The sequence below is a fragment of the Alteribacter salitolerans genome, assembly GCF_016901055.1.
In the GTDB taxonomy this organism is placed as follows: domain Bacteria; phylum Bacillota; class Bacilli; order Bacillales; family Salisediminibacteriaceae; genus Alteribacter; species Alteribacter keqinensis.
Genome location: NZ_JAFEUX010000010.1, coordinates 1 through 57,671, shown reverse-complemented (window position 1 = coordinate 57,671; position 57,671 = coordinate 1). Strand labels below are relative to the sequence as shown.

The following is a 57,671-nucleotide window of genomic DNA, read 5'->3' as shown; positions in this document are numbered from 1 at the left end:
AATCAGATGGATTGCTGCAATCGTACCCAGGATGAACGCTGATGTCAGGTAACAAGTGATGATCACGTGAGCAACTTTAGTCGGTGTTGCAGGGTTGAACATGGCAACCAGCGGGTTAACATTTGTAAGTACACCATCCACAAGTTCAAAACCTTGAGGGATATTCATAAATCCGTTTACTGTTGTAATGAAAAATGCCGAAGCAGAAGCTCCGATAACAATAGGGATAACAAGGAGGAAGTGCTTCATCTTACTCTTAAAGCGGTCCCATGTGTACAAATAGATACCGAGGAAAATCGCTTCGAAAAAGAAAGCGAATATTTCCAGGAACAACGGCAGACCGATTGTATGTCCGGCTGCCTGCATGAAATTCGGCCACAGGAGACTTAACTGAAGTCCAATCGCTGTACCGGTTACGACCCCTACGGCAACGGTAACAACAAAGCCCCGTGCCCAGCGTCTGGCAAGTAATGTATAGTGAGGGTCATTACGCTTGATCCCCATCCACTCTGCAATGGCAATCATAAGTGGGACACCAACACCGATTGTGGCAAAGATAATATGGAAGCCAAGTGTCAGTGCAGTAAGAATTCGGCTGTATATGACCGGATCGTATTCAAATCCAAACATACAAGATCCCCTTTCATTCTAATAGGCATAAAAATAGCGGTCAGGGCAGACACATCTATCACTGTACCTATCATATTAAATGTGAAATAATAAACATATAAGTGATAACACCTAATTTAACGTGAATTTGTGAGCAAACTTTGAACAGCTTGTGACGATAAATGAACAATGCAAAATGAAGCGTTTTGATATTGGTTGATGGCTGAATGTTTTCCATTGCATGTTGTGAAACCGGGTAATCAATAATATAGATACCTGGATTTGTTTAAATGATGAGCAACTGCGTTTAAGACAAAAAAGAATATGGATGGAGCGAAACAGTATGCCATGGATTAAACCCGTAAAACAGACAGAAATAAAGAAGATGAAGGTATATGATCAACTCGAACCGCCGGTGTCCGTTTTTCACAGGCTGATGGCTCACACCCCGGATCTTTTAACCAACTTTACCCCATTACAGCAGGCAGTCAAACAAATCGGAGTAGGAGAAGAGTTAAGAGAGATAATTATCACCTATGTTTCAGCAAGAAACTGTTGTGATTACTGTACAAAAAGCCATAAAGAATTTTTAGTAAAGCTGACTGACGAAGATACTGCCGACAATCTTGTAGCAGATAACCTCGAAAAATTTGATACAAAGGTTAAAGCCGTTCTCATTTATGCCAAGAAGCTGACAGTTAACCGGAACGAGCTTAGAAAAAAAGAGATTGAAAACCTGAGAAAAGAAGGATTCTCAGAACAGGATATCGTGGAAATTAACCATTTAATTGCCTACACAAGCTATACAAATCAACTATCTATTGGTTTGGGGCTATAATACTTTATGAACAAATTGTTTCATAAAAGGGGAGGGGAGAAAACGTGCGCTTCATTATATCAGAGGAACATGACTTAATCCGCTTTGGATTGACGCAACTCTTAAAAGACTTATTTCCCGTGGAATACATTTTGGAAGCAAATGAAAAAGCTGAAGTGTTTGCTTTATTGGAAAAGTATCCTTTTGACTGGCTGTTCGTGAATCCCGAAACCTTAAAGTATGGAACAGCGGGGGAGGTTATTGAAAAAGCTCATAAAAAAGACTCTGAAATTAATGTAGTAATTCTCCTGGGAAAACACGGGTATGTAGATCCTTCCTTTCTTGATCGGTACAGTATTCTGGGAGTGATCCGGCACGATGAACCTCTTGTAGATTTAATGGCTGCCCTTGAGTCCATGAAGGAAGGGAGAACACATTATTCTTTTTTTTCTTCTTCCAAGAAGGGAAGTCGAAGGGTTACTCCGTCGATTTACCTGACCCAGAGAGAAGAAGAGGTGTTTTCACATTTGATAAAAGGCTTCTCTGTTGCCGAGACTGCTGAATCACTTGGAGTCAGTCACAAAACCGTTGAAAACCACCGTCATAACCTTCGCAAAAAACTTAACGCATCATCCCACCATGAACTCATGAACGAAGCGGTAAAGCTGGGATATCTTGAGTATAAGGATAGGTAATAGTGCTGTCAGTGAATGGGACAAAAGTGTTTTAGTCAACAAGAATCAAAACGAGTAAAATACGGTGCAAATAAATCGGTCCTGAAATATACGTCGCTTTCCGCAGGATGGCAGGTACCTCCTTGTGCTGTGCGAAACCACTGAAAAAGTCAAAGCGCGGTAATATTGTCACTAAATCAGGGCTCGAATGCCAACATAAATCAATTTTGATTCTTTAATGAGGTCATTATCGTTTTATAAGATTGGAGCGAATGCGCGCTACTCCTGCGGGAGGAGCGGGTTCCGGGGAGACCCCGGAAGCGCAAAGCGCTGAGAATCAAGCCGCCCGCGGAAAGTGCAATGAGCGGAAATCAACATAGCTTTTCTGACAGGTTATCTGAACATAAGCTCATCAACAAACAGCTTCGCAGACTGAGTGAATCTGCCTTCGGATAAGGAGGCAGGTTTTTTTACTCGGATCTCAAACCAACCCTCTTTATGGTCTAATAAAATCTGATACTGAACTTCAGAAGGAGCACTGTCTCCTTTTACCCAGTATGACTTCATCTCCCCTTGAGACAGAGTAATGTCTGCTTCATGGTTTTCTGTATATCCTTCAGATGCCAATTTATTTCTGAATACCGACTCAATGACTTCGGGATCTTCTTCAGGATGATGAATGATCTGAATGAAAGCATCCTCTCTTTCAACAGCTCCGTACATGCTGTAAAAAGTTACACGGTCACTTTCATTTGAACTCACTTCAAACTGTTCCTCAATATATGTTGAAAAGCCTATCTGTTCATTTATATAAAGGAGATATTCGAACGTTTCAGGCATACCCTCCAATTCATACTCATGAATAAAGGTATCATCCCTGGATGCATATTCTTGATTCTCCTCCACATGAACACGATCATCTGGTTCCTCATTTTCAAGGTCATCAGCAGGTACAGCAGGGGGCTCCTGGCTCACATTGTTTTCGCTCATGAGGTAAGAACCACCGAGGATGCCTCCCCCGATCACGAGCAAAAGGGTGGCTGCCACATTCAGAAAAGCCATTCTGTATTTCTTTGGTTTATTCATGGGAGCTTTTTTCACATTTTCATAAATCGTTTCAGGAGGCTTGGAAAGAGGCTGATTTTCATAACCTTTACTGAGCTCCTTCATTCCTTTTTCAAAACGGTCACTCATCTGTAAAACCTCCTTTTTTCATAGCTGCTTTCAATTTCTCTTTTCCTCGCTTCAGCCTGGTTTTAACAGAGTTTTCTTTCATCTCCATGATCAGCGAAATCTCTGATAACGGCCGGTCATGAAAGTAATAGAGGACAAGGGGTACCCGGTATTTCTCTTCTAACCGGGAAAGACATTCGTTCAGGGCCGCAGCATAATCACTCATTCCCTGCGGATAAAAAGATGTTATTTCCTTTTCATACTTTATAAGCTTCATACGATCACGTTTATTTTTGCGAAAGACATCTCTGCATACATTCAAGGTGATACTGTACAGCCATGTAGAAAACTTCCCGCGGGAATAAGTATCGAGAAAGCGATACACTTTAATAAACACTTCCTGGGTTATATCGGGAAGGTCACTTTCACTCACACCAATCTGGCGGGCAAATTTTTCTACCACAGGCTGATAATGAACAATTAATTCGTAGAAAGCTTCATCGTCTCCATTCAGAGATTGATGAATCCATCTTTTTTCTTCGTGATTTTCCATCTCTCTTTTGCCCCCCTCTCACCTGCAAATATAAAACGCTTCTTTTCACAAAAAAGTTTCAAGCGCATGTATGTTGCTTTTTGGTTCTGAAATTCTGGATGTTGCAATCCGGCAGAGCAAGGGGATATAACGACAACTTCAAACATGAACACCTATTTCACGCTTTGCAGATCATTTGAAAAAAATGGTTGACGAAAAGTTCAAAATAGTGCTACGATTATTACCGGATAAAGACCACATAACATGAAAGGAGGAGTACAAGATGACATTCACTAAAATGAACATCCAGGTAAAATTGAATAATTCTTGTTGTAACTCCACCTTTAGTTTATATGAGGCCGCCCTGCGTTAAAAAGAGACCTTTCTTTTTACATATAACCGCGCAGTTGCAACGTTTGACTTGTGACTGCGCTTTTTTATTTTTTCCGGCTTTAAAAGTACGGATAGGAGCACACGAGCGAGAGGCTTGTGTGCTTTTTTGGCTCTGTTTAAATTATGGTGTTGACTTCCCCTGGCCACCGATGAACCTCCGGCAGGTTTATGCCAGTGTTTTACAAAGATTATGAGCACACTTATTTCAAATAAAACGGCTGCTGCCGTTCATATAGATACTAATTTTAATGGAGGGATTTCAATGATTAAGATGGTAAAGCTCAGAAGGCTTCACACAAAAGAGCAGGAGACAGGTGGAGGTTAGCGATACAGTTGAATGCTCAGACAACAGAATAGGATGTGACGCGTAATGTTTTCAGTATTAAAGAAGTTATTATGGTTTTTTAAAGCAGAGTGGAAAAGGTATACTCTTGCTCTGTCCATATTGATATTTGTAAGTTTTCTTGAAGTCATCCCGCCGCGCCTGATTGGTATCGTCATTGATGATATTCATCAGGGAGTGATGACCAGAGATCGATTGATGCTTTTTATCGGTATTATGGCCGGGTTGATGATTGTGATCTACGGGTTCACTTATACGTGGATGAGACAGCTGTTCGGGGGCGCTTTCGTTATTGAACGGCTGTTAAGGTCCCGCCTCATGGGACACCTGATGAAAATGACACCGACATTCTATGAAAAAAATAAATCAGGTGACTTAATGGCAAGAGCCACAAACGACCTTAAAGCTATCTCCATGACAGCAGGGTTTGGTGTTCTGACACTGGTTGATGCCACCGTGTTTCTCGTCATTATCCTGTTTATGATGGGGTTTCTCGTCAGCTGGAAATTGACAATAGCAGCATTTCTCCCACTTCCGATTATGGCCTGGCTTATGAAACGGTACGGAAAAGTCATCCACGAACGTTTTACGAAGGCACAGAACTCTTTTGGGGAGCTGAATGATCAGGTTCTTGAGTCCATTGCTGGAGTAAGAGTAGTGAGGGCATTTGTAAAAGAGAACGATGATGAGGCACGGTTTAAGACCTCTACAGATGATGTTTTGAAAAAGAACATAGCTGTAGCACGAATTGACGCTCTCTTTGAGCCTACGATTAAAATTCTTGTCGGACTGAGTTACATGATCGGGCTTGGTTACGGCGCGTTCCTCGTTTTCAATAATGAAATCACCCTCGGGCAGCTTGTTTCTTTCAATATTTATTTAGGTATGCTTATCTGGCCGATGTTTGCTTTTGGAGAGTTAATGAACATTATGCAGCGGGGAAATGCCTCTCTTGACCGGTTGAACGAGACGTTTTCGTATGAAGCAGACGTTAAGGATCTGCCTCACACCATTTCGGTAGACGCTCCTGAAACAATTGCCATGGATAACGTAACGTTTTCCTATCCCAGCTCCAAGTCAGCCGTCCTTGACCGTATTTCATTGCAGGTTGAACGGGGCGAGACGATAGGAGTTGTAGGGAAAACAGGCTCTGGAAAAACGACGTTATTAAAGCAGCTTCTCCGTGAGTACCCGTCAGGAACAGGGAGCTTTACAATATCTGGTGTGGAAGTTGAGCGTATTGCACTTGATCAGACTAAAAGCTGGATCGGCTATGTACCCCAGGACCACTTTCTATTCTCTAAGACCATCAGAAAAAACGTCCGTTTTGGAAGGCCGGACGCCTCGGATTATGATTTTTACCGGGTGCTGGATCTGGCCTCTATCACGAAAGATATCGAGACGTTTCCAAAAGGGATTGAAACCATGGTGGGGGAAAAAGGTGTTTCCTTGTCGGGAGGGCAGAAGCAGAGGGTCTCTATTGCCAGAGCCCTGTTAAAAAATCCGGAAATTCTGATCCTTGATGACGCCTTATCGGCTGTAGATGCCAAAACTGAAGCCGCGATTATTACGAACATAAGAAATGAACGAAAAGGAAAAACCACTTTTATTACAGCTCATCGGATGTCAGCTGTGAGTCATGCAGACCAGATTCTGGTTATGGATTCCGCAAGAATTACCGAGCGGGGGACTCACGAGGAGCTTATGGCTTCAGGCGGCTGGTATAAAGAGCAGTATACTGCCCAGCAGATCAAAGAAAACATTGAAGAAGGAAGGGAGGTGCATAGCCAATGACACCAACAAAACGACTAATACGCTATGCCCTCGCATTTAAAAGGCCGATCTTATTCGCACTGTTTCTGCTTACGATAGCTGCAGCAGCAGAGCTTACTGGTCCGTTTATAGCAAAGCATATGATTGACAATCACATTATGGGGATTGAGCGACCGTGGTACGAAGTAAATGAAGGCGGGGAAGTGAGCTACGATAACCGTGAGTATATAAGAAGCGACCGGCACGGAGGCGGGACCGACCCGCGATCCGTCCTCCAGGTTCTCCAGGTTGGGTTAACCTATGTGGCAGCTGATGAACCTCTTGCTTTTGAAGGAGAGAGGAACCTTGAAGGAAACGTACTTACCGTTACCAGGGGAGACGAATCCGCTCAGTATACCGTTGACAGGTTAACAGCAGAAGAGGTTTATTCGTTTTTCCGTCCGGAAGTCAAGTACCTCCTTATGCTCATGGGAGGCTATTTCCTCCTTGTTTTAATAGCAGCATTTCTTCACTATCACCAGAGTTTTCTTCTGCAGCGGTCAGCGAACCAGATCATTCAGAAAATGAGAACAGATGTATTTAATAAAGTACAGCAGCTCCCTATCAAGTATTTCGACCGGCACCCTGCAGGGAAGATCGTTTCCCGTGTGACAAATGATACAGAAGCGATCAGGGAGCTTTATGTCAGGGTACTTGCGACATTCTTTACAAGTATTATTTATCTGACGGGGATTTACATTGCTCTGTTCCTCCTTGAGCCCCGACTTGCAACGGTTGCCCTTGTCCTGCTCCCAATCCTTGTTATATGGGCTATGCTGTACAGGAAGGTGGCCTCGAAGTATAACCATGTGATCCGGGAGCGGGTAAGTGATATTAACGGGAAAATAAATGAAAATATTCAGGGGATGCCCGTGATCCAGGCATTTGGAAGGGAAAAAGAAGTAAGTGATGAGTTTGAAAAATTAAATCACGAACACTTCAGCTACAACAATAAACTCCTATCCTTAAATGCCCTTACTTCGTTCAATCTTGTAAACTTATTTCGAAACATAGCCTTTGTGGGCCTTATCTGGTACTTCGGAGGCGCTTCGGTAGGTGTTGGGGCCGTCTTTTCTCTTGGTGTACTCTATGCTTTTGTCGATTACTTGAACCGCCTGTTTGAACCGGTTAACAATCTCGTCAATCAGCTGGCTCAGCTTGAAGAAGCCAGAGTTGCCGGAGAGCGGGTGTTTGAGCTTATGGACGAAGAAGGTACAGCGCTGTCCAAAGGGAGTGTTCCCCGTTTTAAAGGAGACATCAAATTTAACCATGTGTTTTTTGCCTACGAAGAAGATGAGTACGTATTAAAGGATATATCATTTTCGGCAAGACAGGGCGAAACAGTGGCGTTTGTCGGCCACACCGGCTCAGGAAAGAGCTCTATTATGAATGTCCTCTTCAGGTTTTATGATCATCAAAAAGGAAGCGTGACGGTTGATGGAACCGATATACACACCATCTCAAAGCAGGCACTCCGCGAGCACATGGCCATTGTACTTCAGGATCCGTTTTTATTTACCGGTACTATTGCCTCTAATGTGGGGCTGAACGACCCGGGTATTTCCCGTGGAGCGATACTGGATGCCCTTCATAAGGTAGGCGCAAAAGAGATGATCGATGATCTACCGAACGGGATTGATGAAGAAGTGAAAGAAAAAGGGAGTACACTTTCTTCCGGGCAGCGCCAGCTCATTTCATTTGCACGGGCGCTTGTTTTTAACCCGCCGATACTCATTCTTGATGAAGCAACTGCAAACATCGACACGGAAACAGAGGCTGTGATTCAGCAAGCCCTTGATGTGGTAAAAGAAGGACGGACAACATTTGTAATCGCACACAGGTTGTCAACAATTCGTAAAGCTGATCAGATCCTTGTTCTGAACAAAGGAGAAATTTCAGAACAAGGCAGCCACGATGAACTTATGACAATGGGTGGTATTTACCACCACATGTATCAGCTTCAGCAGGGGATTGAGAAAACAGCCGGATAGAGGGAGACCCGCGAAAGCGGGTCTTTTTTGCGATTGCAGGAGAACAAGGGAGAATGGTAGATAAATAATGAAAAATGGTTTATATGTTCACGTGAGGACAATCCTCCCTACATGGATGCGCAGCAGTCCGATCTTTTATTTATTCCGCCAAACCAACCCGGGTTCTGACAAATGCCTGGTTAAAAAATTCATGATACGTAAAAGCAGCTGTATCCCCGGTGGTGACCCGGCTGCCATCGATTGGCAGCATGTCTTTCTCATACCGGGCCAGGCCGGTTATCTCTCCCTCTGGGAGGTAAGTAGGACAGATGATAGTCCAATCGAGGTTTGTTTTACGGAAAGTATTGTATACACTCAGGTGATCCTGTGCAGCAATGGTTGTCTTTCTCTTCGATTCCTTTGATAGAAATCGGAATGTACCTGGTTCAGACCTGGATTGAAGGATCCCTGCTGTACCCACCGTAATGACCCTCTTTATTCCTTGTTCGGCCATTCCCTCACAAAGAATAGGGGTGAAGGCAGACAAAACGTTATTTTTATCTGTTGAAAGACAGGAAATAACCCCGTCCTGTCCCTGAAGTGCTTTATGTACGTCCCTTTTTTCAACGGCATTACCTTGAAACAGCCTCATGTTAGGAGGAAGTGGGGACGCAAGTTTTGCAGGTGAGCGTACGAAAAGGGTATAAAGGTGACTGCTCTCAGCAGCCAGTTTAATAAGGTGATTTCCAACTCTTCCGGTAGCTCCAAAGAGTAAAATATTCATAATGGTAACGTCCTCCTGATTTTTGCTCTATTATATCTTTCTCACAGTTGCAGTGCCAAGTAAACCGTCCATAGCGGCTGTGATGCTAACGAATTTTCAACATTGTTTTTTCACGTTATAATATGGATACAGACTGTTTGACTGGGAGAGTATATTATGTTTGAAATGATAGAAGGAATCAGTGCCATTTTGAGGGAACCGTTTATGAATGCAGCCAACCGTGCAGAGTCGATTCCCCTTTTATTTGCGTTACTTCTTGGTCTGGTGGGGGCTCTTGCTCCATGCCAGTTCTCAGGGAACCTGAGTGCGATCACTCTTTACGGATCAAAATCTGTAAATCACGGTGTTTCTTGGGCAGACTCTTTATTTTATACATTGGGAAAAGTCGTTGCATTTACCTTGATTGGAAGCATTGTCTGGATAGTGGGTCAGGAATTCCAAAGGGAGTTGACTCAGTATTTTCCATGGATCCGGCGTGTTCTAGGCCCGATGCTTATTGTAATCGGTATTTATATGCTTGGGTTGTTCACAATGAGGTGGACGGTGAGGCTGTGGAAAAAGCCAGGTCATCGATCCAGTGGAAAAAAGGGGAAATGGGGTGCGTTTATGCTCGGTTTCAGCTTTTCTCTCGGTTTCTGTCCGACAATGTTTTTGTTGTTTTTCATGCTGCTTATGCCTGTAACGTTTACGAGTGCCACAGGATTTGTTCTTCCTGCCGTATTTGCAGTAGGGACAGCCATCCCATTTCTTATTGTAATCGGGGTCATCTCCTACCTGGGAGCAGGTGGTGTTGTGATGAAAAAAGGAAGACGCCTCGGCCTTATTGTGCAGCGCACAGCAGGTGTAGTGATGATTGCCATCGGAATTCTGGACATCTCGATGTTTTGGTAAAAAACAAGTTGTTGATTCCTGCTCATTGCAAGCCGCCGCCAGGGCAAAGCCCTGAGGAGGCTCGGCGCGAGTCCGCGGAAAAGGAGTGTATTCCGTTCAACAAAGCCTGGAACATCGATGAGAGATTGAGAAATCCCCAACATTACATTTTCACAGTAGCTTTTAATTAGTTTCAGTAAAGAGGACGGCACATAACACCACCTTATGAGCCGCCCGTTTTTAATGCCATATGATGATTTCACAGATCCCGAAGTTCAAAGCCTACTCATTAAGGAGAAACCCTTCTTTAGCCAGGGCCTCAATCGCTTCTTCCAAAAGCTCAGGGCTCGGTGCTTCAAGAGTATGAAGGTGGACACCGTCGGTCAGTTCTGACAAATAGGAGGCATTATTCGCTTCAATCTTTGCAACGAATTTCTCTGCCTCTACGCGGTTGCTTACCATTATGGAGGCAGTCAGATCACCGTAGACGGGGTGCTCGACTGTGACATCCTTAACTGTTATTCCGTGGTCGACGAGAAGAAAAAGCTCGTCCTTCGTCTGGTCAGGTTTATGACAGCAGGCAACAACCCGGTGGTTTGGAAAACCGGGTTCCCGGTTTACCAGGACGTACCCCTGGGAAGTTGCCATGACGGGAATTTCCCTTGCTTTAAGTAAGGAGATATCCTGGACAATAACCTGGCGGCTTACATTCATCCTGTCAGCAAGCTGTGTACCTGTTAAAGGACTGCCGGCCGCTTTAAGCATGGTGTGAATTTTGTTTCTGCGTTCTTCCCCGAGCCATTTTTTTGGCATCCGAATCTTCCTCCGTTCTTTTTGTAATGGTTGAGATTACCTCAACCGCACGGATAAGGTCTTCCTTGCTCGTTGACAGTCCAACAGACAGGCGGACGAATTCACGAGATTCTTGTTCTGATTTCCCTATAGATGATAATACATGGGAAGCTTCTTGTTTGGCAACCTGACAGGCACTTCCCGTAGACACACAAATTCCGTAACGGTCCAGCGTGAGCATTATGTACTGCCCCTCTATTCCGGGAAGGCGGAAACCGGCGATGTGAGGACAGACCGACGTATTGTGACCTTCAATGACTGCATTTGGAACACGTGCTTTTAAGCATTTGATAAAAAATTCCCGGAGTCTGTGGAGTTCATCTTCTGCTTTTACCGGGTCACAATCCAGAACCGCTTTGGCAAATGCCGCAATCCCTGGTGTATTTGCCGTTCCGGGACGAAACCCTCTTTCGTGTGAGGGGCTTGTAAAGTAATCGAGTTCCTGCCAGTTCACACCTTCTTTTATGTATACTGCACCTACACCTTTTGGACCGTACAATTTATGTGCGGAAACACTGAGAGCATCCACGTTTAACTCCTTTACATCTATGGGCACTTTTCCAAAAGTCTGTACGGCATCCGTGTGAAATAAAACCCCTTTTGCATGACAAATGTGACTAATCTCCTTTATGTCCTGAATTGTCCCGATTTCAGAATTTCCGTGCTGAATAGAAACGAGAACCGTATCTTCCTGGATTGCTTCAATTACAACAGAAAGGGGGACCCTGCCATCTTTGTCCACATCAAGAAAAGTAACAGAAAACCCGTTTTCCTTAAGCAATTCAACAGAAGATAAGACGGAGGGGTGTTCAATCTTTGTCGTGATCACATGCTTGTCTTTTCCCTTATAAGGGGCCGTGAGAGAACGAATCGCTCTGTCGTTGGCTTCTGTACCGCCCCCTGTAAAATAAACCTCTGATGGGTCTGCTCCCAGTGCTCCTGCAACTGCCTTTTTGGAAGCTTCATAGATTTGCGAGGCCCCGTAACCACCCTCATGAAGGCTTGCTGTATTCCCATAAAATCGGGAGGCTGTTTCGTGATAGACAGCCAGTGCGGTCTGGCTCATCGGTGTTGTTGAAGCATGATCTAAAAAAATCACAAAATCCTCTCCTTTAAAAAAAACAGTTGTATTAAGTGTAAAGTTATGTAAAGATATGTGTCAAGACACCTGTAAATTTTTAAAAAGGGGTGTACATATGCGGAAATTGAATGTGATTATACTGGGCAGTGGTCTGGCTGCTCTGACTGCTGCCAGGGAATTGTCTGTGAACTGTAATGTGATAATTTTCACAAAGACTGGGAGAGCAAGCTCCTGGAAAGCACAGGGAGGAATTGCGGCGGCGGTGAATGAGGATGATGTAAAACACCATGCAGCTGATACATTATATGCAGGCGCGGGTCATGGGAATGAAAGAGCTGTGAAGACCCTTGTCCAGGACGGTGTCAGGGCTGTTCACGAATGGATTAAAGAAGGGATGTCGTTTGATAAAGATTTAAACGGAGACTTTGCCCGGTGCCTTGAAGGTGCTCATTCGGTGCGCCGTATTCTTCATGCCGGTGGAGACCAGACGGGTAAGCGGATGATGGAGCATATCCTGTCAACCTGCCTTACAATTGACCTTTTCACGGACAAGAAGGTCGTTGATCTGATCATAAATGAAGGGTCTTGCAGAGGGGTTACGGTCAAAGGGCGTAATGGAGGGATTGAGCATGTCTTTGCCGACGCCGTTGTAATTGCAACCGGGGGGTATGGAGGGCTGTTTGACTCTTCCTCTGCAGACAAATCCCTTGCAGGTGAAGGTTCAGCCCTTGCCTACAGGGGAGGAGCTGAACTGGAAGATATGGAGTTTACGCAGTTTCATCCAACACTGCTCTGGTCAGAAAATAAAAGTCACGGGCTTATTTCAGAAGCTGTAAGAGGAGAAGGGGCTGTGCTGGTAAATGGGAAAAACGAGCGCTTAATGGCTTGGCATCCGTTAAAAGACCTGGCTCCCAGAGATGTAGTTGCCCGTACACTCTATGAAAATGTGAAAAAAGGCATTCCCGTTTTTCTCGATATTCAATGCGTAACTGATATGGAAAAACGGTTTCCAACCGTAAGTGCAATTTGTAAAAGAGCTGGTGTGGATTTATATAAAGGTAAAATACCAGTCAGGCCAGGGGCCCATTTCTCAATAGGCGGAGTCCGAACAGATATAAACGGCTGTACGTCTGTAGAAGGGCTATACGCGGCAGGAGAAGCAGCTTGTACCGGGGTTCACGGGGCAAACCGGCTTGCGAGCAATTCTCTGCTGGAAACGATTGTGTTTGGAAAAAGAACTGCATCGCATATTGCTGCTACGGTCCGTCCCCGGAATATTAACACTTCAGCTACCCGTAGAGCAGACATAAAACCCTTGAAATTTCCCGAAAAGGAAGCTGTCATCAAAGCAGTATCACACGGGGCAGGAATTGAAAAAAATCCAGATGACCTTAAGGAACTCATAGGTTTTTGTGAGACGTTTCAAGTGAAACAGCATTTACATAGCCTGAGGGAAAATTGGAAGTTAAAAGAGGTTGAAGTGAGTAATATGCTCATTACAGCCTGGCTCATCGCCACATCATCTCTGATCCGGACTGAATCCAGAGGCAGTCATTATCGAAGCGACTGCCCCGTGCAGAATCCGGAGCAGTGGGAAGGAAAGAAAGTCATACGTCACATCAGTGAAAAGCTGATCAGACCTTGTTTTACAGAAGGGAGTACCGAATATGAACCAATGGATACTGAAACCAATGCTTGAAAGATGGCTGCAGGAAGATATAGGGTTTGCTGATATTACAAGCGATGCCATCTTTTCATCAGAGGAAAAAGCGTCAGCAGACTACATTGCAAAAGATGATGGGATTTTCTGCGGGAGAATGATTCTTGAAACTGGCTACGGACAGCTTGGTCTTCAAACGGACGTTACTGTATATAAACAAGACGGCGAACATGTGGTAAAAGGAGACATTATCGCTTCGGTTAAGGGATCGGTCAAGGACATTCTCATGTCAGAACGGGTGCTGTTAAACCTTATTCAGCGTCTTTCCGGTATTGCAACGGCAACCAATCAAGCGGTTCTGGAACTGGAAGGATACAACACAGCTGTTTGTGATACACGAAAGACGACGCCGGGCCTCCGTATGCTTGAAAAGGCAGCAGTAAAAGCAGGGGGCGGAAAGAATCACCGTTTCCGCCTCGATGATGCAGTGATGATTAAAGACAATCACATTGCAGCATGCGGTTCTGTTAAAGAAGCGATTGGACGGGCAAAAAAGGCGGCAGGTCACATGGTGAAAATTGAAGTGGAGGTCGAGTCCTTTGATGCACTCACTGAGGCTTTGGAAGCTGGAGCCGATGTAATCATGTTTGATAATGTCATTCCCGAAACGGCGAAGGAATGGATGACTTTTATTCCTGATCATGTAGTTGCAGAAGTGTCAGGGAGCATTACCCTGGAAGTGCTTAAAGATTACGCCGAATCCGGCGTACACATGATCTCTATGGGTGCGTTAACCCACTCGGTTAATGCCCTTGATATCAGTCTTACTTTTCATGAAAAGAGTGGTGATTTCAAGTGAGTGTACTCGAAAGTTTTTTACAGCAGCGCCCGGTCATACCTGAATTTTACAAACAGCAGTCTGACGAGGAACTAATTGAATTAATTGAACGTGTAAAAAAAGAAATGGGATCCCGCCTTTATTTACCCGGTCATCATTATCAAAAAGATGAAGTCATTCAATTTGCAGATGATACGGGAGATTCTCTGAAGCTCGCGCAGCTGAGCGCAGATAATGGAAAGGCTGATTATATTGTTTTTTGCGGGGTGCATTTCATGGCTGAAACCGCAGACATCCTGACAAGCAGTCACCAGCGGGTCATTCTGCCGGATATGAGGGCAGGGTGTTCAATGGCAGACATGGCCGACTATTCTCAGACGGAAGAGGCATGGCGTGTCCTCACATCCCAATACGGCGATACGATCATTCCCCTTACCTATGTAAATTCAACAGCGGAGATTAAAGCATTTGTCGGGAGGCATGGGGGAGCGTGTGTCACATCCTCAAATGCGAAACAGATCGTAAAGTGGGCACTTGAACAGAAGAAAAGAATCTTATTTTTACCCGACCAGCATCTGGGGAGGAATACGGCATTTGACTTGGGAATTCCTCTCAAACAGATGCGCGTTTATAATCCTGGTACAAAGATGCTTGAGGGGGATCAGAAGGGACTGGATGAGGTACGGGTTCTTTTATGGAAAGGTCATTGTTCCGTTCATGAAAATTTCAGAATGGAACATGTAAGGAAACTTCGTGAGGAAGAGCCGGACAGAAACATCCTCGTGCATCCGGAGTGTACCTGGGATGTGGTACAGGCAAGCGATTATGCCGGATCTACAAGCTACATCATTGAAAAAATCCGGACAGCTCCCAATGGCAGCAAATGGGCAATCGGTACAGAGATGAACCTTGTAAAACGATTAATCAACGCCAACCCTCACCTGGATATTGTATCTGTGAATCCACTTATGTGTCCGTGTCTCACAATGAACCGTATCGATCTTCCCCACCTGGCCTGGGCACTTGAATGTGTGGCGGAAAACAAGCCCGTTAACACGATCAATGTCCCGGCGGACGTCGCCGGAGACGGGAAGCTGGCCTTGGAACGGATGCTGGCGTTAGTTTGAAAAATTGTTCAGTTTGCATTTCCTGATTTCAGTAAAAGAAATTAAAACAGCACCCGGAGGCCATGAGTTCTTCGGGTGTTTTTCACGCTCAATGATTCACATAATTTTAAATAGTATAAATTTATTTACAATTCAAAAACAGTTCCCTATAATGAAACTGAACGATTGCTCAGTCAGGATGGCCTTATTGTCATTAAAGGCTGATTGTGTAACCATTGCTGCAGAAAAGCGGTGCTTTGAGCTGTACCGCGTAACTCACTGAAGAGGCGGCGGACCTTCGCATGATGATTGCCGGCACCACCCTGGAAAGCAAAGGAATTCGGAAACATCAAGAGTTCTTCAACAAGATAGAAATCCCTAAACCAGCAACTTTCCTGAAAAAGCTTAACAGAAAAATGAAAGCCTTTACATTTGAGTAATTAGAAACCATACAGGGAGAGGATCATATGGATTTTTCACTAACAAAAGAACAACAGATGATTAAAGAAATGGTAAGAGATTTTGCTAAAAAGGAAATTGAACCAAAAGCAGATGAAGTCGACCGCACTGCCCGTTTCCCGGAAGAAACATTCAAACGTATAGGAGAACTGGGCCTTCTTGGGATCCCATTCCCGGAAGAATACGGCGGATCTGGCGGAGATACGATCTCTTATGCCCTCGCTGTTGAAGAGATCGGAAAAGCATGCGGAGGAACGGGACTGAGCTATGCTGCAGCCGTATCACTGGGTGCGTCTCCTCTTTATTATTTCGGTACAGAAGAACAAAAACAGGAGTACCTCGTTCCTATTGCAAGCGGTGAAACACTCGGGGCATTCGGTCTGACGGAACCTAATGCAGGCTCAGATGCAGGAGGCACCCAGACACGGGCTGAGCTGCAGGGAGACCATTACATTATAAACGGTGAAAAATGCTGGATTACAAACACCGAATATTCACGTATTGTGATCGTCACTGCCGTAAACGGAACGGATGAAAAAGGGAAAAAGAAAATTTCTGCTTTTATTGTGCCGACTGATGCACCAGGTGTCACAATCCGGAGTGATTATGAAAAATTCGGTGTCAAGGGATCAAACACAACCGAAATTCACCTAGAAGACGTGAAAGTGCCAAAGGAAAACATTCTGGGTGATCCTGATAAAGGATTCAATCAATTTTTATACACCCTTGACGGGGGACGAATTTCCATTGCTGCCTTAGCTGTCGGTATCGGGCAGGCCGCTTATGAAGCAGCACTTGCATACTCAAAAGACCGTAAACAGTTCGGCAGACCAATCGGAAGCTTCCAGGCGATTCAATTTAAGCTGAGCGACATGGCAATGGAACTGGATCTTGCCAGAAACATGGTTCATAAAGCGGCATGGCTTAAGGACAATAACAAGTCGTTTAAAAAAGAATCTGCATATGCAAAGCTGTTTGCCTCTGAAGCAGCAACAAGAGCGTGTAACCAGGCGATCCAGATTCACGGTGGATACGGGTACATGAGAGAGTATAAAGTGGAACGCCACCTGAGAGACGCCAAGCTGATGGAAATCGGTGAAGGCACTTCAGAAATCCAGCGTCTCGTCATTGCGCGTGAGATCGGCTGCCCAAGAGGATAAAAACGAGAATGGGGAAGGAGACAAGGCATGATTAAAAAACTATTAGTAGCAAACCGAGGCGAAATTGCCGTTCGTATATTTAAAACATGTGAAAAGCTTGGGATTAAGACAGTTGCTGTCTTTTCAGATGCAGATGAAGCGAGTGTTCATACAAGAGCAGCCGATGAAGCCCGCTGGGTTGGCGGTTCCCGTGTGAAGGAAAGCTATTTGAACATGGATAAAATCCTTGAAGTGGCCAAGGAGACCGGTGCTGACGCCATCCATCCGGGATACGGATTTTTATCCGAAAACCCTGAATTCAGTAAGCGTGTAAAAGAAGCCGGGATTACATTCATCGGTCCAAACGAAGAGATTATGGAAACAATGGGCAATAAAATCGCAGCCCGGGAAGCCATGGTCAAGGCTGACGTTCCGGTCGTACCGGGTAAAAACCTTGTGTCTGCTGACGAGAAAGAAGCAGCCGCTGTTTGTGAGGAAATCGGTTATCCGGTCATGATCAAAGCCGCTTCCGGCGGGGGCGGCATCGGAATGCAGCGGGTTGACCACAAGGATGAACTTATTAAGGTCCTTCCTTCTGTAATCAAAAAAGCAGAAACGTTCTTCGGTTCTGCAGAACTTTATGTAGAGAAATTTATTGAAAATCCACGTCATATTGAAGCACAGGTTGTGGGAGATACATTTGGAAACGTTCAATGCCTAGGGGAGCGCGATTGCTCCATTCAACGGAGAAATCAAAAAATCATCGAGGAAGCACCAGCAGCAAACCTGAGTGAAGAAACAAGAAAATCGCTGTTCGCCTATGCTGAAAAAGCTGCAAAAGAAATCGGCTACACCAATGTTGGAACAATCGAGTTTCTTGTGGATGAGCAGGAGAATATTTATTTCCTTGAGATGAATACCCGCCTGCAAGTAGAGCATCCGGTCACAGAAGAAGTCACTGGTATCGATCTTGTCGAATGGCAGATAAGAATTGCTGAAGAAAAGAGGATTTCAGAACTTAAAGAGCGAAATGTGTCATATGAACACGCGATTGAAGTTCGGATTTATGCTGAAGATCCAGTAACCTTCTTCCCTTCACCGGGTAAACTGAAGCGCTGGTCTTTCCCGGATATGGACCAGATCCGCTATGACTCCGGTGTAGAAGAAGGCATTCAGGTGACCCCGTTCTATGATCCAATGCTCGCCAAGGTAATTGCAAAAGGTCATTCAAGAAGCGATGCTGTTGAGCAGCTGGCCGTCTGTCTTGAAAAAGCTGAGGTAGAAGGCATTAAAACGAACATTCCAATGCTTTTGGAAACACTGCAGCACGATGTGTTCAAAAAAGGAAACGCCACCACTCAATTCGTACAAAAATACGTGATTGAGAAGAACCGTACACAAGTATAAGCATAGGAGTGAGTTACGAATGAAAGAAGTAAAGACAAATATGGCAGGTAACGTATGGAAAGTTCAAGTAGCAGCAGGAGACGAAGTAACAGCCGGACAGGAAGTTGTCATTCTTGAATCCATGAAAATGGAAATTCCGATTACTGCTGAAGAAGACGGTACTGTTGAAGAAGTGAAAGTAGAAGAAGGTAGCTTCGTTAACGAAGATGACGTTTTACTTACATTAAAATAAAATCAAATCACATGTTAAGGAGTCGCAACGTTGCTGCTCCTTAACTGTTGAAGGCACTGAAAAAATTTGGTCTTTACCTTTTCCAGTGCCTGCTGAGCAATGTGCGGAGCGGTTGCATTTTCTAAAAGCCTGTTACGAGTGGGTTTCTCGTAACAGGCGCGCAAGCGGGTGGAGCCATTGTCACTTAAATAAAAGGCACTGAAAAAGTTGGTTTGTACTTTTTCAGTGGCCTCAACTGTTTTAGAGGAGGTTCCAATGAACTATCCTGAACGAGTACTCATAAAAGAAGTAGGACCCCGGGACGGCCTGCAGAACGAAAAGGTGTTCCTCCCGACTCAAACTAAGATCGACTGGATCAATCAGTTATCAAAGACAGGGTTATCCTATATCGAAATCACATCATTTGTTAACCCAAAGTGGATTCCTGCTCTTTCTGACTGCTATGAAGTAGCAAAGGGAATAACGCGGGAGCCCGGTGTAACCTATGCTGCCCTGGTCCCGAATATGAAGGGGCTCGAGAAAGCTCTTCTGGCAGACGTAGACGAAGTCGCTGTTTTTATGTCAGCAAGCGACACACATAACAAGAAAAACATTAACAAATCCATAGAAGAAACGTTTCCTGTACTGGAAGAAACGATCCGGGAAGCGAAAGCATCAGGCAAAAAAGTAAGAGGCTACCTTTCCACTGTCTTCGGCTGCCCTTATGAAGGACACGTCTCTCCCGAGCAGGTAGAAAAAGTCACAACAAAGCTTCTTGAGATGGGTGTATACGAAGTCTCGCTGGGAGATACGATTGGTGTTGGAAACCCCCGTCAGGTTGAGAGCAATCTGAATCAATGGACTGCTTCGATACCTAAAGAGAACCTGGCCCTTCATTTTCATAATACAAGAGGGATGGCTCTTGCCAATACCCTTGTAGGAATGAGTGCGGGGATTACAACGATTGACGGATCCCTGGGCGGCCTGGGAGGTTGTCCGTACGCTAAAGGTGCTTCGGGAAATTTGGCTACCGATGACCTGATTCACATGCTCAGTGAGATGGGCATTGATTCAGGGATTGACCTTGGCTCTCTGGTGAATGCCGGCCATTTTATTGAAACGTCTCTTGAAAAGCCGCTGATCAGTCATCAAATGGAAATAGCACGAGCACAAAAAGCGGAACAAACAAGCTAACAGAACGGAGTGGATACCATGAGTTTAGTGAACCTGGAACTTCGGGACGATCATATTGCATGGCTTACAATCAACCGTCCGGAGGCTGCAAACTCTCTTAATAAACATGTCCTTGATCAAATTGCGGGACATGTTAAGGAGCTTTCGTTAAATCCAAAAGTCAGAGCTCTTGTATTAACCTCTGCCGGTGAAAAAGTATTCAGTGCCGGCGCAGATTTAAAAGAGCGGAGAGAACTGAGTGTGGAAGAAGTTCCCTTTGCAGTTAAACGGATCAGAGAGACGATTGATCTTGTGGATGATTTCCCCGCGCCTACAATTTGTGCATTAAATGGACCGGCCTTTGGTGGCGGGTTTGAGCTGGCCCTTGCATGTGATATCCGAATTTGCACTCCTCATACAACGTTTGCTCTTACTGAGACGTCCCTGGCCATTATCCCCGGTGCAGGCGGAACACAGCGCCTTCCAAGAGCCATTGGCATGTCCAGGGCAAAAGAGATGATTTTCACCAGTAAAAAAATCGATGCACAAACTGCAGAACAATGGGGTCTCGTAAGCAGTGTAAGTACTTCTCATTCATTATACGAAGAAGTTAAAGCGCTTACAGATCAAATGGTGAGATGTGGTCCTGTGGCACTGAGGCAGGCGAAGTTTGCCATGAATCAAGGTGCCGGAACGGATTTGAAAACGGGGATTGCCATCGAAGCAAAAGCATATGAAATCACGATTCCGACAGAAGACCGTATAGAGGGACTTGAAGCATTTAAAGAAAAAAGAAAACCGCAATATACAGGCAGATAAGCAGGGAGAGAGGAGTAAGTTTATGAGCAATGAAGTGCAGTGGCAGGAAAAAGTAGAACAGATCGAGCGTGGCGGTGGTGAAAGATACCATCAAAAGAACGCAGAAAAAGGAAAAATGTTTGTCCGTGACAGACTCAAAATGCTTTTTGATGAAGGATCCTGGGCGGAGGACGGACTGTTTGCAAACTCAGAACAAGAAGGGCTTCCGGCAGACGGGGTTGTTACAGCAACAGGTAAGATTAACGGTCAGACAGTTTGTGTAATGGCAAATGACTCAACCGTTAAAGCCGGTTCCTGGGGTGCCAGAACAGTAGAAAAAATCATCCGTATCCAGGAAACTGCGGAAAAGCTTGAAGTGCCGATTCTTTACCTTGTAGACTCTGCAGGTGCAAGAATCACAGATCAACTGGAGATGTTCCCAAACCGCAGGGGAGCAGGAAAAATCTTTTACAATCAGGTGAAGCTGTCAGGAAAAGTGCCTCAAATCTGTCTGTTGTTCGGACCTTCTGCTGCGGGCGGAGCCTACATTCCGGCGTTTTGTGACGTCGTAATGATGGTGGATGGAAATGCGTCCATGTATCTTGGCTCCCCGCGAATGGCTGAAATGGTTATCGGCGAAAAAGTTTCACTTGAGGAAATGGGAGGGGCAAAAATGCACTGCTCGGTTTCCGGTTGCGGTGACATTCTCGTTGCATCTGAAGAAGAAGCCATTGAGAAAGCCAAACAGTACTTATCCTACTTCCCAGGCAACTATAAAAATAAGACGAAGACTGTGAAGGCAAAGCCTGTTCCTGAATTTGAGAAAAGCCTGGAAGAGCTGATTCCCAAAAATCAGAACGCACCGTTTGAAATGAAGGATTTAATCGCACGCATTACGGACGAAGGAAGCTTCTTTGAGATGAAGGCGTTATTCGCCAAAGAGCTGATCACGGGGTTTGCCCGCATTAACGGTGAGGCTGTTGGTATCATTGCCAATCAGCCTCGTCAGAAAGGCGGAGTGCTGTTCCACGATTCTGCTGATAAAGCAGCACGTTTTATCACGCTTTGTGATGCCTATCATATTCCGCTTTTATTCCTTGCCGATGTGCCGGGATTCATGATAGGAACCAAGGTTGAAAAAGCAGGCATAATCCGCCACGGTGCAAAAATGATTTCTGCTATGTCTGAAGCGACTGTCCCAAAAATCAGTGTCATCGTAAGAAAAGCATATGGAGCAGGCCTTTATGCCATGGCAGGACCTGCCTTTGAACCTGACTGCTGTATTGCCTTACCATCTGCACAAATTGCCGTGATGGGGCCGGAAGCTGCCGTAAATGCCGTATACGCAAATAAAATTGCTGAACTGGCGCCGGAAGACCGCCCGGCATTCATCCAGGAAAAGCGCAAAGAATATCAGGAAAACATTGATATTTACCGATTGGCTTCAGAGTTAATTGTGGACGAAATTGTCCCTGCCAATAAATTAAGAGAAGAACTCGAGCAGCGTCTCGACCTTTACCGCACAAAAAACCAGGTATTTACCGACCGAAAGCACCCGGTTTATCCAGTGTAGACTTCGATTTAATTCTTGCTCATGAATTTCAAGTCAGATAGAAGAGGCTCACCGGCGCCCCCCGCGGAAAGGGAACGCAATGGAGCGGAAATCAATACCAGAGTTTACCAGAGCATATTTTTAAGGAGGGGAAAGAACATGAAACAGATTCATTCTTCTTTTGAGGAAGCCGTAAGTGAAATTAAAGATGGAGCCACACTTCTTGTTGGCGGATTCGGTTTATGCGGTATTCCGGAAAATTTAATCAAAGCATTACGGGAACACGGAGCAAAACATCTAACAGTTATTTCAAACAACTGCGGTGTCGATGACTGGGGTCTCGGCCTGCTCCTCGAAAACAAGCAGATTGATAAAATTTACGCTTCCTACGTTGGGGAAAATAAGGAGTTTGAACGTCAAGTGCTGGCCGGAGAGCTGGAAGTGGAACTGGTTCCACAAGGCTCCCTTGCCGAGCGGATCCGTGCCGGTGGTGCAGGAATACCTGCATTCTATACTCCCGCAGGGGTAGGAACGAAAGTAGCAGAGGGTAAAGAAGTGCGCACGTTTAATGGCAAGGAGTATTTACTTGAAGAGGCCTTCACAGCTGATTTCAGCCTGGTTAGAGCGTACAAAGGCGATACACATGGAAACCTGGTATACAGAAAAACTGCTCAAAACTTTAACCCTCTTGTTGCGGCTGCAGGAAAAGTGACAATTGCTGAAGTGGAAGAGCTGGTGGAGGTTGGAGAGCTCGATCCTGAGAAAATTCACACTCCAAGCATATATGTTAACCAATTGATCGTTGGAGAACAGGAAAAACGGATTGAAAGACGGACATTGGCTCAAGTATAAAGAGAGGAGGCAACAAATATGAGTGTAGTCGACCGCCACAAAGTAAGAGAGCTTATAGCAAGACGTGCAGAAAAAGAAATTCATGATGGTGACTATGTAAATTTAGGAATTGGAATGCCGACGATGGTAGCCAATTATATTACGGAAAACAAACAGGTGGTTCTTCAATCTGAGAACGGGCTTCTGGGAATAGGGCCCTATCCAACAGAGGAAGAACTTGATGCCGATCTGATTAATGCAGGTAAGGAAACCGTGACTGCTATCAAAGGAGCATCATACTTCAGCAGCGCAGAATCCTTTGCCATGATCCGCGGCGGGCATATTGATGTTGCGATTCTGGGAGCAATGGAAGTTGCTGAAAACGGTGATCTGGCAAACTGGATGATCCCGGGTAAAATGATCAAAGGGATGGGCGGAGCGATGGATCTTGTTCACGGAGCGAAGAAAGTAGTCGTGATCATGGAACACGTCAATCGTGCCGGAGAGCCTAAGATTCTAAAGGAGTGCGCCCTTCCTCTGACAGGAAAACAGGTTGTCAACCGAATTATTACAGACCGTGCAGTACTTGATGTGACGGAAGAAGGCCTTGTGTTAAAAGAGATTATTGGTGATTACTCAGTCGAGGATATTCAAAAAGCAACTGAACCTACTTTGATTATTGATGATGAGCTAAAGAAACAGCATTCTTAAAATGACAGGAAACCGGCTGAGGAGCCGGTTTTTCTTTTGGCTGGGAAGTAAAAGTGACAGGACTGACAGGACTTCCAAGCGTAAAAAGGTGCCGGCTAAGTGTAAAAAAAGTGAGTCAAAGTGTGAAAAGGGGGGTCTAAAGTAAAAACCGAGCTAAACGTAAAAAGATGCTGTCAAAGTGTAAAAACGGAGCCTTAAAGTGCAAAAAGGCAGTCGCTAAGTGTAAAAAACGCGAGTCTAAACGTAAAAACCCTCGGGCCATGCGAAAAATTCTCAGGCTATACGCGAAAAAACATCCAGCATGGGTAAAACAAACCCACGGACCACTGAGACCATTTATATCTCACCTATTTTGCAACATCATTTCTCCCCCTTTAAAACTCCGAAATTTATTCCTTAAATTGCTATCTTCCTTTACACATAGACATTGTTTTTTAAACCAAACTATGTGTACAGAGGAGGTGAGAAACATGGCAAACCAAAACCAACTTGTTGTACCTGGTGTACAACAAGCCCTTGACCAAATGAAGTATGAAATCGCTCAGGAATTCGGTGTTGAACTTGGCCCGGATTCTACTGCACGCTCTAACGGATCTGTAGGTGGAGAGATCACTAAGCGTCTTGTACAACAAGCTGAACAGCAATTCGGACAGCGCTAATCAATAACTGAATAACATGGCTGTAAAGGGGAAGGGAAACCTTTCCCTTTTTAATGTCAGGAGGCTGCTATGAGAGGATCATGCCCTGTCTGTAATGGTTTCACAGTAATCGGGAAAAACTGTACACAGTGTGGTAAAAAAGCAAAGGATTTCGGGAAACATACCGATTACTTTGATAACTACAGTGCTTATGAAGAAATCGATACAGTAAAACTCACAGACAATATTAAAAACGATCAATCAGAAGGGTTATGCCCCCATTTGTATTACTGCGAAAACTGTCACAAAGAAAGTATTGTATTAATTGAGGAAGTGGCAGAAAAAGAGACGCCACTCTTTTTTGATTAAAAGAGTGGCGTCTTATAAAAGGGGGGGGGTTACACAATTATCGCAGGCGCAATTCTGTTTCAGGATCGAAGAAATGCGCTTTGTTCATATCTAAAGCAAGTTTAATGTCCTGTCCGCTTGCTACATCCGTACGGCTGTCAACACGGGCAATGAATTCCTGTTCGCCGATTTTAGAGTAAAGGAAAGTTTCGGCACCCATCAATTCTGCTACATCAATTTTAGCCTCAAGCTGCGTTTCTTTGGACGACTCAAGGAATACAGGCTCATCATGGATATCTTCAGGACGGATCCCAAGAGTGATTTCTTTATTGTTGTAGCTCTCAACAAGTTTTAATTTACCTGCCGGAACTTTAACTTTCATATTATCGATGTGTACATATCCGTCAACAAGCTTACCAGAAAGGAAGTTCATTGAAGGGGACCCGATAAAACCGCCGACAAAGACGTTCTCAGGATAGTCATAAATGTCTTTCGGCCGGCCGACCTGCTGAATTAATCCGTCTTTCATTACGACGATACGAGTAGCCATTGTCATGGCTTCTGTCTGATCGTGCGTTACATAAATCGTAGTCGTCTGAAGACGCTGGTGAAGTTTTGTAATTTCAGCACGCATCTGAACACGGAGTTTCGCATCAAGGTTGGATAAAGGCTCATCCATTAAGAATACTTTAGGGTCACGTACGATAGCACGTCCAAGTGCTACACGCTGACGCTGACCACCGGACATGGCTTTCGGCTTACGGTCAAGCATTTCTGTTAGACCAAGAATTTTTGCAGCGTCACGCACGCGGCGGTCAATTTCATCTTTCTTAAACTTGCGCAGTTTAAGTCCGAATGCCATGTTTTCATATACGTTCATGTGCGGGTAAAGTGCGTAGTTTTGGAATACCATCGCAATATCACGATCTTTAGGCGCCACATCGTTTACAAGCTCTTCTCCAATGTGAAGCTCGCCTTTTGAGATATCCTCAAGACCAGCTACCATTCTTAAGGTTGTAGACTTACCACAACCAGAAGGACCAACGAAAACAATAAATTCTTTATCCTTGATTTCAAGATTGAAATCCGTAACGGCTTGTACATCGCCATCATAAATTTTGTATAAACTCTTAAAACTAATATCTGCCATAGGTAACACCCTCCACTAAGTAGTATGTAAAAGCGCTTTCTTCTGTAAGTACAGTGTACCTTTTTTGCATGAGAAGTAGCTATTGTAAACGTGCACAAAACTTTTCGGCAATTTTGTGCAAGGTGCAAACGTTTTCATGTTGTTGTACCTGGCTTATACAGGCAGCCTGAAAAACAACCTTCCCGGAAAAAGGGGAAGGCTGTTTTGGTTAATTGAGAAGTGGTTTTAACAGGTTAAAAATGGCTTTAAACAGGTTAGATATTAGTTTAAACAACTTAGTTCTGCCTTTACTTAGATGCATCACTGGTCATGTTTAGCCTTTTTGGAGTTCTGGACAAGAAGCATTAGATACACAGCAACAGCATTAGGAAACTGCTTAATATCCAATGAGGTTTTTTCTATGAATTTTTCAACTCTGTATTGCAGCGTATTCCGGTGAACAAACATTTTTTTTGCGGCCATTGATGTATTCAGGTTGCATTCCAGATATGTTTTTACCGATTGCTGTAATTCACGGTCATTTTGAACAGGCTTTAAAAGCTCCCGAAACGTCGAGACCACATCGTGCTCAAGGTGGCTCAGAAGCCAGTGTGAAAGTGCCTCCTGCTCATGAAAGATCGTCTGAGAAGGAGAGTAGTTTCTGGCTGCCTTAAACATTTCCATTTCCAGTTTAAACCGATCTCTTACAGAGGCCGCAGATGTGTGTGGAGAACCGACTAAAAATGAAAGCTGGACATAAAAATCACTTGTTAATGCTGATACTGCGCTGTCATCAAGCTGTTCGTCATCAAATTCTTCGTCCAGGCGCTGGATCACCACACCTTCTCCCGGATTTGGCCAAAGGAGGGTTTCGATCGAAGAAAACAGACTGTTTACAGCTTCAGTAAATCCTTCGATATCCGTCAATGAGCCTTTAACGTGAAAATGGATAAAACGCACGGGGGTAAAGATATCTTTATCTGGTAATTGATTATGTAATAACAGCTGTGTCCACATCCTGTCAGATGCTGAGACGGGCTGATTTAATTCCGGTTCAACCTGATCAAAAAGGGTACTCAGTAATGACTTTTCCTCTTTGGTAAGCCGGGTATTGTTAAAGTAAAGTTTTTCTCCTTGGTCATTTTGGATAATAAACAGGGATTCCTCTGTATTTCCTGGAGAAGTGAGAGCATGGGCGTATTTTTCTCGGAGTTTTTCAAACATAACAGATTCCTTTCCGGGGGGATGCCGGGGCCGCTATATAAAGAAGGTTTTTCAATAAGGGTTGTGAAACCTGAATTGAAAAACCTCTACTTTGGTGTCGGACCTTATCTTTTTTCCGGCTTACCTGCTTCGTGCGGCCGCTCTTCGTCATGAAGATCGAGAGATTCATCAATTTGCCTTTTTCCGTATGCCAAATGATCTCTCCCGCCGGCCAAGCCTTCGCTGGTCATGCGGTCCACGTCCAGATAGGCTTCAGCCCGTCCTTGATTTTCAAGATCTTTTCGTTCCATATATGTCCCTCCTTTTTACCTGTGAAGGCACTGAAAAAGTTCGGTCTTTAACTTTTTACAGTGCCTTTTAAGCAATGAGCGGAACGGTTGCATGTTTTAAAAGCCTGTTATGATTGGGTTTCTCGTAACAGAGCAACCGAATGGAGCCATTGCAACTTAAATAAAAGGCACTGAAAAAGTTGGTTTTTACTTTTTTAGTGGCTTAACCCGTAGTATGAGGGTAAATGAAGAGAAACATGCAGTCATTAATGCTCTTCATATACATGGTAAAGCATCAGGTCGTGAACACAGTCTTCAAGGAATTTCTGTTCCTTTTCCTCCATGTCCCCGGCTCCCTGATGATACCAGGTAATACTGCCATCTTTAAAATACTTGCCTTTGTATTTATTTTGTTTGTAGTAAAAATCAAAATCCCATTCCTGGTTAATCATATTGTTTTTGATTTCACGGTAGTGAAAATGAGAAAGCATGAGATTCCCGTCCTTTTCATATTGGCTGTGTTAAAGATCATTGTTGATTTATTAAAGCTGTTTTCGTAAGGATTGTTGCTATTTTAGTCACTCAAAGAAACATTGCAAATACGGTTGAAGCTTACGTGCCCTTCGCTTTCCGTGGCGGTGCCGGCAAGCCTGTCGAACCTGCTTTTTCCTCTCCTGGTAAAGCTTTGCAGTGTATGCGCCGAAGCATAACTGGCAGGGGAAGAAGCAGGGATACTTCATATGCAAGGAAGCACTTCCGCGGAAAGGGAGTGCAGTGAGCGTAAATCAACATCTGAGTTTAACAAAGCTTTTAAGGTCAAAATTCTGAGTTTTCTTTCCCATTTTAACATACAGTTGCACAGTCATCACAGTGGTTGGGAAAAACGGGACAGCTCGTGGAAAATTCGGACCAGATTTTCTGCACCTGCCTTCTGAATAGAGGGCTCGTCAAAAACCATCGGCTTGCTGTTAATATCAAAAACGTAAAGCTGCCCCGCTGTGCTGCACCCAATATCCATCGAAACCTCAAAAAAGGAATCGGGGAGGAGAGAAGCGGTCTGTTTTGCAAGGTTTTGAACAGGCTGCGTGTCAATCTCCATTTCAACGGGATCGAGAAGACTGCCCCCGTACAAAGAATGGGTCGTATAACGGTTGTCCCCTGCTGCCCGGATTCCTGCACCTGAACACTCCCAGATGTTCTTTATTTTATGGAGTAGAACCCTGAAATCATAAGGGCGGCCATTCCAGTGTGTCAGATCAATTTGCTCCTGAAGAAGAAGGGTCCGTTTTATTAATAATGGCCGGAGTAATTTCCAGACAGACTCGATAGAGAGGGGAGGCGTGATTTTTGTCTGTGCAGATAAAAGATATGAATGTTCGTTTTCAGCCGCTAAACGGTATATTCCTTCTCCTTTAGACCCGCTGCTGTCTTTAATCAAAGATTGCGGGTGGCGGTTAACCCAGTTGATCAATTGTTTAAACGACGAGAGTTCTTCGGTATCGGGAAGTGAATGAGCAAGCTCTTTATCTGCTGAAAGAAGACGCCAGATTCTTTTTTTAGAGAGAAATCCCGGATTGAGGAATGGAATATTGTCCCTGGCTGCTGCTTCTTTTACACGTAAAAAGGATTCCAGCTTTTCTTGTTTCCGGTAGGGGATTCGGTTATAAATGACATCGGGTTTACCTACCGGTGCTTGAACCCATTGCCGGTTATGGGGATCGAAAATAAACCCTGTCATCTGGAAATCGTTTCCAATACAGGACATCGGCACAATAGCAAGGACCCCGCCGGCTTTTTGAAGAGATGCGTGAATGGAAAAATAAAGCCTTTCATCTCCTGTGAAAGGCTTTACTCGATGTGATTGAGTGAGTACGGCAACGAGAGGACCGGCTTTGACACCATCAGAACTCACCTTCACAGAAAAGGACACCAAGTTCCCCAGACTGCCCACAGAGGACAGAGGCATGTCGCCAAAGTGTAATCCTTTTAAGAGGGGATCCCCTGACCATTTTTTTCTCTCGGTATCAAAAAAGATCATCATCTGATATATACCGGTGAGCTGCGCATCAATTGATCGAACAGGTAAATCCCGTACTGAAAGGGGAGATGCCTTGTGAGTGCTTCTTCTTTTTTCAGTCGGGGGTGACTGAAGATGGACCGTCCCGGTTTAGAGTTGGCTTCAAACATCCAGATTTTCTCGTTTTTGTCTACACCGAAGTCAAAGCCGATTTCACCGATACACCCTTCAATCCGCTCATCGATTGACTCACTTAAAACAATGGCTGCTTTCTTAAGGTCAAGATACACCTTTTCTGACAAGACAAAGTCTTCTTTTAACTCACTTAACGATTTGATCTGGCCGCCGCTGTTCACATGGGTGGTCACGCTTCCGATTCCAGCTACCTTTGCAGCGAATGCACTTACCTGCCAGATTCCCTGGGCATTCTTGTTCGTATGAATTCTAAAGTCAATCGGTTTTTGCTGATAACTGAGCAAATCGATTCCTTTTTGAACGACCATCTGGGAGAGGCCGGCGGGAAACTGCTTTTTCACGAGACGCTGGAGAGAGCTGTATCTTCTCAGCCGGTTTCTTTCCCGGTCTCTGAACCGGCAGTAAAACATGTTCTCTTCCGGTACATAGATAATTTGATGGATGCCTATACCGAGGCTTCCGTTTGCCGGCTTTATATAAATTTGTTTGTGTTCTTTTAAATATTCGAGCAGGGTCTGAACATCAGGTGATAATGTGCTCTCAGGAAGGTAATGATCTACTCTGGAATCGGTAAGTGCCTTATGAATCAGCCATTTGTCAAAGAAGCCCGGATTAAACCAGGGAATAGCATATTCATTCTGCAGCCGCTCCCGCACCTGGGCATAACCGGGGTGTGACTCTGTTTTCCGATTTGGAATCCGGTCATAAACCACGTTTGGAAGAGGTGTGATGATTTTCTCCCATCCTTTTTCATTCCAGAAAAACCCTTCTACAAGCCCCTCCTCCCATTTAATGTGTGATGCTCCAAACAAAAAGCAGCTCACACCGAGTTTCTTGGCGGCGGTGATGTATTTTGCAAATAAAAAGGAGCGTTCCCCGACAGGGCGGAGCAGGGACTGGGTAAATCCTGCTGTATAAATGCCAATATGAGGTCCGATTGCAATCGTGTGTTCATCGAAGTGAACACCGTAAGGGCCTGTATGGGGAAGGTAAAGCTCATCCTTTAAATCCTGACTGATAACCCAGTCTTCTGCTGCACTTTCCCTGATCTTTACATGGCGTTCTTTTGTTCCGAACAAAAACGTTACAAAAGCCCCGTCGTAAAAAGAGGTTTGCTTAAGAAATGAATGAGGAACGTACACAGTTTCCGTCTGGTGCGGTGATATGATCCACTCGGAAATGATGTTAGTCATTTGTCACGGCAGCCCCTTTATTACGTTTTTTCTTCTGATTAAGAACTTGCTTTTTGATTCTCAGATAACTTTCAACCGGACCTTGGTAAACAGCCCTTCTTCCATTTTGATCGCTCGTAAATAAAACAGTCTGAAATCCGGGTTTGGAATTCACTTCCAATATCCAAACATTTCCTTCTTTATCCAGTCCGATATCAATTCCAAGCTCGAATAACCTTGGGTGCGACTCTTCCAGGTGGAAACCTATTTTAGAAATCACCATTTCCAATACTTCTTTTTGCTTTTCAGTCACGATGCAACCCTCGTAAGGAGTGATCGAACCACCCGATGCAAGGTTTGAAACGAACGTGCCTGGGGCGCCGGTTCTGATTCCCCGTCCCAGTTCTGTCCACTTCCCTTTGGCGTTTTTCCGTAGAACAATCCGAAGGTCAAAGGGGCTGTTATTTTTATCAGTCAGGGAAAGGAAGGGCTGTATCAAATAAGGAAGGCCGCCGGTCCTCCGCTTTAATTCTTCATACAGCCGGACAGGTGTGACTTCATGAACAACCTTCTTTGATGTAGCAGCATTCGTCCAGACGAACATTCCTTTTTTCCTTGTAATGAGATGAATGCCCTTCCCTCCGGAGCCTGCAACAGGCTTTAAAATAACGTCCCTATGTTCTTTTAACATGCTGATGAGAGTCGATGGCCGAAGAAGTTTCGTTTCGGGAAGCAGTGAACATAATGAGCTGTCCAGCTTCAGTATTTCATTCACTTTCCATTTGTCAGGAAGACCGTACCCGAGGAAACAGGACTTATCTTTGATTTCACGGACAAGTGGAGCGGCTTTTCTGGCAAGTTCACTTCTCCCGTAAAAACAGCGATCATAGATTACTTTTGGGAGCAGAAAGGTTGAAGGCATAAAGCTGAGGCTCTTTTTGTCAAATTTCATCCCGTTAACAACATTGGATTCTTCATCCCAGTCAAAGGGAGTAAACAAATGCAAGGTCACATTCTTTAAAGAAGCTTCAAGGGCAATCTGGGTAACATATTCTTTTTCCTGGTCATACTCAAGCTGCAATATGCCGAATGTTACTAATGACAAAGCAATCACCTTCTCTTTTTTAATCAAATGGACTGAGGTAATGACAATAAGATAGAAGTCTTTTCACCGAAGGACGGACTTTATCCTGGTCCGGGCTATCATAGGATTTTGACGGTTTCGAATTCACTTCAAGAATCCAGGGGTGGCCGTTACAATCGATACCGATATCGACTCCGAATTCACCGTAACACCCTGTTTCTCCGAGTGCCTCTTCAATAGTGAAGGCTGTTTCAACCGCCAGCTCGTTTAAAAAACGTATGAGATGAAACGTATGAAGTTCCGGAAACAAGCCTTCGAGTGTTTCAATCACTTTTTTCTGTTCGCCGCCTTTGGCTACATTTGAAACAATCCGGTCTTTGACACCGCACCGGGCGATCTTTGACGCCACCCCCCAGCAGCCACTCTCGCTTTTTACAGTAAGAACCCGGATATCAATAAGGCAGTCGTTTATGGTCAGAAGAGGAATGGCTTCCTGAACAAGATATCCTTTTTCTTTAAAACGGGGCAGCAACGTTGAATAAAAATGGTCAAAAGAACGGAAGTGGACGCTTTTTTCAGCTGTATCGGAAGGGTACTCTGCCTCTATGGAATGGTCGTGGCACGTTATTCGCAAAATGCCGTTCCCCTCACGGCCCCAAACAGGTTTTAAATAAAGCTGACTGTACCGTTTTGTAAACTGAAAAAAACCTTCACGGTCATTTGCAAGTACAGTATCGGGGAGGTAGGGACGTAAAGTCTCCTGGTCAGATAAAATCTGGTGCATCTCCCATTTATGAATAAACCGGTCATTAAAGAAGGGGATGTTTTTTTCCCGCGCTTTCCCGAGAATAAGCTTTCCTTTTTTTGAGCTCTCTTTTTTCGGTGTTGATATGCGGTTGTAAATAACATCCGGATACGGAATTTCTCCAAAAGTCCACGTTTCACCTTTTAAATAAAAGCCTTGAAGGTCTGAGTCTTCCAGACGCTGCTTTAATGGAATAACGACAAATGCAGCACAGACAGAAGAAGCGTATTCAGCCAGTTCTCTTGCAAAAGTACTGATCGCTCCGAATGGGGCACTTAAATCCTCTGTTCCTTCGTTGACCAGCATGGCAAAGAGAGGACCGATCTGCCACGTATCACGCTTTGGAAACTTCAAATAATATGGGGTATCGGCTTTTAATAACCCCTTAAAAGGGAATAGAGAGAAAGACACCCCGATAGTATCAGGTGCGCTCTCTGAATCTGTTTTGATGTCAGCTTTTTTTTGCCACGATCCAAACCGGACAGTTACGTCATCTCCAGGTATAAGGCCATATTCCCGGGCGAACCGGTCCGGGACCGTAATGGTATTTGTTAATTCATTTATAAAACGCAACCGGATCAGTGTCTGATCAGCCATGAATGACATGGACATCCCTCATTTGTTACTCTATATGATAAAAAGAATCAAACGATTCCTCTGATAGTCCGACCTGTTTTGTTTCAGGCTTTTTATGAAAATGTAATGAAGCCTGAGTGCCGTCCATTAAAGGGCTATACCAGATCCCCCGCGCTTCAGAGGATTGCCGGCACAAGGCTTCATTGAAGATGGTACACTGGTCTTATTGGGCGGGCAGATACCCTATACTATGAAATCCGGAATTTATTGGTGCAAATACAGACGAAGGTGATGCAAATGCAAACATTCACACTTGTAATACTTATGATGTTTATCGGGGCTCTCATTGGGGGACTGACCAACCTGATCGCAATCAGAATGCTGTTCAGACCTTTTCACCCGGTAAAAATAGGAGAGTGGCAGCTTCCGTTCACTCCCGGCCTGATCCCGAAACGAAGAAATGAACTTGCAGAACAGCTGGGTAATCTGGTAGTCAGTCATCTGATTACGGTAGAAGGTGTAAAAAGCAAGCTCTTCGATCAGCATCTTCTACAGGAAATCCGCACCTGGTTTAAAAAGAAAGTACACGACCTTTCATCAAGCGACTCCACCCTGGAGGAATGGTGGCGTAATGAATCTGGTGGAGACTGGTCATCTGAAAAAACCAAAGGGCGTTTCACCCGCTCGGTTGCCAATACGCTTGTAAAAACAGCCGATGAATACAGAAGTGAACCACTTGGTGACTGGCTGCCGGAGAGTCTTCTTGAAAAAAGTGACACTCTTATTCCTGAAACAGCAGATATGCTGCTCGATAAAGCCAAGGTCTATGTGCGTTCAGCAGAAGGAAAACAAAAAATAGGGGAAATGGTCTCCCGTTACTTCTCAACGAAAGGCAGTTTCGGGGGAATGGTCGGAAGAGTCGTAACAAATATTCCGATCACCGGCCGTATCCAATATGAATTGTTAAGGCTCCTGGATGACTATAAATCCAAAGAGTTCATTGAAAACCAGTTGAGAAAGGAATTTGCTGAGATTAAGGAGAAAAGTCTGGATCAGTTGTTCCCTGCTGCAGACTGGGAGGGCCGTGCAGAAAAAATGGCTGTAGAGATTGCCCGAAAAGTACCGGTGCTCGGTGAATGGGACCGTCCCATGTCTGAATGGGCCTACCGTTATGAGACTCAGCTTGTAGATACACTCATGCCGGCTGTTCTTGAAACATTAACGGCAATCATTGAACGAAACCTTCAGCGTATGCTTATGAACCTGAAACTTGATGAGATCGTCAAAGATCAGGTAAACGGTTTTCCGCTCCCAAAACTGGAAAAAGTGATTTTGTCCATAGCGAAAAATGAGCTGAAGATGATTACACTACTCGGTGCCCTGATTGGGGCCAGCGTAGGTCTTGTCCAAGGCCTGATTGCAGTTATGATCCTATAGCAGAGTGGAAAAGGAGAAAGTTTAGCCTTAGCGGATGAAGTCACCCAACCATGTATGTTATAGTCATAAAGAAGCATTAGTGCGTCTGTTCAAATCGTCATTGGCGCACAATACACTTAGGAGGATTTTTATTTATGGCTAACCCTTACGACAAAGCGCATGAACTTGCACGCGTTCTAAAAGAAAGCGAAGAATTCAGCACACTTAAAGAGCTTCACGACACTGTAAACAGTGACGACGTAGCAAAGCGTATGCTTGATAACTTCCGTAAAGTTCAAATCGAACTTCAACAAAAACAAATGCAAGGTGAGCAGATTTCTGAAGAAGAAATTCAAAATGCTCAAAAGCAATTTGAACTTGTTCAGCAGCACGAAACAATCTCGAAGCTCATGGAAGCAGAACAGCGCATGAGCCAGGTGATCGGTGACATCAACAAAATCATCACTGAGCCACTTGAAGAGCTTTACGGTGCTGAAGGCGAAGGCGAGCAGCAGTAATAAATATCAGCGTGGTCAAGGCGTTCTCTTAATGAGGACGCCTTTTTTGTGCGGTATTGGTGGAGGTAGGAAGGGAGCAAAAAATGGTAGATAAATTAAGAAAAAAGGTAGATATGTGTGCAGTGGGAGGACAGTCCGTGAGAGGCGGACACATTGAGGAGAAACCTGAATCAGGCCGTGGGAAAAGGGTCGGTAAACCGCCAAAAAATCATATGTCCATATTATGAAGGTTATAGAAAATGCCTTGTAAAGAATCGTCTCAAGTAGATGAATAACCCCCCCCACCCGATCAGCAAACTGTTAAAGATGATGAAGAACAGGAAAACGAGTCATCCCCTCTGCCATCCCAACCCTAAAACCAACATACACTTCACCTCCTACCCCGTCTCAAAAGAAGGACATTTCCTGTTCTAAAGCCTTTTTCCTATTCATAAGAATGAAGCAACGACCGGAAGACGAAGGGGGAGGCAAGCATGACATATCGCTTATTGGCGCTGGACATCGATGGAACCCTGTTAAAAACGAATCATAAACTTACAAAGGAAACGAAAGAAGCAATTGAATACGTTCGGAATAAAGGGGTCTATGTAACACTGGCCACTGGGAGAACGTATCCTTCGGCAAGAAAAGTAGCGAAAGCGTTGAAAATTGAGGATCATGAGCTTATCACTCATGATGGTGCATTTATAGGTTCATCCGTTGAAGAGCCAATGTTTGTCAGACGGCTGGACTCAGACCGTACGTATCAGGTAGTCGATATCCTTGAAAACTATCATTGTCATATAAGGCTGATGCATGAAAAGTACGCTCTCGCAAACAAAATTAAGCAGAAGAACCATCTTGTTGCAAGGATGAATATGGGGGTGGGAGATCCGCTCTTTTATGGAGTAAACTTCGTGGACTCCCTCAGCCATCACATTATTGATCAACCGATTACAGTACCTAAAATCAGGGCTCATTTCTGGAACGACATAGAACGGGAGGATGCCCTCGAAGAACTGGAAGAAGCAGTGCCGGGGATCAGACTCACATCATCCGATGAATCAAGCATTGATATTACCGACGAGACAGTTTCGAAAGCCCGGGGTCTTCAAATCATTGGACAGAAGCTCGGCATCGGACTTCATGAAATGGTTGCAGTTGGAAGTTTTGATAATGACAGGGATATGATCGCACAGGTAGGACTCGGAGTGGCCATGGGGCAGGCCCCGGCACCCTTACGGGAGGAAGCAGACTGGGTAACACGCTCCAATGACCAGAATGGCGTCGGTTATATGGTCAGGGAAGTCTTCCGTAAGCAGTTAAAGGTAACCATTTAACGGTTGCAGAAGCTTCAGTCACATGAAAAAAGACAGATATTAAAAGGCTGCCAGGGGGAAATTCAGCCCCAGGCAGCCTTTTATGAATGTAAGAACGATTTTTTTACACGTGAAACAGGACGAGGCCGCCGCTGTCACGGACAAGACGGCTGGTGTTGTCAGAGAGGTTTTTCTCGGTCAGCTTCTGTTCTCCGATTTTCTTTGCTTCTGCATCGTCTTTTGCTTCAAAGTTTTCGTTTAACAGGTGTTCACCTGTTTTACTGTAGGCAGTTAAAAAGTATTTTCCCATTCCTGGTCACCCCGCGGTTATCTGAATTTTCGAGCAATCACTAACTTTATTCTATCTGTAAGGGTTTACAAAAGCAAGAAAACCATCTGCCATACTTTTTTGAAGGTGGTCATATTTCACTCAGGTATTGAATTCCCCTCATTACATATTCCGCGGGTAGCTTGATCCCCAGCACTTTGCGCTTCCAGGCTCTCCCCCGGAACTCGTTTTTCCGGCATTTGCTCCAACCCACACTTTTAATATATCAGCAATGACCTTTCAAATAGCCTGACAGGTAGAGAAAAATAACACATATTCTGGTAAAGTAAGGAGAGATGATGGAAGGGAGCACAACTATGACACTCGAGCTTAGGAATGTAACAAAGAAATTCGGGGCGTTTACTGCAGTTAATGACATAAGTCTGACGATTCCAAAAGGAGAAATGTTCGGTATGCTGGGGGCAAACGGAGCGGGTAAAACGACGACATTCAGGATGATTCTCGGACTCATTGACCAGACTGATGGGAAAATCAGCTGGAAGGGAAATAAAATCGGCTATCAGTCCAGTCATCTGGTAGGCTACCTTCCAGAGGAGCGAGGGCTTTATCCGAAGATGAAAGTATCCGACCAGCTCGTCTATCTGGGGCGTCTGAGAGGGATGAAGAAAGGTCAGGTACTAATAGAACTGAAAAAATGGCTCGACCGGTTTAATATACCTGATTACATAGACAAAAAGATTGATGAACTGTCTAAAGGGAATCAGCAGAAAATCCAGTTTATCGCATCTGTCATTCATCAGCCGGAGTTGCTTATTTTAGATGAACCATTCAGCGGTCTTGATCCTGTTAATGTTGAACAGCTAAAAAAGGCTGTTCTTGACTTGAAGAATGAAGGAACAACGATTGTTTTTTCCTCACACCGCATGGAGCATGTGGAGGAATTGTGCGAATACCTCTGTATTCTGCAGAAAGGGGAGCCGGTCGTTAACGGGCCTTTAAAAGAAGTAAAACGCTCTTATGGAAAAAAGAAAGTAACAGTGGAAGCGGAATTTGAATTATCCTACCTGCAGGATATCGAAGGTGTAACTTCCTGTACTCTGTATTCCGGGGGCGCACGGCTTGTGATTACCCGTGAAGAAGTGGCAGATGATGTGTTCAAAGCCCTTTCCGGCCGAGGGTCTGTGCGCAAATTTGTTCTTGAAGAACCTTCACTGAATGATATTTTCATTGAAAAGGTCGGTGCTTCCTATGAATAAGTTTTTTATTATTTTGTTTCATACGTTTTTTTCCAAGCTGAAATCAAAGTCCTTTATTATCTCTACGATCATTACAGCAGTTATTGTAGCCGGGATTGCAAACATAGACCGGATTTTTGAAGCTTTTGAAGACAGAGGAGGAGAGACTGAAGTCGTTGGTGTTTACGATGAAGAGGATGAATACACCAGTCTTTTACAAGAGCATCTTGAGCCTTTTTCAGATCAGGTCATGCTCACCCCTCTCACCGGTTCAGAGCAAGATGGGATGGAAAGGCTCGAGAATGGGGAAATTGACGGGCTCCTTTCCTTAACTACAGGGTCTGATGAAATGCCTCACGCTGTTTACCGGGCAAAAACGGTCGTAAACGAGCGTGCCCCCCAGATTATAGAGCAGGCTCTTCAGCAGGTAAAAGTTGAAGTGGCTACTGCTCGCTTGGGGCTTGATGAAAGTACTGTTGAAGGAATATATGCTCCGGTGTCCTTCCAGACTGAGGCAACGAGTGATACAGCAAGGTCTGAAGAGGAACTTACCCAGACGCGCTTTCTCGTAAATGCCCTTGTAGTCGTGATCTATTTCTCTGTACTTGCTTACGGGAATATGATTGCCATGGAAGTGGCTACGGAAAAATCGTCACGGGTTATGGAAATCCTTGTTTCCAGTGTATCACCTGTTAAACAGATGTTCGCAAAAATATTCGGGATAGGTCTCTTAGGGATTGTTCAGTACATGCTCATTATTCTCATCGGTTATTTATCCATGAGAGGCAGTATGGAATCAGATGGCATGATCGGAGACATGTTTTCCGGGGTACCTGTTGTGTTAATGCTTTACGCTCTCGTTTTCTTTTTGCTGGGCTACCTGTTTTACGCTACGATTTCTGCTGTCCTGGGTTCTCTGGTCAGCCGGACAGAAGAGGTTAATATTGTCATTACACCACTTACCTTAATTGTGGTTGTTGCTTTTCTGATCTCCATGTTTGGTCTGAATGCACCTGAATCGGCGATTATTACGGTTACTTCTTATATTCCGTTTTTTACACCGATGGTCATGTTCCTCAGGGTGGGGATGCTTCAACTGCCATTCTGGGAGATTGCATTGGGGATTACGGTGATGGTTGCCTCTATTGTACTTTTTGCTATTATCGGTGCACGTATCTATAAAGGAGGAGTACTGATGTACGGCAAAGTCTCATCCTTAAAAGATATCAAGCAGGCACTTGCTCTTTCAAAGAAGGAATCATAACCCAGGACCGACTCACCTTTAGCCCGATTGTGCATAGAATGGGCATTGAAGGAGGGGACCGAATTGAATCAACAGGAAATGCATCATTTATGTAAAGACCACTTGTACCGCTACGTTTTGGTTACTACACAGGATCAGATGCAGTATGATGGCATAGTTGAAAACGTGGATGATGATTATTTGTATATGGCTGTTCCAGTCGGAGAGATTGGAGACAGCCAGCATCTGATACAGGGTGCCAGATTTTATGGAGGATACGGTTATACTCCCTATTACCCTCCGTATTATTACGGTCCGCGGAGAAGATTTCAGCGATTAATTCTCCCGCTTGCAGCTTTAGCAGCAATTTCACTGCTTCCATACTATTAAAAAGTGTTTAAAGGATATGTTGATTCATAACAGTTAATTGCAGCAAAACAATATAAACAAGAAGGGCATTTCAGAAGAGATGGGTTTATCCTTTCTGAAGTGCTCTTTTTGTATTTATGTCCCGAACAGATGATCGCTTTTTATGATATAATGATGAAAAAATCGGGAAAGGGTGTTCGATAATGGATATGATCCGTTTTATTCATTGTGCGGACCTGCACTTGGACCGGCCCTATGAAACCTCTCAACTACCGGAGAAAATCGTAAACCGTTTAAAAAAGAGTGCCTTTTATTCCTTTGAAAAACTGATCAGCCAGGCAATTGAGAGAGAAGTGGATTTTGTTTTAATCAGTGGGGATTTATATGATCTTGAGCACCGGAGTCTGAAAGGACAGCTGTTTGTGAAGAAGCAGGCTGAACGGCTTTTAGCTGAAGGAATTTCTCTTTATATTATTCATGGAAATCATGATCCTCTCACAGAAGGAACGAAGTCTGTTGCCCTGCCGGAAAATGTGACTGTTTTCGGGCCGAGGACAACCAGTGTTTTACATACCAATAAAGGGGTCCGGTTATACGGGTTCAGCTATGAGAATAGAAGTGTTACAGCTAACAGGATTGAAGAGTACATTAAGGAAAAAAGAGATGATGCAATGTTTCATATTGCCTTACTCCATGGCCAGGAACTTTCACAGCCTGAGCACGATCCTTACGCTCCTTTCAGATTAAAGGAACTGACAAACTCACCGTTTGACTACTGGGCTCTCGGACACATTCACAAGCGTCAGATTTTGAGCCGGGAGCCTTTGGTCGTTTACCCGGGGAATATTCAGGGGGGACATCGGAATGAAGAGGGACCTAAAGGGGCGTTTTATGTAGAGTTGTCAAAACAGGGGGGAGAGCTCACCTTTCTTGATACCTCCGAAGTGGACTGGCACAATGTGACCCTTTCCATTGCAGGGGTGGATTCTATTGAAGCGTTACTCTCCCTTGCTGAAGAGGCGTTGGATAAAGCAGTGGGCGAAGGGAAGTGCGGACTTGTACATTTGAGTTTTACAGGTTGCGGACCGTTGCACAGTGAGCTGAACGATCCGGCGGTAATGGAGGATTTTCTGGAAGAACTAAGAGGCGATGAAGAAACCCTCTTCGACCCTTTTATCTGGGTTCAAACCTTCAGTTTGAAAACGAGTCCCGACATTGACCGTCAAAAGGCGAAGGAGCAGTCGGATGTACTCGGTGATGTACTGACTGTAATTGATGAGTATTCTTTGGACGGTATTGAAGACGGGGTTCTCAGGGATCTCTACCGGCACAGAACCATCCGCAAGTATCTGACCAGCCTGTCGGAGAAAGAAAAGGCAGAGCTTCTAGGTGAAACGGAGCAATGGCTCGTCTCCCGTCTATTAAAGGAGGAAGCATAAGTGATAATCAAAGAGATTAATGTCTACGGATTTGGAAAATGGACGAATGAGTCGTTCACTCTTGACCCTCATTTTCAGCTCGTTTACGGAGAAAATGAAGCTGGCAAATCTACATTAATGTCATTTATCCAGGCTGTCTTTTTTGGCTTCCCCAAGAAAAGTGACCACCACAAATCATATGAGCCGCTTCATCACACAACTTACGGTGGATCTGTTGTGATCAGCACAAAAGAAGACGGCGATATTATGATTGAACGGGTTAGGAAAGGGAGAAAAAAAGGGGATGTGACTGTTAAATATTCGTCGGGAAAAACCGGGGGAGAAGATGACCTTCTGGAAATTCTGGACGGGTATACAGAACAGGTTTACCGTGGAATCTTTTCATTTGACCTCATGGGTCTGCAGGGGCTTGAAAAAATGAATGCCGAGGAAATCAACAGCTTTCTCTACGATACATCGATCAGTGGAGGACCTTCCCTTCTTTCAGGTGAAAAAGAGGCAGACGAGAAAATGCAGTCTCTATTTAAACCTAGAGGAAAAGTAACACCAGTCAATGTGACACTGAAAGACTTACAGAAGATCGAAAAGGAAGTCAACGAATGGAGAAGTAAGCTGGCCGGCTATGAAGAGATATCCGGAAAGGTTGAACTGGCGGAGAAAGAACTAAAAGAAACGGCAGGCATAAAAGAAAAGCTGGACTCGAAACAGGCAGAGCTTGATCGCCTGAAAAAGCTGCTTCCACTTTACGCTGACTATAAAATCATCCGGGAACAACGAAAAGGTAATGGGGAAATGACGTTTCCCGAATCCGGGATGAACCGTCTGGAGAGGTCGCTGAAAGAGAAAAAAGAGCTTGAGCTCCAGTTGACAGAACTCCATGAAAAAAAGAGCAGACTGGATGAACAGCGGAAAAACTGTCAGGAGAACCAATCTTCATATAATGTAAAAGAGATAGAAGGAAAGGTCCGGCAGCTGAACAAACAGGAGGGGCGTTATTCTGAACAGCTGCGCAGTAAGCAAACGCTTTCGGAGAAAATTCCTCCTCTTATTAAACAAAAGAAGAGAATTGAAGCTGACTGGGGCATAGAAGAGGAACGAAATTTTCTACACAGAGATACTACCCGTCAGTCAGAGGAAGAACTGATCCGGCTGAACTGTTTAATTACAGAATCAGATCAGGAACTCGAACGTATTAAAAAGGAGAAAATCCGGTTAGATGAAGACAGGAGGCGCCTGGAGTATGAATTAACAGAATCAAACAAAAACCTTTTGAATGATCAGGATAAAAGGGAAATTGAGGGAAACTTGAAAACAGTTCAACATTACGAGGCCTTTAAGCCTCAGCTTTCCATGCTCCAGCACCGCCTTGAAGTCCTGAGAGGGCAGGGTTCACCGAAGCAGCAAAATAATGATAACCTCTCAATGCTTCTCTTCGTTATTGGTGGGTTACTTCTTCTGTCCGGCATCTGGACGATTTGGACAGGAAGCCTGTTTCCAGGAATACTGACTTGTTTATTGGGAATCGTATCCATCGTTATTGGAGTAACGAGGTCAAAAAACAAAGCAGAGGGCACGCTGGAGGTGGAGCTGGATCAGGTTCAAAAAGAAGTTTCCGGATGGATAGAAGTTGAAAATAAAGTAAACAACTGGCCTGTTTCTGACTGGAAAATGAAACTGACCTTACACGAACAGGCTCAGCATCAAAAAAATCAAATAGAGAGAGAACTCCGGAACCTTAACCGGGTATGTAATGGACTGACAAACGAGAAAGAAAACTATCAGCAAAGAAGTAATGAAGCACTCGATGAGCTCCATCGCTGGGCTGTAACCTCAGGCTTTGACCCGGGATATACTGGTGAGCAGTATGAGGAGATGTTCGCCGATACAGTTAAATGGAAGTCACTCATGATGGAAGAAGAGTCCGTTGAAAACGAACTGATGTCTGTGACGAAGCAGATTAACAGCTTTATAGAAGAAGTATCCAGCACAGCACGTCCTGTTGGTATTATTCAAAGTGACGAGCCTGGTGCCATGCTCTACGAACTTGATCAATGGGTTCGAAATCAAACTAAAATCACAGCTGTGCTATCTGACCTGGATAAGGAATACAGCTCGCTGGCTGCAAGATCAGAAGCGATTCTAAGAAGGATTAAAAAAGAGGACGAAGAAATCACAAAGCTGTACGAGGAAGCAGGCGTCTCAACTGAGGAGAGCTTCAGGAAAAAAGAGGCCGAATGGAAGATGGAGAGACAGAAACAAGAGGAGGAACGGACCATACTGGCACAGATGAAAGCCATCTCTCCTGCAGACAGGCTGGAGAGTGACTGGAAACGGTGCGATGACATCTCAATAACAATTGATGAAGAAATAGAGCAGGTGCTGGAGGAAAAAAAGCTTAACGAAGAACGGGCAAGGCAGCTGGTAGAAGATATTACAACGTACCGGCATTTGTTGAAGGAGCTTGAAGACGGACAGTCTTATGAAGATTGTCTCCAGCATTATGAAATGACTCGTCAGAAGCTCTTATCCCTCAGCAAAGAATGGGCACGCTATGCACTGGCAAAAGATATTATTGATAAGACAAAACAGATCTATGAAGAAAAAAGGCAGCCTGCTGTGCTTAAAGGAGCGGAAAGCTACTTCAGACAGCTGACCGGGGATAGGTATACAAAGCTTTTTGCACCTCTGGGAGAAGCGAAATTCATTGTTGAACGAGAGGATGGTGTCCGCTTCAGCCCTGGAGATTTAAGCCAGGGAACATGTGAGCTGTTATACTTGTCACTCCGTTTTTCTCTTGCAGAACAGTATCAGCAAACGGAACGGTTCCCGATTATCATTGATGAAGCATTTGTGAACTTCGATGCTCTACGAAGAAAGCGCGTAATGGAAGCCGTAAAAAAAATATCAGCGAAGCATCAGGTTTTGTATTTTACATGTCACGATCATATGATCCAGGAGTCGGGGAGTATGAAGAAGATTCTTCTTGGACAAACGGTCAGCCAAAGGTGATTTTTTCAAAAAAGTACTTCCGTATGCGCGGGCATTTTCAGGTAAAGTTTAGTGAAAACCTGAGTGCCCATGGTTTCCTGCGGTTGTGCCGGCAAGATTCCTCGCGTTTAAGTAAAGAGGAGTCCTGCCCCGCCCCGGGGAGTCTCGGGCACTTCGGCTTCTTTTACAGGCCAGGTTGAAATGAAGAGCAGTTAAGTTAAACCCCATAATGAATTCACTTCAACTTAAGCCTGAAATCTTTAATTATGGCGACGACGGCCCCGTAATAAAACCTCTACATTTTTTCCTTAACCTCACATATTTGTACATATTCTCTGCCTTTCTTGTTCTTTCACCTGAAATTATTATAAAATAGCTACAACAGATGTGATTAGTTCAACTACAATACACCACTATTAAGGATGTGGACATATGGATAACTATAAAGTTTATTTAGTAGAAGATGAAAAGAATCTGGCAGAAGTCATTAAAGCGTATATGGAGAAAGAAGGCTGGGACGTTACAATTTTCCCGGACGGAAAGGAAGCCCATGACAACATTTCCAAAGCCCCGCACTTATGGGTTCTGGACATTATGCTGCCCGGGATGGACGGCTATCAGCTTCTTAAGGCAATTAAAGCGGATCAGGATACACCGGTAATCTTTATCTCTGCACGTGATAAAGATCTTGACCGTGTTCTTGGCCTTGAGCTTGGAAGCGATGATTACCTTGCAAAGCCGTTTATGCCTGAGGAACTTGTCATTCGTGCAAAAAAACTGTTAAAGCGCGTCTACCAGACTGAGGTACAGGAAGATAAAAAAATCGAACTCAACGGTTATACCATTGATACGAATTCAAGAACGGTGCATGACTACGAACAACAAATCGAATTGACGACGAAGGAAATGGATCTCATCATTCTTCTTACGAGCAATGTAGGAAATGCGTTGTCCCGGGAAGACATCATTGAATATGTATGGGGAAGCGATTATTTCGGTTCTGAGCGGGCGGTGGACGATGTAGTCCGGCGTGTACGTAAAAAGCTGCCGCGTATTCATGTTGAAACCCTTTATGGATACGGGTACAGGGTTCTGTCATCATGATCAAGCTCAATCTGACACAGCGGATTTGGTTCTCTTTTATAGCCATTATCCTGATGGTCGGGTTATTAATTGGAATTATTTATCCAATATCACTTAAAAGTACGCTCACCGAAGAGACATACCGGATCATTGAACAGGAACAGGCCAGAGTTATGCGGCCTAATGGAGATTACCCGGCACCGGCAACGTCCGAAGCAGAATTTCTTGAGAGACGTGAAGCTGCACGGTCTGTCGGTCACCTTGTCATTGGAGGCAACCAGCTTGGAAGGCGCTTTGGCGATCCTGTACCGACCGAAGTCCTTGTTGAAATGGGACAGCGTGCTCAGGATGTGGAGCGCCGCGGAAGGTACGAACTGACATATAATGACGCGACATTGTTTTATGTTGTTTTTAAATCGTACAGGCCTGAAGGAGAGGAATACCATATTACGTATATGTGGGATACGTATCGTGACGAGATGGTGAACAGATTGTGGTCGCGACTGTTTTACATTATGGTTATGGCAGGGCTTCTGAGCCTGATTCCTGCATTCTGGCTGAAGAATTATTTGAAGGTTCCACTTACCAGCCTGGGTAATCACTTTGAACAAATTGCCGAGCGGAACTGGAAAGAGCCTTTTCATTGGGAAAGTGACGACGACTTTGAAAAGCTGTCCAATCAGTTTGAGTCCATGAGACAGAACCTCATGAAATATGACCGTGCCCAGCGCACGTTTATTCAGCACGCCTCTCATGAGTTGAAGACACCGATAATGGTAGTGAAAAGTTACGCTCAGTCTGTAAAGGACGGAATACTGCCAAGGGAGAATATTCCTTCCACAATGGATGTGATTCTTGAAGAAAGCGAGCGTATGGAAAAAAGAGTCAAAGATATGCTGTATTACACAAAACTTGACTCATTAAAAGAAACGACGATGGAAAAAGTGAACTTCCCGTTCGGATCCCTTGCCTACCAGATCCGTGAACGCTTTTTTGTCCAGCGGGAAGATGTGGACATCGTTGTTATTGGAGAAAAGGTCAATGTATATGGAGATAAGGAGCAGATTCAGATTCTCCTTGAAAATCTTGTAGAAAACGCTCTTCGATATGCAGAAACAATGATTGAAATCAGCGCCGAAGAAACAGAAGATAAAATTATTCTCCGTGTAACAAATGACGGAGAAAAGATTCCTGAAAAAGAATTGGAGCATCTTTTTGCCCCCTTCAGAAAAGGGAATAAAGGTCAGTTCGGACTTGGTCTTGCTATAGTAAAAAGTATTGCTGAGCTTCATAAAGGTGAATCTTACGTAAGAAACACGGACAGCGGGGTTTGTTTTTCCATTCATCTGCCTATAAATAATAAATAGTTAACTAACGCCTTAGGCGCTGAAATGAGTGAATATCATGAGTGTTTCCGAAAAGAAGCGTAAAAAAGCGTTTCTGCTTCTTATGATAAATATGTTTGTTGTAATGATGGGGATCGGGCTTGTTATTCCGATCCTCCCTTATTATGTGGAGTCTTTTGGAGCCGGTTCAATAGAGTTGGGAATGCTTATAGCTCTGTTTGCATTTATGCAGTTTCTTCTTGCCCCGTTCTGGGGAAAACTATCAGATAAAATTGGCAGGAAACCTCTGATTGCCATAGGAATGTTTGGGTTTGCAGCAGCAGAATTTATCTTTGCATTTGCTACCCAAATGTGGATGCTCTATCTCTCCCGGATGATTGCAGGAACATTCGGAGCTGCTGTTATGCCAACAGCGATGGCGTACGTGGCTGATACAACAACTGAAGAACGAAGAAGTAAAGGTATGGGACTTCTCGGAATGGCGATGGCTCTGGGGATTGTATTTGGACCGGGTATCGGTGGATGGCTGGCTGAGATCAGCCTTGCAACACCGTTTTTATTTGCCGGAATTGCAGCATCAATTGCCGGACTTTTTTCAATCCTGTTTCTGCCGGAATCCCACCCCGCAGAAAAACGTAAAACAGAGGATACAGGTCTGAAAACAAACCAGTTTCAGGATATGTGGCAAGCTTTAAGAAGCCCGGCAGGCTTTCTGATTGCTTTGGTTTTCGCATTAAGTTTCGGCCTTGCTAATTTTCAGACCGTGTTTGGTATGTATGCGTTAGAGCGCTTCTCTTATAATCCTGCCGAGGTGGGAACGATCGTAATGATTGTAGGGCTGGTCGGAGCTGTTGCCCAGGGAGGCTTGATAGGAAGGCTTAGTAAGCGTTTTGGTGACGAACGTGTGGCACTCGGTTCACTCCTTTTAAGCGGGGCTGGATTTATTCTTATGGGACTTGCCTTTAACTATGCCACCCTGATTTTGACAACGTGCCTGTTTTTCCTGGGGAATTCCCTGCTCCGTCCATCTGTAAATGCGATGATTTCAAAACTTGCGGGAAGCAAGCAGGGACTGATTATGGGAGTAAATAATTCATTTGTAAGCCTTGGAAATGTTGCAGGTGCACTGATTGCCGGTAATTTTTTCGCGTGGAATATGTTTTTGCCGTTCGGGCTCGGTGCATTTGTCATGTTCTCTGCATTCGCGGCAACGCTTCTATGGCTTGGCAGCAGGCAGGAAAACACTGATGTTATTAATCACGAGGCGAAATCTCATTAAACGATAGTCCGTTACATGTTCTGCACCTGAAACCAGCAGCTGCTGGACAGAACACATGTTTGAAGAAATATGCTATACTTGTCAAAAAAAGAGACGATACATGGAGAGGGAGGAGAAGATGAAAAAAGGAATTAAGCACCATAAAATTGGGGAACCGGTAGAATCCTACCTGCTGATTAAAAGTTCAAAAAAAGGGGTGGCGAGTAACGGGAAGCCGTTTCTTACACTCATGCTTGCAGACCAAAGTGGAGAAATTGAAGCGAAGCTGTGGGGCTGTTCACCTGAAGATGAAGAACTTTTCATCGGTAAAGCAATTGTACATATCCATGGAGAAGTAAACGAATACCGGGGAAACCGCCAGCTGAAAATTAAAGCAATCCGGCCGACTTCCGATATGGATCAGGTTAATACGGCGGACTTTTTGCAATCAGCTCCTCTGCCACCGAATGAAATGCTGGAGAGGATTAACCAGTACCTGTTTGAGATGACGAACCCAAAAATCCAGCGAATTACCAGGCACCTTATGAAGAAGCATCAAAAAGCATTTATGGAAGCCCCGGCAGCTACAAAAAATCATCACGAATATGTATCAGGGCTTGCTTATCATGTTGTATGTATGCTCGATCTGGCAAAATCCATTTCTGCCCTTTATCCTACACTTGATACGGATCTTCTGTATTCAGGTGTTATCCTCCACGACCTCGGAAAAGTTCATGAACTTTCCGGACCTGTCGCTACCGAGTATACAAAAGAAGGGAAGCTTCTCGGTCATATTTCCATTGTAGTAAATGAGATTGCAGAGGCAGCAAAAGAACTGGAGATTGAAGGTGAAGAAGTACTAACCCTTCAGCATGTGGTATTGAGTCATCATGGCAAAGGAGAATGGGGAAGCCCCAAACCGCCTATGATCAGAGAAGCGGAGATTCTCCACCATATTGACAACCTGGATGCGAAGATGAATATGATGGACAGAGCGCTTGAAGGCGTTCAGCCCGGAGAGTTCAGTGATCGAATTTTTCCTATGGACAACCGCACGTTCTACAAGCCATTGTTTCATGACAAACCTCTGGACTTATAAAAAGAAGCCATCCCCTTACAGCAGTTGCTGTAAGGGGATATTTTTATGTGGAAAGAGGATGTTGGGAGGAGTCGAAGATTAATGAAGGCAAGGTGATGAAGAACGTCGGGGAGCCCAAGGTCAAGGATCCTGGTTGACGATCAAAGCTGCCAAACGTTCAATAAAGGGAGGAAGTCGATGAACAACGTGTCTAAACTGATCCCACACCAAACCTCATGTACTCTGCTCCATTAATTGAACCCCCTCGCACTCTATTTATTGCTTCTGGCACAGACGAAAGCGTCTGACGAATGAGTTCCGAGAACCCGCTTCATTCCACACAAAAAACGAACGTGACAACAGTCCGTCCGTCTGGTTAATTATAGGATTTTCTCAGATTTAAAGCTGGTCAGGGCGTTTAGAATTCCTGATTGAAGATGAACGGACTTCCTGGAGAGGACGCGATTGATCAACAATAACAGCTTCTGCAAGAACTTCCTTAATTACTTCGTCTTCGAACCAGTTATAACAATCCGATTGATACCACTCATCCCATGTCATTTCCTTACAGTTACCCCACGCCTCCTGCCAGTAGGCGAGTAAGAATGTTTCTACCTTCTCATGAGCGATAGGGAAATAAACAAGAGGAGAGTTCTCCCTCTTTCCTTCAAGCTCTGCTAGGGTGATTCTAATCAATTCTTCCTGAAACTGGCCATATGTTAAATCTGATAGTCTCTGTTTAGTCATGAAATAACCCTCCGGTGATTTGTCAGTATATTTTTCTATTCCCGAATCAAGCTGGAAAAAAACACAAACTATCATATTTTTTCTCCCGGACCATATTAGTAGTAGAGAAAAGAAAAAGAAAGGGATGGTTGAATCGTGAAACGGATTAAAATTGTAGCAATCATTCTCGCTATCATATTCACTGCATTTGTTGTAAGAATTCTCTCAATGACAACTGTGGGAGCATTTTTGTTTCAAGTACCAGGCTGGGTTTACTTTCTGTACGCGGGAGTTATATTCTGCGGGTACAAAGCAGTACAAGCTATCGGAGATGACCGTAAAAAAGAACGTGTACTGATTGAACAGGAAGGCGAAATCATCATGAAAAAAGTACGGGATGAGAGGGAAAAAAGGAAGCTCGGTTCATAAAAGGAAAGTTAAGGAAATTATGAAAGCAGACTTGATAAAGAATCCAAATGATCTGCTTTTACAGACGCATTGTGTGGAAATCCCGATCATATATTCAAAATTCAGGTGGCCATATTCATGCTTTAAAAAGAAAAGATGGTGGTGTCTTAAAAGGGCCAAAACAAGTATGGATCCACCAACTGCCAGCCCACGACGAGAAACCACTCACAGCGGGGTTCATCAGAGGGGAGCAGCTCATTGCTACAGAGTAGAGAGAGCCTCATAAGGTGGCATTCCACCTTATGAGGCTCCCTCTTTTTATTATTGTAGTAATACTCGTCAGGAGTTTCTGTTTGCCACGATCGTAAACTTGTATTCATCACTCTTAAAGTACAATTCGCTATACTCAAATACCTGGTCATCGGTTAGGTTGGAGAATAATTGAACTTTCAGGATCGGAATGGCTTCTGAAAGATGGAGCAACTTTTGGATCTTTTCTTCAGGAAGGAGAGGGATTACTTCCTGGAAGCTGTCTTTAATTTTCAGCTTTTTTTTGTTCTCAATATAATCGTACTTTGACCCTGACATGATTTCGTATGAGAGGTCAGGAAATAAACGGACGGGCAGGTAAGTATCTTCGAGGACAAAAGGGATGTTGTCTACCATACGCTGCCTTCTTACGTAAAATGTTTTTTCCCCATCGGACAAGTTTAGGATCTGGCGGATACTTTCTTCGGGTTCCAACAGCTGGAAGTCAACCACGTGATTGGAAATCGTTTTTCCGTAGGCTTCCATTTCCTCTGTAAAGCTGCGCAGGGAATAGATGTTATGTTCAATTTTTGCTTCCTTTACATATGTACCGCTGCCCTGGATTTTATAAAGCAGCCCTTCCTGAACGAGTAGCTGTATAGCCTGCCTGACTGTCACACGGCTGGCGTTAAATGATTCAGACAGTTTCGCTTCAGTAGGGATTGCTTCCCCTTGTTTCCATGCTTTTTTATGTATTTCTTCTTTCATTTGACTGGCGATATTTCTGTATAGCGGAGAAGAAGTTTTCATATTTAATTCCCTCACATTCATCAATGGGTTGTTTTATTTGTATCACTCCTCTATAGCATACGCCAGATTTTTTTAATGAGCAAACAGATTTTTGTTGACGCTTACATTTGAATGTATTATATTTGTATTATAAAGATGTTAATACAAATAATATACAAATTAATCTTTTGGGAGGCGACATCATGAAAAAGCAAAATCTTGTAGTAGTAGGTGGAGGAAGTACATATACGCTGGGAATGGTTATGAGCCTTATTGAAGAAAAGGAAAATTTCCCTCTTAAATCCATTACTTTTTATGATACAAACGCTGAAAGGCAGGAAAAAATTGCAAAAGCGACAGAAGTCATTTTAAAAGAGAAATACCCTGAACTGGAATCATTCAACTATACGACAAACAGAAAGAAAGCTTTTTCTGATGTGGATTTTGCATTTGTTCAGATCCGTACAGGGGGACTGCAGATGCGTGAAAAAGATGAGCAGATTCCCCTCCGGCATGGTGCAGTTGGTCAGGAAACTTGCGGGCCGGGTGGCATGGCGTACGGTCTTCGTTCCATTAAAGATATGATCGAGGTTGTAAACGATGTAAGAGAGTACGCACCGGATGCATGGATTCTTAACTACACAAACCCTGCAGCAATTGTTGCAGAGGCTTTGAGAAGAGAATTTCCAAAAGATGATAAGATCTTAAACATTTGTGATATGCCGGCAGCGATTATGGTAAGCTACGCTAAAATTCTTGGAAAAGAGATCTGGGATTTGGTACCGGAATACTTCGGACTCAATCATTTTGGGTGGTTTACTGACATCTATGATAAAGAAGGAAACAAACTTACAGATGACATTAAAAATGCAATTAAAGATAATGGTTTCCTTCCGGAAGACTCTGAAATTATAAATGACCCTTCATGGATAAAGACATTCAAACAAGTAGAAACGATGCTAAATGATTTTCCTGACTACCTGCCAAATACTTATCTGCAATATTACCTTTACCCATCACAGATGGTGGAAAAAGAAGACGTGGAAAATACGAGGGCCCGCCAGGTCATTAATGGCCGTGAAAAGCGTGTTCATGATCAGTGTGAAACATTAATCCGTGACAACTCAACGGAGCATGCAGATCTTGAAGTGGACATTCACGGGTGTTATATGATCCGCGTAGCGGCCTCCCTTGCCTACAACAACGGTGATACATTTATCGTAATTGTGGAAAATAACGGGGTTATTTCCAACCTTCAGGACGATGCCATGGTCGAAGTTCCTGCATCACTAACTGCCCGGGGTCCAAAACCGTTTGCTGTCGGAAGTATTCCAACGTTCCAAAAAGGACTCATTGAAGGTCAGCTGGCATTCGAAAAGCTTGTAGTAGATGCCTGGTACGAAAAAGATTACAACAAGCTTCTCCAAGCTCTTACGTTGAATCGTACAGTAGTTGATGCTCCTCGTGCGCGTGCGATCCTTGATGATCTGATTGAAGAAAATAAAGAATTCTGGCCGGAGCTGGCAAAAAAATAAAGATGGAAGCCGGGCTGGTAACTTTCCAGCCCCGTTTCGTTAATCACGATTAGTAAAACAGGGAGGGTAACATCATGAATTTTGCAAGCTTGCAGAAGTTTGGAAAGTCCTTAATGGTTCCCGTAGCCTTACTGCCGGCTGCAGGAATTTTACTTGGAATCGGAGCAGCGATGAACGGTCCTCTTGCTGATTATTTAACATTTTTGCAAGCGGATTCAATGCAGTCTGTAAGTAATGGAATGACGACAATTGGACTGAGTATCTTTCAAAATCTGCCGATTATATTTGCAGTGGGAGTGGCTATCGGTCTGACCGGGGGATCTGGTATAGCGGCGCTTGCAGCATTGCTCGGTTATATTATTATGAATACAACGATTTCACTGGCAATGAACATCACACCGCAAATGGCAGAAGAGAGCGGTGAATACGGGATGACTCTCGGCATTGCTTCCCTTGAGACAGGTGTGCTGGGTGGTATCATTGTCGGGTTACTGGCCGTATGGGTTTATAACCGCTTTAAACGTTTTCAGCCTCCTGAAGTGCTCGGTTTCTTTGCAGGTGACCGGTCTGTTGGGATTGTAATGGTGTTTATGTCCATTATTTTGGCGTTCCTGGTTATGCTTGTCTGGCCTCCGATTCAAACGGGGATTAATGCAGTGGCGAATATAATCGCAACAGATGCCACAAACCCTGCTTATATAGGACTTTACGGCTTCCTCGAGAGAGTCCTTATTCCAACAGGATTACATCACATTTGGTACGCACCGTTTTTGTGGACGCAGCTTGGGGGAACAGCTCAAGTTGCAGGACAGATGGTTTCTGGTGACCAGTATATTTTCCTTGCTCAAATTGCAGCAGGAGAAGAAGTAACGGCTGGACGCTTCATGGCTGGTAAGTACCCTATTGTTATGTTTGGCCTGCTTGGGGCAGCATATGCAATGTATCGTCAGGCGGATAAAAAAAACCGTCCGGTTGTAAAAGGTATGCTGATTGCAGCTGCAGGTACTGCTTTTCTTACAGGAATAACCGAACCGATCGAATTTACGTTTTTATTTGTAGCACCTCTGTTGTTTGTTATACATGCTGTCATAACCGGGTTCAGCTTTGCTGTTGCCTATATATTGAATGTTCAGCTTGGCTGGGCTGGAGGCTCGGGGTTAATCGATTATATTTTAGTTAACGCACTTCCTGGTACACCGAACTGGTGGATGAACCTTGTGATGGGGGCAGCTTTCTTTGTTCTTTACTATTTTATTTTCTCCTTTGCCATTAAAAAGTGGAATCTCGCAACACCGGGAAGGGCCGGTCAGGAAGCGAAGTTGTATACGAGGAAAGATTACAATGAAAAAAAAGAAGCAGGAAGTAAGCCTGCAGCAAAGAAAGACCAGTACCGTGAAACAGCTAAGGAAATTCTCACTGCTCTTGGAGGAAAAGAGAATCTCGAGCATGTGGATGCCTGTTTTACACGCTTACGGGTCACTGTAATCGATTCGGCGCAGATTGATGAGGCACAGCTTAAAGCATTGGGTGCTGCCGGTGTTATGAAATACAATAAAAACATACAGGCAGTCTTTGGTGGAAAATCAGACTTATATAAAAATGAAATCAATGACATCTTGGAAAGAAGCGCATAGATAAGCGGCCTTCATGATTACTAAGATTAAAGATAGCAGGGACCCATTTCCTCTGCTATCTTTTTTACTGCACTGGTATTAATAGGGATGGTGTTCTATGCAAAAGGAATCTATCATGATAATACAATGAGAGGATTCACGTTGTGCGGATTTGAACGCCTATGCGAGACTCCCTGCGGAAGTGCGAGACAGACGAGACCCCGCAGGGGCAAAGCCCTGAGGAGGCTTGGCGTGAGTCCGCGGAAAGGGAGCGTATTCCGTTTAACGAAGCTGAATATCAATTTTTTTTCCGGGTAACCAAACTAAAAAGCGGGAAGCACATAAGTGTGCTTCCCGGATATATTTACTGGTCAAACAACCCTTCGAATCGGCTGTCAATAACATTAATTTCAACTTCGTCAATCACTTCCTGCTGCAGTTGACCCATTCTCTGCATCATACGCTGGTTAAGCGTATTTCTGAGCTGATCTTCAACTTCTTCAAAGTCATCTTCAAATTCATTGCGATCGGTTACTTGAATAATATGAAAGCCAAAATCAGAGCTGACAGGCTCACTGATTTCGTCTGTATCGAGACTGAAAGCTGCTTCCTCGAAAGGAGGCGTCATTGTTCCACGGCGGAAGAAACCAAGGTTACCACCATCTTCACGGGAACCTGGATCCTCTGAATACGTCTCTGCGAGTTCTGAAAAGTCTTCACCATCTATAAGACGCTCGTAAAGCTCGTCAGCAGTTTCCTGGTCTTCTACAAGGATATGACGGGCTTTTACTTCCTCACCACGCTCATACTCCTCACGAAGTGCATCCTCATCCGGTTCTCCTTCATCTCCTGCAAGCTTTTGCAGAACAATGTGGTGCTGGACCCGTTCACGGAGTTCCTCTTCACCTGAAACACCTTGCATCTCCATTGCATTGTAGAATTCTTCGTCTGATTCGACGCCCATCAGTTCCTTAATGGATTCAATCTCATCATCCACTTCTTCCTCTGTAACGCCTAGTTCTTCGGCTTTATTGTTCATAATTGTTGTGAGTACAATTTCCTGAAGAACCTGATCTCCATACATGTCTTTTAATTTATCTACGAGTTCCTGCTCAGTCACATTACCGGCACTTGTTTCAACCACGATTTGTTCATCGCTCTCCTGAGCTTCAACATTGGACTCATTGCCATTCTGGCTGTTTTCTTCTCCGTCGCCTGCATCGTCATTAGTACATGCACCTAAAACAAGTACCATTGACGAGGCAAACAAAACCCACTTCTTCTTCAACCTCTCCATCTCCCCTGTGCTTATAAACCAAGCTGTTTTTATCACATATACTATAGCACAGCAGGGGGTAAATTGAAACGATTGTATAAGGAAGAAGGATTTAACAATCTTATTTTCGTTGTTTGAAATTGTAATCCCTAACAAGTGATAAATTTTTTTTTGATTTTCCGAGTCCCGCTGCAGCGCCAGCGAGCTCGAGGTCATTTATCATCTGCTTCTTCCGTATACGAAGCAACTCGCCGTTTATCAGGAAGGTGAAGCTCGTAGCTGAAGCCTGCATAACGGCTTCAATCTGGTGGCCTCCCTCAAATGCTTGTGACTAAAGGATAATGGCAATTAAGGCTTTTGTCATCATTGCGAGAAGCCAATTCTTCTTTTTCGCTCGTGACCAAGGCGCTTTCACTTTTGTACTTGAGGGGGAAAATTATCAAAGAACTCGTGACAAACGTCCAAACAAACAAACCATTTTTAAATAGTATGTAATGAACGATGAAAAGGAGGGATACCATGTCACATTCTTACGATAATGGATTTGCATTGCTAGTCGTATTGTTTATTTTGCTGGTTATCATTGGGGCGGTCTGGGCTTACTAGTGCCATATTTTTAACATAGGCGAAAGGGGGTAACGCTTATGAGTCATAAAGGACATGGTCAGGGATTTGCGTTAATCGTCGTACTTTTCATCCTGCTCGTTATCGTCGGAGCATCCTGGTATTAAAAAGCACGTTTTCTGAGTTTGATAGAAAAACTTGGCTTTTCGCCCATAGCGGCGAAAGGCTTAGTTGGCTTTTGCGGTTCGTTTCCCGCGAGCGCACGGGGTTCCGGGAGAATGGAGTGAAAACGGAGATGAATATAACCTGAACAACAAAAAAACTGACTCGCATGGCTGTGAACCGAAGGAGTCAGATTTTTCCGTTTTTTCAGTCGCAGTATTTACGTAAAGAAGATCCGAACAAAGGAAGAAGTAAGCAGAATCATAATCAGAACATTAATTGTCCGAAATACTTTCGGCTGCTTTTCTTCTGAAATTTCTTTTTGAATACATAATGTATTAGTCATAGAATTGATTGTGAATAAATATAGCGCTGCAAATAACACAAATGGAATAATCATCAAGTAACCCCCATAGCTTAGGTTCATTGTTTAACTTTATCAAAAGAAAGTCAAAAATCATAGTAAATCAATCACATTGTTCCCATTTCGAAGCGCGTTGCTTTAAAATAAACGGGGAAGGGCTTTTTCCATTATAGATAAAAATACGTACATCCAGCTACTTTATTACAAGAGAGGAGAATGATTCGTTGTGAAATGGAATCAGAACAAATGGAAAACAGCCTTTTTCTCTTTGCTTACTATTGTAACATTAATCACGGTTTTCATCATGTTTATGTTGTTACGACTGTTTGGGCCCATTGACGACCCTGAGTGGACTCAAGTGGAAAGAGGGGACTGGGAGTCGCAATATCCATCCTTTGTACTTGAGGCCGATAAAGGTAACCTGAACCGGCTGATTCAACAGGAATTGGATAAAGAAGACCCTGGCCGTGAATACGACATTTACCTGGAAGATGAGGTTCACTTCCGTGCCTCATTCAGTGTTTTCGGCAGCCAGGTCCCTGTTGAGATGAATTTAGCACCGGAAGTAACCGATGATGGAAACATCATACTTCAGGAGACGTCATTTCGAATCGGCTCTATATCACTTCCTTCTGCTCAGGTCTTCAGGATGATGGACTCTATGGCTGACCTTCCCGATTTTGTCTATATAAACCCTAATGAATCGATGATTTATATTCAGCTTCAGGAAGGGGTATCGGAGGATGTTCTTGTGGAAGCAGAGGAATTCAATCTTGAAGACGACAGGATCCGTTTTACGATCTTTTTAACCGGAGAAGGAGAACCGGAAGAGGAGATGGAATAATTAAGCTGTTTTCGCATAGATTGTTGCTATTTTCATTTCCTTCAGAGTACAGATAATGAGCCTGCGTGCCCTTATCTTTCCGTGGCGGTGCCGACAAGCCTGGAGAAATCACCATGCTTCTCCCTCTTCCGGTTACGCTTCGCAGCTATCTGCTTCGAAGCAAATCGAAGCTCATTCGAGATGTAAATGCTCGTCACTGCCACAGGAGCATTCCTGTTAGTAGGTGAAGTGGCCTCTTGCACAAAAAAAGGTCCTCCGTTATGATGCAGGTTGCGAACCCAATACACCAAGAGGAGGACCTTTTGATGCATCATAATCGAAATTACAAA

General features: G+C 44.2%; 56 protein-coding genes (1 of these 56 running past the window's edge). 36 read left to right on the top strand and 20 right to left on the bottom strand.

Features of this window, described 5'->3' with window-relative positions; genetic code table 11:
* Positions 1-630 carry the 5' portion of a cytochrome ubiquinol oxidase subunit I gene (locus JSY36_RS16825; RefSeq protein WP_205167233.1) on the bottom strand. It extends 732 nt beyond the left edge of the window, so 630 of the gene's 1,362 nt are visible here — the first part of the coding sequence; its start codon is at positions 628-630; the stop codon falls past the left edge of the window.
* Positions 631-952: 322 nt separating this feature from the next.
* On the opposite strand from JSY36_RS16825, the gene JSY36_RS16820 reads away from it, so the two are divergent.
* On the top strand, positions 953-1,447 hold the full coding sequence (locus JSY36_RS16820) for a carboxymuconolactone decarboxylase family protein (protein WP_205167232.1): 495 nt from the start codon (positions 953-955) through the stop codon (positions 1,445-1,447).
* Between the two features lie 44 nt (positions 1,448-1,491).
* Positions 1,492-2,121 carry a LuxR C-terminal-related transcriptional regulator gene (locus JSY36_RS20860; RefSeq protein WP_205167231.1) on the top strand — a complete coding sequence of 210 codons (630 nt, stop codon included), beginning with the start codon at positions 1,492-1,494 and terminating at the stop codon, positions 2,119-2,121.
* A gap of 372 nt (positions 2,122-2,493) precedes the next feature.
* On the opposite strand, the gene JSY36_RS16810 is transcribed toward JSY36_RS20860, so the two are convergent.
* On the bottom strand, positions 2,494-3,294 hold the full coding sequence (locus JSY36_RS16810) for a hypothetical protein (RefSeq protein ID WP_205167230.1): 801 nt from the start codon (positions 3,292-3,294) through the stop codon (positions 2,494-2,496).
* Positions 3,287-3,826, bottom strand: coding sequence for an RNA polymerase sigma factor (locus JSY36_RS16805; protein WP_205167229.1), 540 nt, complete (start codon positions 3,824-3,826; stop codon positions 3,287-3,289). The genes JSY36_RS16810 and JSY36_RS16805 overlap by 8 nt, the downstream gene beginning before the upstream one ends.
* A gap of 742 nt (positions 3,827-4,568) precedes the next feature.
* Here JSY36_RS16805 and JSY36_RS16800 point away from each other — a divergent pair.
* Together JSY36_RS16800 and JSY36_RS16795 are read left to right on the top strand one after the other, a co-directional pair.
* Positions 4,569-6,335 (top strand): ABC transporter ATP-binding protein, encoded by a 1,767-nt coding sequence (locus JSY36_RS16800; RefSeq protein ID WP_205167228.1) that lies wholly within the window; start codon positions 4,569-4,571, stop codon positions 6,333-6,335.
* Positions 6,332-8,344: an ABC transporter ATP-binding protein gene (locus JSY36_RS16795; protein WP_205167227.1), complete on the top strand. Its 2,013-nt coding sequence runs from the start codon at positions 6,332-6,334 to the stop codon at positions 8,342-8,344. Before JSY36_RS16800 ends, JSY36_RS16795 begins: the two co-directional genes overlap by 4 nt.
* Positions 8,345-8,483: 139 nt before the next feature.
* Here JSY36_RS16795 and JSY36_RS16790 read toward each other — a convergent pair whose 3' ends face one another.
* Complete coding sequence (locus JSY36_RS16790) at positions 8,484-9,107, bottom strand: NAD(P)-dependent oxidoreductase (RefSeq protein ID WP_205167226.1); 624 nt, start codon at positions 9,105-9,107, stop codon at positions 8,484-8,486.
* A gap of 156 nt (positions 9,108-9,263) precedes the next feature.
* On the opposite strand from JSY36_RS16790, the gene JSY36_RS16785 reads away from it, so the two are divergent.
* Entirely contained in the window at positions 9,264-9,998 is a 735-nt protein-coding gene (locus JSY36_RS16785) for an urease accessory protein UreH domain-containing protein (RefSeq protein ID WP_205167225.1), read from the top strand.
* Between the two features lie 261 nt (positions 9,999-10,259).
* On the opposite strand, the gene JSY36_RS16780 is transcribed toward JSY36_RS16785, so the two are convergent.
* The gene (locus JSY36_RS16780; protein WP_205167224.1) at positions 10,260-10,790 is read right to left on the bottom strand and encodes a transcription repressor NadR; all 531 of its coding nucleotides are present in this window, start codon (positions 10,788-10,790) and stop codon (positions 10,260-10,262) included.
* Positions 10,735-11,928 carry an IscS subfamily cysteine desulfurase gene (locus JSY36_RS16775; protein WP_205167223.1) on the bottom strand — a complete coding sequence of 398 codons (1,194 nt, stop codon included), beginning with the start codon at positions 11,926-11,928 and terminating at the stop codon, positions 10,735-10,737. Before JSY36_RS16775 ends, JSY36_RS16780 begins: the two co-directional genes overlap by 56 nt.
* Before the next feature lie 97 nt (positions 11,929-12,025).
* On the opposite strand from JSY36_RS16775, the gene nadB reads away from it, so the two are divergent.
* The 13 genes from nadB (at position 12,026) to JSY36_RS16710 (ending at position 24,802) form a co-directional block, all read left to right on the top strand.
* The gene (gene nadB, locus JSY36_RS16770) at positions 12,026-13,609 is read left to right on the top strand and encodes an L-aspartate oxidase (protein ID WP_205167222.1); all 1,584 of its coding nucleotides are present in this window, start codon (positions 12,026-12,028) and stop codon (positions 13,607-13,609) included.
* Positions 13,578-14,429 (top strand): carboxylating nicotinate-nucleotide diphosphorylase, encoded by an 852-nt coding sequence (nadC, locus tag JSY36_RS16765; RefSeq protein ID WP_205167221.1) that lies wholly within the window; start codon positions 13,578-13,580, stop codon positions 14,427-14,429. Before nadB ends, nadC begins: the two co-directional genes overlap by 32 nt.
* Positions 14,426-15,535, top strand: coding sequence for a quinolinate synthase NadA (gene nadA, locus JSY36_RS16760; RefSeq protein WP_205167220.1), 1,110 nt, complete (start codon positions 14,426-14,428; stop codon positions 15,533-15,535). The genes nadC and nadA overlap by 4 nt, the downstream gene beginning before the upstream one ends.
* 446 nt (positions 15,536-15,981) lie before the next feature.
* Positions 15,982-17,133 carry an acyl-CoA dehydrogenase family protein gene (locus JSY36_RS16755; RefSeq protein ID WP_205167219.1) on the top strand — a complete coding sequence of 384 codons (1,152 nt, stop codon included), beginning with the start codon at positions 15,982-15,984 and terminating at the stop codon, positions 17,131-17,133.
* Between the two features lie 27 nt (positions 17,134-17,160).
* On the top strand, positions 17,161-18,519 hold the full coding sequence (locus JSY36_RS16750) for an acetyl-CoA carboxylase biotin carboxylase subunit (RefSeq protein WP_205167218.1): 1,359 nt from the start codon (positions 17,161-17,163) through the stop codon (positions 18,517-18,519).
* Positions 18,520-18,538: 19 nt separating this feature from the next.
* Positions 18,539-18,751 (top strand): acetyl-CoA carboxylase biotin carboxyl carrier protein subunit, encoded by a 213-nt coding sequence (locus JSY36_RS16745; RefSeq protein ID WP_122896198.1) that lies wholly within the window; start codon positions 18,539-18,541, stop codon positions 18,749-18,751.
* Between the two features lie 255 nt (positions 18,752-19,006).
* Complete coding sequence (locus tag JSY36_RS16740; protein WP_205167217.1) at positions 19,007-19,924, top strand: hydroxymethylglutaryl-CoA lyase; 918 nt, start codon at positions 19,007-19,009, stop codon at positions 19,922-19,924.
* 18 nt (positions 19,925-19,942) lie between these two features.
* On the top strand, positions 19,943-20,722 hold the full coding sequence (locus JSY36_RS16735; protein WP_205167216.1) for an enoyl-CoA hydratase-related protein: 780 nt from the start codon (positions 19,943-19,945) through the stop codon (positions 20,720-20,722).
* Positions 20,723-20,744: 22 nt separating this feature from the next.
* Entirely contained in the window at positions 20,745-22,274 is a 1,530-nt protein-coding gene (locus JSY36_RS16730; RefSeq protein ID WP_122896201.1) for an acyl-CoA carboxylase subunit beta, read from the top strand.
* Between the two features lie 138 nt (positions 22,275-22,412).
* The gene (locus tag JSY36_RS16725) at positions 22,413-23,105 is read left to right on the top strand and encodes a CoA transferase subunit A (protein ID WP_122896202.1); all 693 of its coding nucleotides are present in this window, start codon (positions 22,413-22,415) and stop codon (positions 23,103-23,105) included.
* 18 nt (positions 23,106-23,123) lie between these two features.
* Positions 23,124-23,795, top strand: a complete 672-nt coding sequence (locus JSY36_RS16720; RefSeq protein ID WP_122896203.1) for a CoA transferase subunit B — start codon at positions 23,124-23,126, stop codon at positions 23,793-23,795.
* Positions 23,796-24,265: 470 nt separating this feature from the next.
* Positions 24,266-24,454 carry an alpha/beta-type small acid-soluble spore protein gene (locus JSY36_RS16715; protein ID WP_122896204.1) on the top strand — a complete coding sequence of 63 codons (189 nt, stop codon included), beginning with the start codon at positions 24,266-24,268 and terminating at the stop codon, positions 24,452-24,454.
* A gap of 69 nt (positions 24,455-24,523) precedes the next feature.
* Positions 24,524-24,802, top strand: a complete 279-nt coding sequence (locus JSY36_RS16710; protein ID WP_205167215.1) for a hypothetical protein — start codon at positions 24,524-24,526, stop codon at positions 24,800-24,802.
* A 37-nt stretch (positions 24,803-24,839) separates the two neighbouring features.
* Here the strand turns inward: JSY36_RS16710 and JSY36_RS16705 are convergent, their stop codons facing one another.
* The 8 genes from JSY36_RS16705 to JSY36_RS16670 all read right to left on the bottom strand — a co-directional run bounded on the left by JSY36_RS16705 (position 24,840) and on the right by JSY36_RS16670 (position 33,282).
* Entirely contained in the window at positions 24,840-25,931 is a 1,092-nt protein-coding gene (locus JSY36_RS16705; protein WP_122896206.1) for an ABC transporter ATP-binding protein, read from the bottom strand.
* A gap of 300 nt (positions 25,932-26,231) precedes the next feature.
* Complete coding sequence (locus JSY36_RS16700) at positions 26,232-27,134, bottom strand: PucR family transcriptional regulator (protein ID WP_205167214.1); 903 nt, start codon at positions 27,132-27,134, stop codon at positions 26,232-26,234.
* Positions 27,135-27,238: 104 nt separating this feature from the next.
* Positions 27,239-27,424 (bottom strand): hypothetical protein, encoded by a 186-nt coding sequence (locus JSY36_RS16695; RefSeq protein WP_205167213.1) that lies wholly within the window; start codon positions 27,422-27,424, stop codon positions 27,239-27,241.
* 245 nt (positions 27,425-27,669) lie between these two features.
* Positions 27,670-27,894 carry a DUF5342 family protein gene (locus tag JSY36_RS16690; protein ID WP_122896209.1) on the bottom strand — a complete coding sequence of 75 codons (225 nt, stop codon included), beginning with the start codon at positions 27,892-27,894 and terminating at the stop codon, positions 27,670-27,672.
* 374 nt (positions 27,895-28,268) lie between these two features.
* A complete protein-coding gene (locus JSY36_RS16685) occupies positions 28,269-29,321 on the bottom strand; it encodes a YheC/YheD family protein (RefSeq protein WP_205167212.1) in 1,053 nt (350 codons plus the stop codon).
* Between the two features lie 119 nt (positions 29,322-29,440).
* A complete protein-coding gene (locus JSY36_RS16680; protein WP_205167211.1) occupies positions 29,441-30,808 on the bottom strand; it encodes a YheC/YheD family endospore coat-associated protein in 1,368 nt (455 codons plus the stop codon).
* On the bottom strand, positions 30,801-31,892 hold the full coding sequence (locus JSY36_RS16675; protein ID WP_205167210.1) for a YheC/YheD family endospore coat-associated protein: 1,092 nt from the start codon (positions 31,890-31,892) through the stop codon (positions 30,801-30,803). The genes JSY36_RS16680 and JSY36_RS16675 overlap by 8 nt, the downstream gene beginning before the upstream one ends.
* A gap of 19 nt (positions 31,893-31,911) precedes the next feature.
* Positions 31,912-33,282 carry a YheC/YheD family endospore coat-associated protein gene (locus JSY36_RS16670; RefSeq protein ID WP_205167209.1) on the bottom strand — a complete coding sequence of 457 codons (1,371 nt, stop codon included), beginning with the start codon at positions 33,280-33,282 and terminating at the stop codon, positions 31,912-31,914.
* A 267-nt stretch (positions 33,283-33,549) separates the two neighbouring features.
* On the opposite strand from JSY36_RS16670, the gene JSY36_RS16665 reads away from it, so the two are divergent.
* The 3 genes from JSY36_RS16665 to JSY36_RS16655 all read left to right on the top strand — a co-directional run bounded on the left by JSY36_RS16665 (position 33,550) and on the right by JSY36_RS16655 (position 36,505).
* Positions 33,550-34,689, top strand: a complete 1,140-nt coding sequence (locus tag JSY36_RS16665) for a DUF445 domain-containing protein (RefSeq protein WP_205167208.1) — start codon at positions 33,550-33,552, stop codon at positions 34,687-34,689.
* 134 nt (positions 34,690-34,823) lie between these two features.
* Complete coding sequence (locus tag JSY36_RS16660; RefSeq protein WP_122896215.1) at positions 34,824-35,186, top strand: YlbF/YmcA family competence regulator; 363 nt, start codon at positions 34,824-34,826, stop codon at positions 35,184-35,186.
* Between the two features lie 473 nt (positions 35,187-35,659).
* On the top strand, positions 35,660-36,505 hold the full coding sequence (locus JSY36_RS16655) for a Cof-type HAD-IIB family hydrolase (protein WP_205167207.1): 846 nt from the start codon (positions 35,660-35,662) through the stop codon (positions 36,503-36,505).
* 103 nt (positions 36,506-36,608) lie between these two features.
* Here JSY36_RS16655 and JSY36_RS16650 read toward each other — a convergent pair whose 3' ends face one another.
* Positions 36,609-36,794: a YhzD family protein gene (locus JSY36_RS16650; RefSeq protein WP_122896217.1), complete on the bottom strand. Its 186-nt coding sequence runs from the start codon at positions 36,792-36,794 to the stop codon at positions 36,609-36,611.
* 335 nt (positions 36,795-37,129) lie between these two features.
* Between JSY36_RS16650 and JSY36_RS16645 the strand changes: the two genes are divergently transcribed.
* From JSY36_RS16645 to yhaM, 9 genes are all read left to right on the top strand, one after another.
* Positions 37,130-38,029, top strand: coding sequence for an ABC transporter ATP-binding protein (locus tag JSY36_RS16645; protein ID WP_122898436.1), 900 nt, complete (start codon positions 37,130-37,132; stop codon positions 38,027-38,029).
* Positions 38,022-39,272, top strand: coding sequence for an ABC transporter permease (locus tag JSY36_RS16640; RefSeq protein ID WP_205167206.1), 1,251 nt, complete (start codon positions 38,022-38,024; stop codon positions 39,270-39,272). The genes JSY36_RS16645 and JSY36_RS16640 overlap by 8 nt, the downstream gene beginning before the upstream one ends.
* A gap of 63 nt (positions 39,273-39,335) precedes the next feature.
* Entirely contained in the window at positions 39,336-39,641 is a 306-nt protein-coding gene (locus tag JSY36_RS16635; RefSeq protein WP_336511509.1) for a hypothetical protein, read from the top strand.
* A 182-nt stretch (positions 39,642-39,823) separates the two neighbouring features.
* Complete coding sequence (locus JSY36_RS16630; RefSeq protein WP_205167205.1) at positions 39,824-41,059, top strand: metallophosphoesterase family protein; 1,236 nt, start codon at positions 39,824-39,826, stop codon at positions 41,057-41,059.
* A complete protein-coding gene (locus tag JSY36_RS16625) occupies positions 41,060-44,068 on the top strand; it encodes an AAA family ATPase (RefSeq protein ID WP_205167204.1) in 3,009 nt (1,002 codons plus the stop codon).
* 411 nt (positions 44,069-44,479) lie between these two features.
* Entirely contained in the window at positions 44,480-45,151 is a 672-nt protein-coding gene (locus JSY36_RS16620; RefSeq protein WP_122896221.1) for a response regulator transcription factor, read from the top strand.
* Positions 45,148-46,497 carry a sensor histidine kinase gene (locus tag JSY36_RS16615; RefSeq protein WP_205167203.1) on the top strand — a complete coding sequence of 450 codons (1,350 nt, stop codon included), beginning with the start codon at positions 45,148-45,150 and terminating at the stop codon, positions 46,495-46,497. The genes JSY36_RS16620 and JSY36_RS16615 overlap by 4 nt, the downstream gene beginning before the upstream one ends.
* 37 nt (positions 46,498-46,534) lie before the next feature.
* Positions 46,535-47,755 (top strand): MFS transporter, encoded by a 1,221-nt coding sequence (locus JSY36_RS16610; protein ID WP_205167202.1) that lies wholly within the window; start codon positions 46,535-46,537, stop codon positions 47,753-47,755.
* A 118-nt stretch (positions 47,756-47,873) separates the two neighbouring features.
* The gene (gene yhaM / locus JSY36_RS16605) at positions 47,874-48,833 is read left to right on the top strand and encodes a 3'-5' exoribonuclease YhaM (protein WP_205167201.1); all 960 of its coding nucleotides are present in this window, start codon (positions 47,874-47,876) and stop codon (positions 48,831-48,833) included.
* Positions 48,834-49,211: 378 nt separating this feature from the next.
* Here yhaM and JSY36_RS16600 read toward each other — a convergent pair whose 3' ends face one another.
* The gene (locus tag JSY36_RS16600) at positions 49,212-49,559 is read right to left on the bottom strand and encodes a hypothetical protein (RefSeq protein ID WP_142996761.1); all 348 of its coding nucleotides are present in this window, start codon (positions 49,557-49,559) and stop codon (positions 49,212-49,214) included.
* A gap of 135 nt (positions 49,560-49,694) precedes the next feature.
* Here JSY36_RS16600 and JSY36_RS16595 point away from each other — a divergent pair, with 135 nt between their 5' ends.
* Positions 49,695-49,967, top strand: coding sequence for a sporulation YhaL family protein (locus JSY36_RS16595; protein WP_122896225.1), 273 nt, complete (start codon positions 49,695-49,697; stop codon positions 49,965-49,967).
* 318 nt (positions 49,968-50,285) lie between these two features.
* On the opposite strand, the gene JSY36_RS16590 is transcribed toward JSY36_RS16595, so the two are convergent.
* On the bottom strand, positions 50,286-51,005 hold the full coding sequence (locus JSY36_RS16590) for a GntR family transcriptional regulator (RefSeq protein ID WP_122898442.1): 720 nt from the start codon (positions 51,003-51,005) through the stop codon (positions 50,286-50,288).
* A gap of 182 nt (positions 51,006-51,187) precedes the next feature.
* On the opposite strand from JSY36_RS16590, the gene JSY36_RS16585 reads away from it, so the two are divergent.
* Both JSY36_RS16585 and JSY36_RS16580 read left to right on the top strand, forming a co-directional pair.
* A complete protein-coding gene (locus JSY36_RS16585; RefSeq protein WP_205167200.1) occupies positions 51,188-52,519 on the top strand; it encodes a 6-phospho-alpha-glucosidase in 1,332 nt (443 codons plus the stop codon).
* Positions 52,520-52,593: 74 nt separating this feature from the next.
* Positions 52,594-54,153, top strand: coding sequence for a PTS transporter subunit EIIC (locus tag JSY36_RS16580; protein ID WP_205167199.1), 1,560 nt, complete (start codon positions 52,594-52,596; stop codon positions 54,151-54,153).
* A 343-nt stretch (positions 54,154-54,496) separates the two neighbouring features.
* Here the strand turns inward: JSY36_RS16580 and JSY36_RS16575 are convergent, their stop codons facing one another.
* Positions 54,497-55,420: a peptidylprolyl isomerase gene (locus JSY36_RS16575; protein ID WP_205167198.1), complete on the bottom strand. Its 924-nt coding sequence runs from the start codon at positions 55,418-55,420 to the stop codon at positions 54,497-54,499.
* A gap of 489 nt (positions 55,421-55,909) precedes the next feature.
* Between JSY36_RS16575 and JSY36_RS16570 the strand changes: the two genes are divergently transcribed.
* Together JSY36_RS16570 and JSY36_RS16565 are read left to right on the top strand one after the other, a co-directional pair.
* A complete protein-coding gene (locus JSY36_RS16570) occupies positions 55,910-56,014 on the top strand; it encodes a YjcZ family sporulation protein (protein WP_084405609.1) in 105 nt (34 codons plus the stop codon).
* Positions 56,015-56,052: 38 nt separating this feature from the next.
* Complete coding sequence (locus tag JSY36_RS16565) at positions 56,053-56,139, top strand: YjcZ family sporulation protein (protein WP_122896231.1); 87 nt, start codon at positions 56,053-56,055, stop codon at positions 56,137-56,139.
* Between the two features lie 215 nt (positions 56,140-56,354).
* Here JSY36_RS16565 and JSY36_RS16560 read toward each other — a convergent pair whose 3' ends face one another.
* Positions 56,355-56,534 (bottom strand): hypothetical protein, encoded by a 180-nt coding sequence (locus JSY36_RS16560; RefSeq protein WP_122896232.1) that lies wholly within the window; start codon positions 56,532-56,534, stop codon positions 56,355-56,357.
* Positions 56,535-56,724: 190 nt separating this feature from the next.
* Here JSY36_RS16560 and JSY36_RS16555 point away from each other — a divergent pair, with 190 nt between their 5' ends.
* Complete coding sequence (locus JSY36_RS16555; protein ID WP_205167197.1) at positions 56,725-57,342, top strand: DUF2140 family protein; 618 nt, start codon at positions 56,725-56,727, stop codon at positions 57,340-57,342.
* A 71-nt stretch (positions 57,343-57,413) separates the two neighbouring features.
* On the opposite strand, the gene JSY36_RS16550 is transcribed toward JSY36_RS16555, so the two are convergent.
* Positions 57,414-57,671: hypothetical protein (locus JSY36_RS16550; RefSeq protein ID WP_205167196.1), on the bottom strand; the 258-nt coding region annotated here is incomplete at its 5' end.

Excerpts from the sequence above, each read along its gene's own strand:
- JSY36_RS16620 (WP_122896221.1), top strand. The coding sequence starts at position 44,480 with ATGGATAACTATAAAGTTTATTTAGTAGAAGATGAAAAGAATCTGGCA.
- JSY36_RS16730 (WP_122896201.1), top strand. The coding sequence starts at position 20,745 with ATGAGCAATGAAGTGCAGTGGCAGGAAAAAGTAGAACAGATCGAGCGT.
- JSY36_RS16810 (WP_205167230.1), bottom strand. The coding sequence starts at position 3,294 with ATGAGTGACCGTTTTGAAAAAGGAATGAAGGAGCTCAGTAAAGGTTAT.
- JSY36_RS16785 (WP_205167225.1), top strand. The coding sequence starts at position 9,264 with ATGTTTGAAATGATAGAAGGAATCAGTGCCATTTTGAGGGAACCGTTT.
- JSY36_RS16655 (WP_205167207.1), top strand. The coding sequence starts at position 35,660 with ATGACATATCGCTTATTGGCGCTGGACATCGATGGAACCCTGTTAAAA.
- JSY36_RS16695 (WP_205167213.1), bottom strand. The coding sequence starts at position 27,424 with ATGGAACGAAAAGATCTTGAAAATCAAGGACGGGCTGAAGCCTATCTG.
- JSY36_RS16600 (WP_142996761.1), bottom strand. The coding sequence starts at position 49,559 with ATGACTAAACAGAGACTATCAGATTTAACATATGGCCAGTTTCAGGAA.
- JSY36_RS16660 (WP_122896215.1), top strand. The coding sequence starts at position 34,824 with ATGGCTAACCCTTACGACAAAGCGCATGAACTTGCACGCGTTCTAAAA.
- JSY36_RS16670 (WP_205167209.1), bottom strand. The coding sequence starts at position 33,282 with ATGTCATTCATGGCTGATCAGACACTGATCCGGTTGCGTTTTATAAAT.
- JSY36_RS16725 (WP_122896202.1), top strand. The coding sequence starts at position 22,413 with ATGAAACAGATTCATTCTTCTTTTGAGGAAGCCGTAAGTGAAATTAAA.
- JSY36_RS16780 (WP_205167224.1), bottom strand. The coding sequence starts at position 10,790 with ATGCCAAAAAAATGGCTCGGGGAAGAACGCAGAAACAAAATTCACACC.
- JSY36_RS16665 (WP_205167208.1), top strand. The coding sequence starts at position 33,550 with ATGCAAACATTCACACTTGTAATACTTATGATGTTTATCGGGGCTCTC.
- JSY36_RS16630 (WP_205167205.1), top strand. The coding sequence starts at position 39,824 with ATGGATATGATCCGTTTTATTCATTGTGCGGACCTGCACTTGGACCGG.
- JSY36_RS16705 (WP_122896206.1), bottom strand. The coding sequence starts at position 25,931 with ATGGCAGATATTAGTTTTAAGAGTTTATACAAAATTTATGATGGCGAT.
- JSY36_RS16750 (WP_205167218.1), top strand. The coding sequence starts at position 17,161 with ATGATTAAAAAACTATTAGTAGCAAACCGAGGCGAAATTGCCGTTCGT.
- yhaM (WP_205167201.1), top strand. The coding sequence starts at position 47,874 with ATGAAAAAAGGAATTAAGCACCATAAAATTGGGGAACCGGTAGAATCC.
- JSY36_RS16680 (WP_205167211.1), bottom strand. The coding sequence starts at position 30,808 with ATGACTAACATCATTTCCGAGTGGATCATATCACCGCACCAGACGGAA.
- JSY36_RS16805 (WP_205167229.1), bottom strand. The coding sequence starts at position 3,826 with ATGGAAAATCACGAAGAAAAAAGATGGATTCATCAATCTCTGAATGGA.
- nadC (WP_205167221.1), top strand. The coding sequence starts at position 13,578 with ATGAACCAATGGATACTGAAACCAATGCTTGAAAGATGGCTGCAGGAA.
- JSY36_RS16580 (WP_205167199.1), top strand. The coding sequence starts at position 52,594 with ATGAATTTTGCAAGCTTGCAGAAGTTTGGAAAGTCCTTAATGGTTCCC.
- JSY36_RS16565 (WP_122896231.1), top strand. The coding sequence starts at position 56,053 with ATGAGTCATAAAGGACATGGTCAGGGATTTGCGTTAATCGTCGTACTT.
- nadB (WP_205167222.1), top strand. The coding sequence starts at position 12,026 with ATGCGGAAATTGAATGTGATTATACTGGGCAGTGGTCTGGCTGCTCTG.
- JSY36_RS16640 (WP_205167206.1), top strand. The coding sequence starts at position 38,022 with ATGAATAAGTTTTTTATTATTTTGTTTCATACGTTTTTTTCCAAGCTG.
- JSY36_RS16795 (WP_205167227.1), top strand. The coding sequence starts at position 6,332 with ATGACACCAACAAAACGACTAATACGCTATGCCCTCGCATTTAAAAGG.
- JSY36_RS16645 (WP_122898436.1), top strand. The coding sequence starts at position 37,130 with ATGACACTCGAGCTTAGGAATGTAACAAAGAAATTCGGGGCGTTTACT.
- JSY36_RS16745 (WP_122896198.1), top strand. The coding sequence starts at position 18,539 with ATGAAAGAAGTAAAGACAAATATGGCAGGTAACGTATGGAAAGTTCAA.
- JSY36_RS16790 (WP_205167226.1), bottom strand. The coding sequence starts at position 9,107 with ATGAATATTTTACTCTTTGGAGCTACCGGAAGAGTTGGAAATCACCTT.
- JSY36_RS16690 (WP_122896209.1), bottom strand. The coding sequence starts at position 27,894 with ATGCTTTCTCATTTTCACTACCGTGAAATCAAAAACAATATGATTAAC.
- JSY36_RS16740 (WP_205167217.1), top strand. The coding sequence starts at position 19,007 with ATGAACTATCCTGAACGAGTACTCATAAAAGAAGTAGGACCCCGGGAC.
- JSY36_RS16610 (WP_205167202.1), top strand. The coding sequence starts at position 46,535 with ATGAGTGTTTCCGAAAAGAAGCGTAAAAAAGCGTTTCTGCTTCTTATG.
- JSY36_RS16735 (WP_205167216.1), top strand. The coding sequence starts at position 19,943 with ATGAGTTTAGTGAACCTGGAACTTCGGGACGATCATATTGCATGGCTT.
- JSY36_RS16585 (WP_205167200.1), top strand. The coding sequence starts at position 51,188 with ATGAAAAAGCAAAATCTTGTAGTAGTAGGTGGAGGAAGTACATATACG.
- JSY36_RS16590 (WP_122898442.1), bottom strand. The coding sequence starts at position 51,005 with ATGAAAACTTCTTCTCCGCTATACAGAAATATCGCCAGTCAAATGAAA.
- JSY36_RS16615 (WP_205167203.1), top strand. The coding sequence starts at position 45,148 with ATGATCAAGCTCAATCTGACACAGCGGATTTGGTTCTCTTTTATAGCC.
- JSY36_RS16650 (WP_122896217.1), bottom strand. The coding sequence starts at position 36,794 with ATGGGAAAATACTTTTTAACTGCCTACAGTAAAACAGGTGAACACCTG.
- JSY36_RS16715 (WP_122896204.1), top strand. The coding sequence starts at position 24,266 with ATGGCAAACCAAAACCAACTTGTTGTACCTGGTGTACAACAAGCCCTT.
- JSY36_RS16710 (WP_205167215.1), top strand. The coding sequence starts at position 24,524 with ATGAGAGGATCATGCCCTGTCTGTAATGGTTTCACAGTAATCGGGAAA.
- JSY36_RS16720 (WP_122896203.1), top strand. The coding sequence starts at position 23,124 with ATGAGTGTAGTCGACCGCCACAAAGTAAGAGAGCTTATAGCAAGACGT.
- JSY36_RS16800 (WP_205167228.1), top strand. The coding sequence starts at position 4,569 with ATGTTTTCAGTATTAAAGAAGTTATTATGGTTTTTTAAAGCAGAGTGG.
- JSY36_RS16560 (WP_122896232.1), bottom strand. The coding sequence starts at position 56,534 with ATGATTATTCCATTTGTGTTATTTGCAGCGCTATATTTATTCACAATC.
- JSY36_RS16755 (WP_205167219.1), top strand. The coding sequence starts at position 15,982 with ATGGATTTTTCACTAACAAAAGAACAACAGATGATTAAAGAAATGGTA.
- JSY36_RS16700 (WP_205167214.1), bottom strand. The coding sequence starts at position 27,134 with ATGTTTGAAAAACTCCGAGAAAAATACGCCCATGCTCTCACTTCTCCA.
- JSY36_RS16570 (WP_084405609.1), top strand. The coding sequence starts at position 55,910 with ATGAAAAGGAGGGATACCATGTCACATTCTTACGATAATGGATTTGCA.
- JSY36_RS16820 (WP_205167232.1), top strand. The coding sequence starts at position 953 with ATGCCATGGATTAAACCCGTAAAACAGACAGAAATAAAGAAGATGAAG.